This is a genomic window from Afipia felis ATCC 53690, from assembly GCF_000314735.2.
Taxonomy (GTDB): Bacteria; Pseudomonadota; Alphaproteobacteria; order Rhizobiales; family Xanthobacteraceae; genus Afipia; species Afipia felis.
Genome location: NZ_KB375270.1, coordinates 1,688,682 through 1,746,352 on the forward strand (window position 1 = coordinate 1,688,682; position 57,671 = coordinate 1,746,352).

Genomic DNA, 57,671 nt, shown 5'->3' on the forward strand with positions numbered 1-57,671 from the left:
TCATCCTCCCTGACCGGATGCAAAAGCAAAACGCCCAGTTTCAAGCTATTCCAAACTGGACCGTTTCCAGGTTCCGTCTCAACTCGCATCCCTCCCAGTCGGCCCGTTCCGCAAGAATTGGACGCTAACCGATCAACAATCATGGACGAGTGTTACGGCAAAACTGCATAACCTCACGAAAGTCCAATAATTCCAATAATTTAAATTATCCCCAGCGCTGGCGCATTGGCGGTTTCTTAACCGCTTGATCGCATTTTGGTCACATAGCGCACGTACGTCGCGCATGCCTGAACCCCGAAAAATACGAAGTGAGGACCATGCGGATACTTCCGATTGCCATTGCTGTTGCCCTGATGTCGATGAGCGCCCCCGTTGTCGCACAGGAAGCATCGGTCACGCCCGCCAAGGTTTCCACCTTCCGTATCGCGATGAGCGAAGTGGCGATCATGCGCTGCCACGCAGCGCTCAAGCTCAAGGCCGAGCAGGAGAAGTACTGGCCGGCGGTCGTCGCGGCCCTGCGCGCGCTGTCGCGCGGCCCGGTCACCGAGGAAGCGGTTCGCCGCGCGGCTCCGTCCGTCACGCCACTCCTGGAAACTCTCGATGAGCGGCAGCGTCAGGTGGCGATGAATTTCGCGCAGCGCGCGGGCCTCACGCAGTACGCTTCCCTCTTCTGATATTTTCGCATCGCCTCGGCGATGTCAGATCCGGGCTCCGGCGCTGTGCGATGCAATCGGCACAGTGCCGGAGCCTTTTTCGTTTCGGAAGATCGAATGCGCGCCATTCATCTCGCCTGCCGATGTTGTGATGAAAATATCGTCCGCCTCCACCACGAACAGCATGGCGTTTTTGGCACGTACCATGCATGACACGGTTCTGATCAAACAACTCACCGTCGGCATGCCCTGCACATGACACCTTTCCGAAACGAACGTCACGCACGCCTTGCCCGAGTGATTTCAGCCCGCTGGCAGCGACGGGCCATCTTCCTGCTGGGCGGCGTTGCAGTGGGTGGCGCGGCGGTGGGGCTGGCCCTGGCGGCCGATCAGGCACAGGCCGCATTCGCAATGCTGATCGCGAAAGCGCGCTACGCCTCGCTTCTGGTGACGCCGCTCGGCTTCATGCTGTCGGTTTATCTGACCAACAAATATTTCCAGAACGCGCAGGGAAGCGGCATTCCGCAGGCGATTGCCGCGCGTCACCTCACCGATCCGAACGCCCGCAACACACTGGTTTCGATCCGCATTGCCATCGGCAAGGTGCTGCTGACGCTACTCGGCCTCCTCTGCGGCGCATCGGTCGGACGCGAAGGCCCGACGGTGCAGGTCGGCGCATCGATCATGTTCGCGCTCGGCCGTTTTTCTCCGCGCCGACAGCCCGGCCTGATCCTTGCGGGCTCCGCGGCTGGCGTTGCGGCGGCCTTCAATACGCCGCTTGCGGGCATCGTATTCGGCATCGAGGAAATGAGCCGCGCGTTCGAGACGCGAACCAGCAGTCTCATCATCGCGGCCGTCATCGCCGCAGGCCTGACGTCGCTCGCACTGATGGGCAACTACTCCTATTTCGGCAGCACGCCTGCGACGCTTCGCGTGGGCATGGACTGGCTCGCCGTTCCGGTGTGCGGTGTCGTCGGTGGCCTTGCGGGCGGCCTGTTCAGCCGCATTCTCATTCTGATGGCGCGCGGGATTCGAAATCCCGCTGGCCGCGCGATCAAAAGCCATCCACTGCTGTTCGCGCTGGTGTGCGGCTTCGCCGTCGCGATCTGCGGAATTGTATCGGGCGATACGATCTACGGCACCGGCTATGCGCAAGTGAAGGCCGCGCTCGAGGGCGGACACCCCCTGCCGGAAAGTTTCGGCGTACTGAAGTTTCTGGCGACGACGTTTGCCGCGATCGGCGGCATCCCCGGCGGCATTTTCTCGCCATCGCTGGCGATCGGCGCGGGTCTCGGCGCCAATATCGCGGCGCTGTTTCACGACACCGCCTTGAGCGCCCTGATGCTGCTCGGGATGGTGTCCTACTTTGCCGGCGTGGTGCAGGCACCCATCACCGCCTTCGTGATCGTGACCGAGATGACCGACAACCACGCGATGGTGGTGCCGCTGATGACGGCGTCGCTGATCGCCTACGCGAGCTCGCGCTTGATTTGCACGGAAGGCGTGTATCACGCATTGGCAAAAGGCTTTGCCGCCGAGGCTGAGCGGCTCCAGACGACACCTGCCGCCGCGAAAGCGAATTAGGGTTTCGATTCTCTTTCCACGCGTTTCCTCGCGCTCATCGACAGTCGGATTCCGGCAGCCGGGATGCTCGACGAAGGCTCGGCGCGATATTTCGATCGTTTGGAATTGTTCTCAAATTCAATGCCTTGTGAGCGCCTTAATTCGAAATTCAGGCCTGAATATCCGAATTTTTGCTGCGCGGATTAAAAGTTCGTGGCAGAAAGCAGGCGCGCCCGTTCAGCCTCCATTCAAAGCGTCCGGTGCAACCTTCAGGCGCGGTGACCGTTGTCCGGGCCGTTCATAATTCGAAAGGTGAAGCCATGAAGAAGATGATCCTGGCAGCCGCAGCGGCCGTCACGCTTGCAGCAGCAAGCCTCGTTGCGCCTGCGCCGGCAAGTGCGCGCGACGGAGGTGCCGTCGCTGCGGGCGTCCTCGGTGGTCTCGCCGCAGGCGCCATCATTGGCGGCGCTGCCGCGTCCGCTCCTCCGCCGGCCTATTACGGCCCCGGCCCGGCTTACGTCGCCGGCCCGCCCTGCTACTGGCGCCGTGAGCGCTTCTGGGACGGTTACGGCTGGCGCGTCCGTCGCGTTCAGATCTGCGACTAAGCCATTCAGAAGCCGTTTAAGGCTTTGAATACCAACCCCCCTGCCGATCAATCGGCAGGGGGGTTTTGATTCCGATCCCTTAAGGATTGCCATTTCTATTAGCGGGACCACCCGACTGCTCCGAGGAGAGGTCCATGAAGGCCCTGTGCGCCCTGTTCATCATTGCAACAGCCTCGGCCCTGCTCGCCGGTGCGATGCCGGCCATCGCTGCCGATCTTCCGGACAACCGCGCACCGGTTTATGTCCCGCCGCCGCGAGTCTATGTCGTGCCGGGATGCCGTCTCGGCACCGAGCGCTGGTGGGATGGCTACGGCTGGCACGTCCGAAGCATTCAGGTCTGCAACTGATCGCGCAACGGCGTAAAGATCAGCGTCCCGCCTGCATCGCCCGCAACACGCTTTCGCTCGGCCAGCAATCGACCTTCAATCCCGCGCGCTTCTGATAGGCGCCAAGCGCTGCGCGCGTCAGCATGCCCGCCTTGCCGTCAATCTTGTCGGTGTAAAGACCGATGCTCGTGAGCCTGCGTTGCATCGCCTCGACATCGGCGGTGCGCAATTGCGATGACGCCGACCACGCCGTTGCAAACGGCTGGCCGTCATTCATCCGGTCGCTGAGGTGGCCAACGAACAGCACATAGAGGTCGGAGAAGTTGTATTCCTTGATGACGAAGTAGTTCTTCGTCACCAGGAAGGAAGGGCCGTAGATGCCCTCGACCTGCAACAGCGAAGCGGGCGTTGCTTTCTCGGCCGCGCTCAAACGCTGGCCGCGAACCGGCACGAATCCTTCGCGCAGCCATTCGCTGAGTGGCTTCGTCACCTCCGGCACGCCTTCGGTACAATCCGCTTGCGGCGGCGCCTTCACTTCATAGGCCCAGCGGATGCCGCGCTGCCAGCCTTTGTTGACGAGCTGCTGCGCGGCCGAGGCGAGAGCGTCCGGCACCGAAGTCCAGATGTTGACGTGTCCGTCTCTATCGAAATCTACGCCGTGCTTGGCGAGCTCGGACGGCAGGAACTGTGTCAGCCCCGTCGCGCCGCCCCAGGACGTCCGCAACCCCTTGCGCGTGACGTCGCCATGCTGGATCAGCTTCAGCGCCTCGATGAACTCTCCCCGATACTGCTCCTTACGGCGGCCGACATAGGCCTGCGTCGCAAGCACCGTCAGCCCGTCATAGGGCAACTGATAGCGGCCGTAATCGGTCTCCCGTCCCCAGATCGCGAGAATGATAGTGCCCGGCACGCCAAAGCGGCGCTCGATGGCGGCAAGCGTATCGCGATATTTCGCGGCCAGTTGCTGACCATCGACGGCAAGCCGCGCGATGCGCGCTTCTTTGACATAATCCGCTGGCACCTGGACGAATTCAGCCTGCGACGGCGCACCGGTTTTGGGCCGGCCCGGCAGCATCAGATCCGGCAGCTTGTAATCGGGCTTGAGGTCGCGCGTCTGCGTCTCGAACGTCGCGCGCGTGATGCCGGCCTTCTCCGCGTCCGGCCAGAGCGACGCGATGAAGCGGGTGAAGCCTTCATCGGCGGCGCGGGCGGGTGCCGTCCGACCGAGACAGAGTGCAAGGCCAAGACAAAGCGCCAGCGCAAAACCGCGGCAACTGATTGTCCTTGCGACCAAGTCCTGTCCCCTCAATGCGCAGCATGACCGGCTTCATGGCCGGTGGCCTCGAGTCCAGCCGAAATGCGATCCACCCACGCGATGCCGAGCGCGGACAGGACGAACACGACATGAATGATGGTCTGCCACATCACGCCCTCGGTGGTGTAGTTGGTGGTCCGCCCAACCCCGCCAAGGTTGCCTGCCTCAATAAAGGTGCGCAACAGATGGATCGACGAGATGCCGATGATCGCCATCGCGAGTTTGATCTTGAGCACGCTGGCGTTGACGTGGCTCAGCCATTCCGGCTCGTCCGGATGGCCCTGAAGATTGAGGCGCGAAACAAACGTCTCGTAGCCACCGACGATCACCATCACCAGAAGGTTCGAGATCATCACCACATCGATCAGGCTGAGCACCACCAGCATGATCTGCTGCTCGGTAAAATCGAATGAGTGATTGATGAGATGCCAAAGTTCCTTGAGAAAAAGAATGGCGTAGACGCATTGCGCGACGATCAGGCCGACATACAGTGGTAATTGCAGCCAGCGTGAGCTGAAGATCAGCATCGGGATCGGGCGCAGGACTACCCCCTTCGGCGGCAGTGGCGTCTCTGGGGTCATCGACATAAAAGGACAGCTCCGGGAGGTACGAATTCTTGGGCGGGAATCATGCCAGATTCGCCATCCCCGCGCTTTGCCGACCTCGTCGTCCCGACGTTTTTTCCGCCGCCGTCAGCGCACCGCGACCAGGAACAGACGCGGGAAATGCAGCAACACCTTGCCGTCCTGCTGCGGCAAATAGCTCGCCGCTACCCGCGCCGTATATTGCGCGAGGAACTCCTTGCGCTGGGGCACATCCAGCGGGTCGAGAAACGGCCGCAGGCCCGTTCCCTTGACCCACTCGACGATCTCGGTCGCATCATCGAGGGCATGATTGTACCCGGTGTGCCAGATCTCGAATCGAGAGCAATGCGGCTTCAGAGTGTCATAATAGACACGCGGCGGCGGCAGCACATCGCGCAGCCGCGTGACGTTCGAAAGAGCGTCACGCCAGGGCCCGTCCAGCGCCACCTCGCGCATCAGCACATGCGTCGGCTCGGCGAGATTGTCCGGCATCTGCACGGCCAGCACGCCGCCCTGTGGCAGTGCCGAGAGCAGTCTCTTGAGTTGCGAAAGATGGTCGGGCACCCACTGGAAGATCGCATTGGCGAACAGCACGTCGGCATCCGCCGGCGGCCTCCAGTGCGAGATGTTTGCCTCGGTGAATTCGACGCCCGGCAGACGCTCGCGCGCCTGGCGCAGCATGTCGGCGGAAGTATCGATGCCGGTGATCTTCGCAGCCGGCCAGCGTGCTGCGAGAAGCTCGGTGGAATTCCCCGGCCCACAGCCGATGTCGATCACATGGCGCGGCGCGGTTAGCGGGACTTGCGCGAGCAGATCGCGGGATGGACGGGTGCGCTCATCTTCGAATTTGAGATATTGACGCGCATCCCAATCAGCCATCGCGACGCTCCCTCTTGCTGGCAACTTTTTTACGTCACCTCGCGCGCGATGGCCAGATCGGGATTTACGATAGATCGTTCAGCAACCGTTTGCCGCATCGGCGACTTTCTGCCGGGCCGCCTCGCCCGCGACCATAGCTCCCGCGCCGAGCGCCGCACCTGCGACGCCTGAGGCCATGCCGCCGCCGAACGGAATGAAGGAGGCTGCCTGGGACAGAGCCATCGACCCCATCGCGATATTGTTGGCGGATTGCTGCGCGTTCGCCACCGCTTCATGACAGCGCCGCGCGCGTTCCATCGCCTGCCGCTGCGGCCCTGCGCCGTTACGTCTTGCGCGAGGTGCGTCCTTCTCGTTCCCCTGCGCCTTGCGCTTGTTATAGGCTTTGAGGTTCGCTGCCCGCTCGGACGCCGACAGGCCGACGTCGTCCGCCCAGGCCGAGAGGACCGAGCCTGGCGTCAACAGCAACAACGTCAATGCCAATGAGATAAATCGAAGGATCATGATCTTTCCTCTGCAATTGGAAAGATCACTCCTTATCGGCGCCCCGGGCCGCGATCACGCAGGATCGCTTGCAGTTTTGCGGTCATCTTCGGCAGGCGCCGTCCATGCGAAACCGTGTGCGCCCATCAGGCGAATGCGAGAGCGAAGAAACTCCCGGCCGACCGTCTCCAGCCGCTCGGTCGGCAACAGAAACATACGCCGCTTGTCGGCCTCGTCCGTTCGCCGCACCAGCATTCCGGCATATTCCATGTCCTCGACATGGCGCGACACCGTGGCCTCGGTCGCGAACTCCGCGAAGTACGTCGCAAGCTCTTTATGAGTGATGGGCCGTCCGGCCAACCAGCGATGCGCGACGATGCTGAAAATCATGTCCGCTTCGAACACGCTGCGCCAGGGCCGCTTCATCACGCCGGATGCGACCACCTTGCGGCGAAATTCGGCGCGCCACTCCACCCACGCGACATCGATGGCAAGAGCAGCGCGTTCCTGTTCAGTCAGCGCGCTGCTGCCCGCGATCGCGTCCGGTGAGGCCTGCGCGACCGCCTGCGGCGAAAACTTCTCGTTCCCGCTCACCATCGCCTCAACGCGTGAGCTTCTTGTACTTCACGCGATGCGGGATGGCGGCGTCCTGACCGAGACGGCGCAGCTTGTCCTTCTCGTAATCCTGGAAGTTGCCCTCAAACCATTCGACATGGCTGTCGCCCTCGAACGCCAGCATGTGAGTCGCGATGCGGTCGAGGAACCAGCGATCGTGGCTGATGATAACGGCGCAGCCGGCGAAATCCTCAAGTGCTTCTTCCAGCGCGCGCAGCGTATCGACGTCGAGATCGTTGGTCGGTTCGTCGAGCAGCAGCACGTTGGCACCGGACTTCAACATCTTGGCGAGATGCACGCGGTTGCGTTCGCCGCCCGACAGCGCGCCGACCTTCTTCTGCTGGTCCGCGCCCTTGAAGTTGAACGCCGAACAATAGCCGCGAGAGTTCACTTCCTTCTTGCCGAGAAGAATCTGGTCGTTGCCGCCGGAGATTTCCTCCCACACGGTCTTCTTGCCGTCGAGCGCATCGCGCGACTGATCGACATAACCGAGATGCACCGATTCACCCGTGGTGATGGTGCCGGCATCCGGCTTCTCCTGCCCGGTGATCATCTTGAACAGCGTGGACTTACCCGCGCCGTTGGCGCCGATCACGCCGACGATGCCGCCGGGCGGCAGCTTGAAGGTGAGGTTGTCGATCAACAGGCGATCGCCGAAGCCCTTGGTCAGGCCCTCGAAATCGATGACGTTGTTGCCGAGACGCTCGGCCACCGGAATGATGATCTGCGCGGTCTGGGTCTGTTTCTCGCTCGCCTGCTTGAGCAGGTCCTCATAACGCTGATAACGCGCCTTGGACTTGGCCTGACGTGCTTTGGGCGATGACGCAATCCACTCCTGCTCGCGTGCCAGTGTTTTCTGGTGCGCGGCGTCCTCGCGTCCTTCCTGCTCGAGACGCTTCTGCTTCTGCACCAGCCACGACGAGTAGTTGCCCTCGTAGGGAATGCCCTTGCCGCGATCGAGCTCGAGAATCCAGCTCGTGACGTTGTCGAGGAAGTAGCGATCGTGGGTCACGATCAGGATCGCGCCGGGATAGTTGCGCAGATGGCCTTCGAGCCACGACACGGATTCCGCGTCGAGATGGTTGGTCGGCTCGTCCAGCAGCAGCAGGTCCGGCTGATCAAGCAGCAGCTTGCATAGCGCCACGCGGCGGCGCTCGCCGCCCGAGAGCTTGGTGACGTCGGCGTCGTCCGGCGGACAGCGCAGCGCGTCCATCGCCTGATCGACCTTGCTGTCGAGATCCCATAGCCCCTGGGCTTCGATCTCGTCCTGCAGCTTGGTCATCTCATCGGCGGTCTCGTCCGAGTAGTTCACCGCGAGCTCATTGTAGCGGTCGAGAATCGCCTTCTGCTTGGCGACGCCTTCCATCACGTTCTCGCGGACCGACTTGTTCGGATCGAGCTGCGGCTCCTGCTCGAGATAGCCGACACGTGCACCCTCAGCGACCCAGGCCTCGCCGTTATAATCCTTGTCGATGCCGGCCATGATCTTGAGCAGGGTCGATTTGCCCGCGCCGTTGACGCCGAGCACGCCGATCTTGGCGTCCGGATAGAACGAAAGATGGACGTTATCGAGCACTTTGCGGGTGGGATAGGCCTTGGTCAGACCCTGCATGAAATAAACGAACTGGCGCGCCATCGTGATCCTTCAGAGCCTCTCGGGAAGCCAACGTATGTGGGAATTTTGCTTGCTGCTGATGTAATGGGACGGACCGAAAAGGGCAACCATCGGCCGCCTCCGGCTGCTTCGAAAGCACTCAAACGTCAGGTTTTTTCGCCTTTTCCCACGACAAATAAGGCCTTCGGGCCATTGCGTTGACGAACGCCGTCACGCGTACGCGGACAGCGCGGTTCCGAACTGATTTCAAATCGGGCGGGATCGGACAGGCCAGTTGTGGAGCTTCCGGCTGCCGGAAGCCTGGGGAGAAAATCAAACGTCAAGCGCGCAGAATGTCGCACATCCTTTTTCAGCGATTGACGCTGCCCCATGCGCCACCTACCACGATTTTGCGCGCCGGGCGCAAACGACAACATCCAACCATCGCGGGGCCAGTCTTCGAGAGCGGCTGCATATTGTCGTGTCTGAGAACTCACAGGTGAAGGATTAAATGCTCGACGAAAAGCTCCAACCGATTTTTACCGATGTCCTGCGCCGCAATCCCGGCGAAGAAGAATTCCATCAGGCCGTGCGCGAAGTGCTCGACAGCCTCGGCGCCGTCATCGCCAAACATCCGCATTACGCCGAGGACGCTCTGATTGAGCGTATTTGCGAACCCGAGCGCCAGATCATTTTCCGGGTGCCGTGGACGGATGACAAAGGCGACATTCATATCAATCGCGGCTTCCGCGTTCAGTTCAATTCAGCGCTCGGCCCGTTCAAGGGCGGCATTCGCTTCCATCCGACGGTCTATCTCGGCACGATCAAGTTTCTCGGCTTCGAGCAGACGTTCAAGAACGCCCTCACCGGCATGCCGATCGGCGGCGGCAAGGGCGGCTCGGATTTCGATCCGAAGGGACGCTCCGATCGCGAGATCATGCGCTTCTGCCAATCCTTCGTCACGGAGCTGTATCGTCATCTCGGCGAATATACCGACGTGCCTGCGGGCGATATCGGCGTGGGCCAGCGCGAGATCGGCTACATGTTCGGCCACTACAAGCGCATCACCAACCGATACGAATCCGGCGTATTCACCGGCAAGGGCATGACCTGGGGCGGCTCGCAGGTCCGCACCGAGGCGACTGGCTACGGCGCGACCTATTTCGTCGAGCGCATGCTGCGCACGCGCAAGCAGGGTTTCGACGGCAAGAAGGTGATCGTGTCCGGCTCCGGCAACGTCGCCATCTACACCATCGAGAAGGTGCAGGAGCTTGGCGGCCGTGTCATCGCGTGTTCGGATTCGTCGGGCTATGTCGTGGACGAGGCCGGCATCGATCTCGCTTTGCTCAAGGAGATCAAGGAGACGAAGCGCGGCCGTATCTCCGACTATGCAAAGGCCCGTGGCCGCAGCGCGACCTTCGTGCCGGAAGGACGTGTCTGGGATGTTCCCGCGGAAGTCGCGATGCCATCGGCGACGCAGAACGAGCTCAACGGACAGGATGCGCGCACGCTCGTGAAGAACGGTCTGGTCGCGGTGGGCGAAGGCGCCAACATGCCTTCCACGCCGGAAGCGGTTCGTGTCTTCCTCGACGCCGGAATCCTGTTCGCGCCGGGCAAGGCCGCAAACGCCGGCGGCGTTGCGACCAGCGCGCTCGAAATGCAGCAGAACGCCTCGCGCGATTCATGGACCTTCGAGGCAACCGAGAAGCGCCTCGAAACCATCATGCACAACATCCATGACCGTTGCGCCGAGATGGCCGACACCTATGGCGCGCCCGGCAATTATGTGCTCGGCGCCAATGTCGCGGGCTTCATCCGCGTGGCCGAAGCCATGCGCGCGCTCGGTATCGTCTGACAACCGCACGGATCGGCACAATCTCGACCGATCCGCCGCGATGATGTGATGCAAAAAGAAAGGGGCTGGCTCGATGTTCGAGCCAGCCCCTTTTTCGATTCAGAAGGTTGCGTTCAGCGCACCGTCACCGGGCTCGGCAGCGGCGGCACCACCGCCGGTCCCTGATTGGGGACGCCGAGATTGGCGCTGGCGTTCGGCTGACCGGCCGCGCCGTTGCCAACCGAGCCTTGCGGCGCGGCATTGGCGGATCGTCCATACCCAGCCGTATCGACGGCGGGTTGAGTCGCGGCCACAGCCGGGGGAGCACCGCCCGGCAGCACCACCACGCGGGTGCCGACCTTCACGCGATCAAACAGATCTTCGACGTCCTCGTTCAGCATTCCGATACAGCCCGAGGAGACGAACTTGCCGATCGTCGAGGGCTGGTTGGTGCCGTGGATGCGGTACACCGTACTGCCAAGATACATCGCGCGCGCGCCGAGCGGATTGCCGTCGCCACCTGCCATGAAACGCGGCAGATAGGGCTGACGCTCGATCATCTCCGCCGGGGGATGCCAATCCGGCCATTCAGCCTTGCGGGTGATCTTCTGTACGCCGGTCCAGGTGAAGCCGTCACGGCCCACGCGCACGCCATAGCGGATCGCCCGGCCGTGGCCGAGAATGTAATAGAGCTGCGTGTTCGGCGTATCGACGATGATCGTGCCGGCCGGCTCCTTGGTCTGATAATTGACTTCCTGACGGCGCAGGCGCGGCGGCAATTCCTGACGCGGCCCGGTTTCCGGCTGATCATCGGCCGGCAACGTGGCGACCGTCATGGGCCGCCCCTGTGAATCGACGGCCGGACGCGGTGCGCCGGAAGCATCGAGGGCACCGGGCGGACGCGGGCTGTCATAGCCGGACGCGTTCTGCGGCTGGGGCGCTCCCTGCCCGTTATTGGAATAATTCAGCGGCGGTGCATCCGGCGGACGACCATAGCGCGGATCATCCGGCGACAGGATCGGCCCCTGCGGATAGGCCGGCTGCTGCGCGGATGACTGCTGATAGCCCGGCTGCGGCGGACCCGGCTGCTGGAAGCCCGGAGGTGACAGCGAACCGTCACCGCGGTCGCCGACGCGGTCGAAATCCGGCATGCGGTCCTGCTGGGCGGGCTCCGAATAGGGCGCGGGCTGTTGCCCATAATAGCCGGGCTGCTGATAGGTCTGGGCCTGCACGGCCGGAACTCCGGCCAGGCTGGCAGCCAGCACCAGAAGACTTGTCGAAAGGCGGTTGGACATCATGCCCCTATGATAGCGCGAAGCGGAAACCGTATCGTTAATGGCAATCGCTTACGATAGCGGCACATTCAAGACATGAACCAAAAAAGCCTTCCTGTGCTGACTTTTTTGCGACAGTCGGGAACACAAAATCGCTATCCACTGTGAATTCAGGCCCCAACCTGGTTTTCGGCGGCACGCCCGCCCGTCCGGGGCTATCCTTGGATCATCCTGATTCGACGGTGATTTTCAGCTCATTGAGCTCGTGACTGGTGACCCGTCGTTCAAGCAGGGCCTTTGGTTCTCATTTCGCGCGTTTGCAGCAGGACACGATTGCACCATGCTTCCCGGGTTCCGGCTATTGGCGATCACGGTGGTCCTTGCGGCATCCCTGCTGGTGTTCGGACTCGGCGCGGCGGCGTTGCTGCGCGCGACTCACGAGGAGTTCGCCGCGGCTCCGCTGCGGAACCTGCAGACGCCCACCTCCAATTTCGTCGTCGAAACGCCGACGCTTGCGGTGCTGCAGGTCGAACCGCCGATTGCTGAACCGGCCATTGCCGAACCGCCAACCGTCACGCCGCCGGCGGTCGCGCCGTCAATTTCAGAACAGGCAGAACCTGCTCCGGTCCCCGCTCCCGCCCCGCCTCCTGTTGCGGAAGTGGAAGCAGCCAGGCCGGACGATGAGGCGCGCCTTCCGGTCATCATCATTCCCAACCCGCCGCCGATTCCCCTGACTGACGCGATCACGACGGCAAGCGTCGATGGGCCGCCGCAACCGGCAGCCAAGCCTGCTGCAGCGCCTGCATCGGCAATCCAAACCAGATCTGTTGCGAGAAAGCGGGCTGCGCTGCGCGCCAAAGCGCGGGCGCGCGCTCGTGCGCATCATCACTATCGCCGACGCGTCGTCCGCCCGGCGCCGCCACCGCCCGTGGAGCAAACCTTCTTCCCGCTATTCGGTCCCGCGACAACTACGACCACGCCAACTGTCGCAAACACCGTTCCGCCGCGTCAGTAGGAAAACGCCCTCGTGGTTTTCAATCGAGCAAAACTAGAGCCCGGCCTTCACGGCTTTCCGGTTGCGATTGGCGGCCCGTCGGGAAGTCCCCACTCCGCCCATGAGCCGTCATAGAGCGCGCTGTCCACGCCAAGACGCGCCAGCGCAAGCGACAGCACGCCAGCTGTTACACCCGAACCGCAGGAGGTGACAATCGGGCGGCCAAGATCGGCATGAGCCGCGCTGAAAATCTTCCGCAGGTCACTCGCGGAGCGCATCTCACCCGTCGCCGGATCGATCACGTCGGTAAACGGCACGTTGAGGCTGCCCGGAATGCGTCCGGAACGGCGGCCCGGCCATGGCTCGGGCGCGGTGCCTTCATATCGCTCGCGCGAGCGCGCATCGATCACCTGCTCGCTGCGGCTCTCGACATTCTTCCGCATATCTTCAAGACCGCGCACCCGTTTTTCATTAAACCGTGCGTGAAAGGTTTTCGGCGCAGGTGTCACCGCCGCACTCTCGACCGCGCCGCTTTCGGCGATCCATTTCTTCAACCCGCCATCCAGCACCTTGACGCGGTCGTGACCGAACACACCGAACATCCACCACGCACGCGGCGCGCCCATGTAGTCGCCGCGATCATAGATCACAACGAGATCGTCGTTACCGATGCCGAGCCCACCGACATCGCGCGCGAACTGATCGGCCTGCGGCAACATATGCGGCAGCGAACGCGAACGATCCGCGACCTGATCGACGTCTAAGAACACAGCGCCCGGAATATGACGCGCGGCATGTTCCTCGGCTGCCGTGGGCGGCCGCATTGCCGGCATGCGGTAAGCTGCATCGACGATTCTGACGTCAGAATCGATGAGGTGTTCGCGCAACCATGACGTTGAAACCAGCGGATCACTCATGATCAATCCTCAATCACTCTTTGGGCTTGTGGGGCTCGACACGCTCGATCGGGCCGCCCGCCTCGCGCCATGCGGTGAAACCACCCGCAAGATGCGCGACGGGCTTTAGTCCCATGTCCTGCGCGGTCTTGGCTGCCAGCGCCGAACGCCAGCCTGACGCACAGTGAAAAACAAATTTCTTGTCCTGCTGAAAGGCGGGTTTCGCATACGGGCTTTCCGGGTCGAGCCAGAATTCGAGCATCCCGCGCGGACAGTGAAACGCACCGGGGATGCGGCCTTCGCGTTCGATCTCGCGCGGATCGCGCAGATCGACGATGAGGATGTTCTCATCTTTCGCTGACGCAATCAGGTCGGGAGCCTTGATTGCCTCGACCTCACGGTTGGCTTCGTCGAGCAGCGTCTTGATGCCGCGGTGAATTGTCTGAGCCATGGGACCTCCTGATAATTTCGTAGTTATCGCACCAGCTCGCGAATGGCCCCTTCGAGGCCTTCGAGCGTCAGCGGATACATCCGGTTCTCGAGCAGTTTGCGGATCATCGCGGTGGATTCCGAATAATCCCAATAGCGCCGTTGCTCAGGGTTGAGCCAGACGACATGCGGATAGGTCTGGAGCACCCGCTGCAACCACACCGCGCCCGGCTCGGCGTTGACGTGCTCGACCGAACCGCCCGGCACCGCGATTTCGTAAGGGCTCATCGCCGCATCGCCGACGAAGATCACCTTATAATCCGACGGGTATTTGTGCAGCACGTCCCACGTCGGAATCCGCTCGTTGAAGCGCCGGCTGTTGTTCCTCCACACGCTCTCATAGAGACAGTTGTGGAAGTAGAAATACTCCATGTGCTTGAATTCGGTCCGCGCTGCCGAAAATAATTCTTCGACCTGCGCGATATAGGCATCCATCGATCCGCCGATGTCGAAAAAAATCAGCACCTTGACCGCGTTGTGCCGTTCCGGCCGCAGATGCACGTCGAGATAGCCGCGGTTGGCCGACTGCTTGATGGTGGTGTCGAGATCGAGTTCTTCCGCGGCGCCGGTGCGGGCGAACTTCCGCAGCCGCCGCAACGCCACCTTGATGTTGCGCACGCCGAGTTCGACATTGCCGTCGAGGTCCTTGAACTCGCGACGGTCCCAGACCTTCACGGCACGGAAATTCCGGTTTCCGTCCTGCCCGATGCGGATGCCCGCCGGATTGTAGCCGTATGCTCCAAACGGCGAGGTGCCGCCGGTACCGATCCATTTGTTGCCGCCCTGATGGCGCTTCTTCTGCTCCTCAAGCCGCTTGCGGAGCGTGTCCATCAGCTTATTCCAGTCGAGCCCCTCGAGCTTGGCCTTTTCCTCATCGCTCAGATATTTCTCGGTGAGCTTCTTCAGCCAGTCCGCCGGAATCTCAGCTCCCTCGATAGCTTCGGAGAGCGACTCCAGCCCCTTGAAGGTCTCGCCGAACACGCGGTCGAACTTGTCGAGGTTGCGCTCGTCCTTCACCAGCGCCGCGCGGGACAGGTAGTAGAAATGCTCGACGTTATAGTCGGCGAGGTCCGCGTCGAGCGCCTCCATCAAGGTGAGGTACTCGCGTAGCGTGACCGGCACATTGGCCTGCCGCAACGATGTAAAGAATTGCAGGAACATCGTGCGACGTTCGCGCAAGGGTGCCTGCCCGTCAAGCGCGCCAGGCTGCAGGTTTGCGCTTTACCGGAGCGGCTTTTTGCCTACATTGTGAAGGTCTTGCAGGGCTTTTTTGGAAAGTATCTTCATATCCGTCCGCGAAAGCCTGCCCTCCTCCGTAATCCAAGAATGGCTCCATGAAATTCACCGGCACCGAGAATTACGTCGCAACCGACGACCTCAAGGTCGCGGTCAACGCAGCAATCTACCTGCAACGCCCGCTGCTGGTGAAAGGCGAGCCCGGCACAGGCAAGACCGTGCTCGCGGAGGAGATCGCGCAGGGGCTCAACGCGCCGCTGCTGACATGGCACGTCAAGTCCACCACCAAGGCGCAACAGGGGCTTTATGAATACGACGCGGTGTCGCGCCTGCGCGACAGCCAGCTCGGCGACCCGCGCGTGTCGGAGATCGCCAACTACATCAAGCGCGGCAAATTGTGGGAGGCGTTCACCCATTCAACGCGGCCGGTGCTTCTGATCGACGAGATCGACAAGGCCGACATCGAATTCCCGAACGACCTTCTGCTCGAACTCGACCGCATGGAATTCCATGTCTATGAGACCGGCGAAACCATCAAGGCACACCAGCGCCCGATCATCGTCATCACCTCCAACAACGAGAAGGAACTGCCGGACGCCTTCCTGCGCCGCTGCTTCTTTCACTACATCAAGTTTCCCGAGGTCGAGACGATGAAGGCGATCGTCGAGGTGCATTTTCCCGACATCAAGCAGCGGCTTGTCGATGAGGCGTTGCGGCTGTTCTTTGATCTGCGCGACATGCCGGGCCTGAAGAAAAAGCCGTCAACTTCCGAGTTGCTGGACTGGCTGAAGCTGCTCCTCAACGAGGATATTACGCCCGAAGTGCTGCGCGAGAGCGATCCGCGCAAGATGATCCCGCCACTGCACGGCGCGCTGCTGAAGAACGAGCAGGATGTGCACCTGTTCGAGCGTGTTGCCTTCCTCAATCGGCGCGAAAAATAACCCGCCTCAATCCGGCACGACTTTTTGCGTCAGCCGTTTTCTGAAGGCGCGGTCACGCTTGAGATGCCATTCGCGGCTCATCGCCTCGTTGCGGGACGCGAACGTCTCCACATGCAGAAGCACCCATGAACGGCCGCGCGTCGAGCGCGCGCCGGTGCCTGCATTGTGCTGCGCGAGCCGCCGTTCGACATCGTTGGTCCAGCCGACATAGGTGCTGGCGCGGCCCTTGTGCAGGCAGCCGAGCACGTAAACGAAACTAGCGTCGGCTTGCACGTCGCTCATTTACTTCGCGGCCGGTTCTTTCGGCTTGGCGGGAGGGGCTGCGGATTTCGCGGCCTGCAATTCGTTGACCTTGGTCTGGAGACCGACGACGGATGCTTTCAGCGCGTCGATCTGCCGGTTCGTGGCGTCCAGCTTCTGCTGATTGTCCTGCGTGAGCTTGGCAATGCTCCGCATCAGGAAGTTGACATTGCTCTGGAGGCAGCTCGTCCGCCGCTCCATGCTTTTTTCGGCGGTGCAAATCTCGATGCCGGGTACGTCCTGCGCCACCGCCTGCCCGATCAGCGTCAGTGTCATCGCCAGCACGGCGCTCGATTTCCACATGAGACTCTCCCGGCCCGATCTTGCGGCGCTGGTGCTCCATTTTGCGACGGACACCTCAACGCGCCTTAACCTTTGGAACACGCGCGGAACGAAACGCGCCCGAATCAGCGATTCATAGCACAGCCGGTTTCGTTCGCGACAAGATGTGGTGTCACGCATGCCCTGCGCATCTATTTGAAGCTCGGCCGTTTGCGATTTTTTGGCCCCCAACGTGTGAAAGTCTTAACGCCACCCTATTGAGGCCGGCCGGGGACCTCCCATCTGTCCTGTGAGGCCGGATTCTGCCCGAACCCGGAACTGAAACTGTACGTTGAGCGCCAGGAAACAGAGCCAAGAAACGACGCAACGACAAGACAGAGGCGATGACATGACCAAGGTCGTCTACCAGATCGTCGAACACGACGGGGGCTGGGCCTACAAATTCAACGGCGTGTTTTCCGAAACCTACCCCACCCGCAAGGCGGCCTACGACGCCGCGAACGCGGCCGCGCTGGAGCAGCGGGTGCCCGGACGCACCGAGGTCATCCAATACGAAGACACTGACGGCAAGTGGCACGAGGAGACCGCAAGAGGCAGCGACCGTCCCTCGACAGAAGTAGCCGACGAATGAATCCGCTCAGGCCGGTTTTGCCTGCCCAGCTTCCAGCGAGGCCATTGCCTCGGCCAGAATGGACTTCACTCGCTCGGCATCCGCAGGCGCCACCGCGCTCGGATTGAAATAAAGATCGAGCCCGGCCATTCGCTCCACCACGATGTCGCGCTTGCCACCGCCCTCGTCCAGCACCCGATCCACCGCATAGGGCACGACCTGACGGGAAATGCCTTTCATCGTGATCGGGGCAAGCTCATGCGCGACGACATCGCCGCGCACCAGCGCATAGGTTTCGTAGCTGAGAACGATCTGGCCCGGCCTCGCGATCGATTGAAGCCGCGCCGCGAGGTTCGCTTCCGCGCCGATGATGGTGTAGTCCATCCGGTCGTTGCTGCCGAAATTGCCGACATTGCAAAAACCGGAATTGATGCCCATGCGAACCTGAAACGGCTCCTCGATGCCGGCATGGCGCCATTTCGCGTTGAGCTCCGTGAGGCGACGCTGCATCTCCCACGCCATCTTCAGACAGGCCTGCGCATCGGCAACATCGCCTTTGGTTTCCGGGTCGCCGAAGAAAATCAGCATCGCGTCGCCAATAAACTTGTCGATGGTACCGCCATAGGACAACGCAATGGCCGACATCTCGGTGAAATACTCGTTCAGCAATTGCGTGATGAGTTCGGGCTGCAGCCGCTCCGTCGTCGCGGTGAAATTCTGAATGTCGGAGAAGAAGATGGTGAGCTTCTTGCGCTCGGTGTGGATGGTCACATCCTTCCGGCCGCTGAAAATGCTGGTGTAGATCTGCGGCGAGATATACCGGGAAATCTTCATCGACAGCGTCGCGAGAAAATCGTTCGCCGACTCCAACTCGGAGTTCATGTGGCGGATCGTGCGGCCCTGCTTCAGTTGCAGCGTCAGGAAGGAAATGCCACTGATCGCCGCCAGCACGAAATAGGCCAGCAGCCATTTGAACGAAAAAATGTTCGCCGCGATCGGCTGCGTGATGTCGATTTCCTGAATCGCACGCACGTCGCCGACCTTCCAGTCGCGCTTCGGGCTTTCGGGATGGGTGTTGTGGCAACTGACGCAGGCCGCTCCCATCGTCACCGGCACGATATAGCGGACGCGATCGTGAAACGGGCTCCAGTCTGAATGCACCAGCGACTGCTTCGGATTTTCCCGCAGGCTGGCGAGCGACTGCTTCTCGAAGGCGTCGAGGTTATGCGGCGCGCGGTTAGCGAAGGGATAGTCCGAGACGAAGCGGTAGTGGATGTTCTTCTGCTGGTCGCTGATGACGGCGCCAAGTTCGAGCGACAGCGTGGCGGGAATCGGAATCGCGCCCGGTATCTCCTCGTAATTGTGCACCACCTGCGTCGAGCCCGGCGACGCCAGCACCCGCGCCACCACGTTGCGGGCGTAATAGCCGCGCACACCGGTGATGACGGAATTCAGATCGCTCGCCTGTCTGCGGAGCGAGGCTTCCGTCAGGTTGGTGAGATCCATCCAGACCGCAAGCGGCAGTGCCGCCAGCAGACCCACGATGACAAGTCCCGCGACGATGCCGCGGGACTTTGCGCCCTTTGCCTTTTCCATTGCCGCCCCTGACAGCAGACCGTCTATGGCCGCCTCGTGCCCCCGAAGTTCGCTTCAGAAAGCAAACTTCTGAACCACCATACGAGCGCCATTGTCGGCCATGTCCGGGCAGATCGGCAAGCCGGGGTTAGCTCAAAACATTGTATTTCTTGAACCAGGCCTGCATCTCGGCCCATGCCTGTTCGGCCTGCTCCTTGCGATAGCTCGGCCGGTAATCGGCGTGGAAGCCATGCGGCGCGCCGGGAAAGATATGGAATTCCGCCGGCTTTTTCGCTGCCGCAAGCGCCGCCTTCATCTGCTCGACCTGCGCGGGCGGGATACCCTGATCTTCCGCGCCGTAAAGGCCAAGCACCGGCGCTTTCATCTCGGCAGCCAACTGCATCGGGCTTTTCGGCCAGAGCGGATTGGGTGGATCGATCAGCGAGCCATAGAACGCAACGCCTGCCTTCAACTGCCCGCTATGGGCGGCATATTCCCACACGCTGCGCCCGCCCCGGCAGAAACCGATGATGCCGAGCCGGTTGCCGTCGCCGCCTTGCGACTTCGCCCATTCCGCCGTGGCATCGAGATCGGAGAGCAACTCACTATCCGGCTTGGCGTTGACGATCGGCATCAGCTTCGGGATTTCAGTGATCTTGGTGAGATCCACGCCGGCGCGATAGTAATAATCCGGCGCGACCGCGAACGCGCCCAGCTTGGCGAGCCGGCGCGTCACATCCTTGATGTATTCGTGCAGCCCGAACACCTCCATCGCCACCAGAATGATGGGTGGATTTTTCGCGCCCGCCGGTCGGGCGAAATAGCCAGGCATCTCGCCGTCTTTCACCTTGATGGCGGCAGGTCCGGTGTCCAGCCCGTTGGTGTCGGTGGTGATGACATCGGCCCGCACCGGGCCGGCCGCCAGCGAATAACCTGCTGCGGCCGCAGCGGTGGCCGTCATGAAGCCCCGCCGCGTAAAAGGCGCGACCTTAGTCAGCCCGATTTCGTCCGAAGCCAATGCGGAATTCAATGTCATCTCGCGCTCCCTTTGAGGTTCTGTAGCCGAACCGATCGCCGATCTTACGCCGCCTGTATTGCGGCGGTAAATCAACCACCCGGGACCGCCTCGGCCAAATCAACTGCTAGGGAGCAGCGCAGATGCGGCATTATGCGCACCATACAAAAAAGCCCGCCAAGAGGGCGGGCTTTTCCGGTTCAGTAAATCAGATGCGTCCCATCAATAGCAGGATCACAAGAATAATAATGACGAGGCCGATACCGCCGCCACCGTAATAACCTGTACCGTAAAACGGGCCGCCGCCGATGCCGCTGAAACCGCCGAGCAAAGCAATAATCAGGATAATCAGAATTATCGTGCCGAGTGACATGTGGATCTCCTCAATCCCGTGATGCCAGCCCAACGGACGATCAAAAATTTCGTTCCCGAAACGCAACCCGCATATTGCACGCGCGCGGCAAGCCTTTTCAGCGCGATACGATCCGCAATCGCAACGCCTCCCTGAGTCTGTCGACATCGATGGCGTCGTCCCACACCTCGAAAGGCAGCGGCAGCTTGCGCCGCCAGTTCGGGTGCTGGACGGTTGTGCCCGGCACATTCGCCTGATCGGCAATGCCGAGCAGATCCTCGATCGCAACGCCGAGAAGACGCGAAGGCGTTTGCGCGAGATAGGACAACACCAACTTGAAACCATCCCTGCCGTGAAGCTGGCCACCGAGCATCACGTCGAGCTGATGCACGGCGTGTTCACGGTCGCCGATATTCTCGCCGGGATCGATCTGCAGCGACTGTTTGAGCGCGATATCGTGCCCGCTACGCCAGCCTGCGAATGTCGCAAGGTCATGCGTGCTAAAGGTGACGAGCGCATGTGCGGGGTAGCTGTCGGGCGCATTGAACACGCCGCCCGCGCCACGCTCGAAAATCATCACCCGGTAGGACCAGATCGCCCAATCGGCCAGCCTTTCGCGAAAGCCATCGGGCACCGTGCCGAGATCTTCACCGATCATGATGCAGCGATGCGCGGCGCTTTCGATCGCGACATTCGCGAGCATCGCCTCGAACGGCATGCGGATATAGACACCACAATCCGGCGGAAAACCTGACGGCACGACATAGATGCGGTTGAGCCCGAGCACATGATCGAGCCGCACTGCGCCCGCATAGCGCATCGAGGCCGAGAGCATGTCCCGAAATGGCGCGAAAGCGCGGGCCTCCAATCCTGATGTGTTGAAGCCTGCGAGACCCCAGTCCTGCCCTGCCGTGTTGAGTTGATCCGGTGGCGCGCCGACCGATAGCCGGCGGGAAATCGCGGCCTGCTCATTCCACGCATCGAATCCGCCCGATTTCACGCCGACGGCAATATCGAGATAGAGCCCGACAGGAAGGCCGAGCTCCTCGCCAAGCGCGACGCAGGCCTGCAACTGTTCGTGCGCGCACCACTGCACGAATTCGGCAAACGCGATTTCATCCGCATCATCGCTGCGACGGAATTGCGACAGCGCTTCGTCATCAGGCCGACGCCACGGCTCCGGCCACTCCCACCAGGCGCTCCGGTATTTTTGCCGCAGCGCCTCGAAACAGGCAAAGCGCCACAGTGTCCGGCCGCGCTGCTTGCGAAATGCATCGAAAGCGCTTTTGCGCTTGAGCGTGGTACGGGTTTTGAATTGCGCGAAGGCGAGCCTCAACCCACACTGCTTCAGGGCGGCAACACCTGCATAATCCACCAACTCGGAATTTCGCAGCCGTTCGATCTCGGCGCGGTTCTCTGCCACAAAATGCTCCGGCAATTCCGGCAACGCTGCCACATCGATATAGATCGAGTTCAGAAACAGGCGGCTGTTCGGCGAATAAGGGCTGCAATCTTCAGCCTCATCATCGAACAGCGCGTGCAACGGATTGAGACCGACGCCCGCCGCGCCGAGATTTGCCGCCCACCGCAGCAAGGCCTGCAGATCAGAAAAATCACCGATGCCCCAATTGCCACGCGAGCGGATTCCGTAAAGCTGAACCGCCAACAGCCAACGGCGATCAAACTCGCCTTCATAGGCGCGCTCCGGCGCAACGATCAGCGAGTTTTCGGCCGCTTCATCATGTCCACGCAGGCGATAGACACCAAATGGAAGCCGCCTCGCGTATGAACGCGCATCAGCAGACGACAGGATCAGGCGATCATCGGCATCGAAGACTTTCCAGTCGTGCAGATGTGACAGCCGCGCGACGAGACTGTCGATCCCCACACCATCCACGCAGCGCATGACAATCGGCGTGGCGCGCGGAGGCGCTGGGCCCAATGCCTCCGCAACATGATGGAACGTCTGTTCGTCGATCGTATGAGTTTGTCCGTTACCGTCGATAAAACTTGCTTCAATCCCGTATCGGGACAGTTTTTCGGGCAAATCCATTCTGTCTCACCGGGATGAATGCGACGCTGGCGCATAGTTCGTCCGTACGGCTAACCGCCCACACTTAAATCCGTTCCAGTGGAACCATTCGTGGGCTGCGCCATTGATAGCAGACACTCCCACCTGATCCGACGAGGCGCTCCGGATGTCCGTGCTTCCGCCCATGAAAAAAGTTGAACAACAATTGGGCTTAACTCCGGCAACCTCTCCCGGTCTCGGCGTTTTTCACATTGAGGACGTCTTTCCCTGCATCGAAGGCGGCCGCTTTCCCGTCAAGCGCATCGCAGGCGAACCCGTCGAGGTGTGGGCCGACATTTTCCGCGGCGGACATGACATCGCAGCCGCGGCCATCTGCTGGCGGCTGGAGACGGACAGCGAATGGCAGCGCGCGCCGATGCAACTGCACGGCAACGATCGCTGGACCGGTACGTTCACGCCGCAGGCTGTCGGACGTTATCTCTATGCCATCGAGGCATGGACCGACGCTTTCGCCACATGGCGGCATGGCGTGATGGCGAAGATGGACGCCCGTCAGGATGTGTCGCTCGACGCGCTCGAAGGCGCATCGATGATGACGCGGGCGCAGCCCTTCACCACGGAGAATACAGCCGTTATCAGTGCGGCCTGCGAAACCTTTCTGCAGCAGGGCGACATCGCAGCTCTTCTGACCGAGGAGGTCGAGCACGCGATGGCGCAAAGCCAGGTCGCCACTGATCTCACGCAATCGAAACCTTATCCGCTGATGGCCGACCGCGCTCGCGCGGTGGAAGGCGCGTGGTACGAGATGGTTCCGCGCAGCCAGAGCACCGTGCCGGGCCAGCATGGCACCTTCCGCGATTGTATCGCCCGCCTGACCGAGATCGCGACGATGGGATTCGACGTGCTTTACTTCACGCCGATCCATCCCATCGGCCACACCAACCGCAAGGGCCGCAACAATGCGCTGAAGGCCGAGCCGGGCGATCCGGGTTCACCTTACGCGATCGGCGACGAGAGTGGCGGGCACGACGCCATCCATCCCGAACTCGGCACGCTCGATGATTTTCGCGACCTCGTTCGCGAAGCGAAAAGTCATGGCCTCGAGATTGCGCTCGACTTTGCCATACAGTGCTCGCCCGATCATCCCTGGCTGAAACAGCACCCGAACTGGTTCAAGCGCAGGCCCGACGGCTCGATGCGTTACGCGGAAAATCCCCCCAAGAAATATGAGGACATCCACAACCCGGATTTCGAATCCGACGACGCGCAGGCACTGTGGCATGCGTTGCGCGACGTTATTCGGTTCTGGATCGATCAGGGTGTCGAGATTTTCCGCGTCGACAATCCGCACACCAAGCCGTTTCCGTTCTGGGAGTGGCTGATCCAGGACATCCAGCTTCAGAAGCCGAACGTGATCTTCCTCGCGGAAGCCTTCACCCGGCCGAAGCTGATGAAAGGTCTCGCCAAGCTCGGCTTCTCGCAATCCTACACCTATTTCACATGGCGTACGTCGAAATGGGAGATGCAGGAATATCTGAACGAGCTCACCGGCTACCCCGAGCGCGAATATTACCGGCCGAATTTCTTCGTCAACACGCCGGATATCCTGCCGTTTCATCTGCAGGGCGGAGAGCCGTGGATGTTCAAATCCCGCGTCGCGCTCGCGGCAATGCTGTCGGCGAGCTACGGCATCTACAACGGCTTCGAGTTGCTCGAACATGAGCCCATTCCGGGAAAGGAAGAATATCTCAACTCGGAAAAATACGAGATCAAGGTGCGGGACTGGAACGCGCCCGGCAACATCAAGGACTACATCACTGGCATCAACATGGCCCGCCGCGCGAATCCGGCCCTGCGCCAGACCGCACGCCTGAAATTCCTCGATATCAACGACGACAACGTCATCGGCTTCACCAAGTCGACCGCCGACGAGAGCAATGTGATCGCCGGTGCTATCGCTATGGCGCATGAGCCGCGCGACGTCTGGCTGCCGTTGCACGGCATCAATGTGCGTCACGGCACACAACTGCGGCCTGTCGTGGCGCTCGAGAATATCATCACCGGCGAACGGCACGGCGTGGAATGGGGCGGCGTTCATTTGCGCCTCGATCCCGCGCGCGACCCCGCTGCTCTTTTCCGTTGTCTGGCGTGAGACCTCCGCCATGAATATCATGCCTGCCCTTGCCGAGATGCCACAGACCGAGACCGACGAGCTCTGGTACAAGGACGCCGTCATCTATCAGCTGCACGTCAAGGCGTTTGCCGACAGCAACAATGACGGCATCGGCGATTTTCCAGGACTAACCGAGAAGCTCGATTACCTGCAGGACCTCGGCGTCACCTGCCTGTGGCTGCTGCCGTTCTATCCCTCACCCGGTCGCGACGACGGCTACGACATCGCCGACTACGGCTCGATCAATCCCGATTTCGGGACGATGAAGGAATTCCGCCGTTTCATCACCGAGGCCAAGCGGCGCGGCCTGCGCGTCATCACCGAACTCGTCATCAATCACACCTCGGACCAGCACGATTGGTTCAAGCGGGCGCGCCGCTCTCCGCCAGGATCGAGTGCGCGCAACTGGTATGTGTGGAGCGATACAGACCAGAAGTATCTCGATACACGGATCATCTTCACCGATACCGAAAAATCGAACTGGGCCTGGGATTCGGAAGCCGGCGCCTATTATTGGCATCGTTTCTTCTCGCATCAGCCGGATCTGAATTTCGACAACCCGCGCGTCGTCAGCGCCGTCGTGCAGGTGATGAAACGCTGGCTGGATGCGGGCGTGGACGGCTTCCGGCTCGACGCCATTCCCTATCTCTGCGAGCGCGAAGGCACCAACAACGAGAATCTTCCAGAGACGCATGCCGTCATCAAGCGGCTGCGCGCCGAACTCGACGCCTATGCCAAGGGCAAGGTTCTGCTTGCCGAAGCCAATCAATGGCCGGAAGACGTGCAGGAATATTTCGGCAACGGCGACGAATGCCACATGGCCTATCACTTCCCGCTGATGCCGCGCTTCTATATGGCGATCGCGCAGGAAGACCGCTTCCCCGTCACCGACATCCTGCGGCAGACGCCCGAAATCAACGACAACTGCCAGTGGGCTCTCTTCCTGCGCAACCATGACGAACTGACGCTAGAGATGGTGACCGATGTGGAACGCGATTATCTGTGGTCCACTTACGCTAACGATCCGCGCGCGCGCATTAACGTCGGAATCCGCCGCCGCCTCGCGCCGCTGATGGACAACGACCGGCGCAAGATCGAATTGATGAATTCGCTGCTGATGTCGTTTCCCGGTACGCCGATCATTTATTACGGCGACGAAATCGGCATGGGCGATAATATCTATCTCGGCGATCGCAACGGCGTGCGCACGCCGATGCAGTGGACGCCCGACCGCAATGGCGGCTTTTCCCGCTCCGACCCGGCGCGGCTCTATGCACCGCCGATCATGGACCCCGTTTACGGCTATGAGTCCGTCAACGTCGAAGCGCAATCGCGCAGCCTGTCATCGCTGTTGAGCTGGACCAAGCGGCTGATCTCGGTGCGCAAGACCAGCAAGGCGTTCGGGCGCGGCAGCATCACGTTCATCCGCCCAACCAACCGGGCCACCGTCGCTTATATCCGCCATTATGAAGACGAGACGATCCTGTGCATCGCCAACCTGTCGCGCTCCGCGCAGGCGACGGAATTGAACCTCGCGCCGTGGAAAGATCGCGTACCGCTGGAAATGCTGGGCCGCACCACATTCCCGCCGATCGGCGAACTGCCCTATCTCATCACGCTCGCGCCTTACGGCTTCTACTGGTTCAAGCTGGAAGAAAAGCCACCTGAACCGTCCAAGCACGAGCCCTTCCCCGAGTTCGAGACGCTGGTGGTGCCAGCGGGCTCAACCTGGGTGACGCTTGAGCGGACCCGGCGCATCTTCGAGCGCGATGTCCTTCCCGCACATCTGGCCCGTACTCGCTGGTTTCCCCAGCGCTCTGCCTATGCGATCAGCACCAAGGTTACCTCTGCAATCCCTGTCACGGACGAAGGCGCATCCCGCTCGTGGCTCGCCATTTTCGAATCCATCCAGCACGGCAAGATGCAGCGCTATACGCTGCCGATCCGCGTCGACTGGGTGCGGTTCGACCGCGAACGCTACAACCCCATCGCGCTTGCCGCCGTCCGTCAGGCCGCGCGCGAAGGCACGCTGTTCGATGTCGCAACCGATAAGGAGTTCATCGAGCTGCTGCTCGACAATGTGCGCCACAATCGCACCACCACGAATGGTGTCGACAAGCTCGTGTTCCAGCCGACTGCTAAACTCCTTCAGGAGCCGGAAGTTAAAATCGAGCACGTCCACGCGGTCGAAACCGAACAGTCCAACAGCACGAGCCTTGTCGACGAGTCCTTCGTCGTGAAGCTCTACCGGCGGATCGAAGCCGGCATCAATCCCGAAATCGAGATGGGCCGCTTTCTCACCGATGTCGTGGGTTTCGCCAACACGCCCGACCTGCTCGGCAGCGTCGAGCTTGTCGAGGGAGACAGACACTCGGCCGTCGCCATCATTCACCGTCTGATCCCCAACCAGGGCGACGCATGGTCGGTTGCGGCAAGCTATCTCGATCGCTTCGTGGAAGAACGCCGCCTGCTCAGCGCCGAGGAAAAGAAGTCCGAGAGCTCCGAACAGATCAACTCACTGCGCTACATGACGCAGATCGGCAAGCGCGTCGCGGAGATGCAGATGGCGCTGGCAAGCCGTGCCGACATCCCGGATTTCGCACCGGAGCTTGCGACTGCGAACGATCTGAAGATGTGGCACGAGAATTTCAATGCCGGCGTCGCGCGCGTTTTCGACGCGCTTCAGCAGCACCGGGTATCCGCCAGGGAAAGCGACCGCAAGCTGATCGATGCCCTGCTGCGTTATCACGGTGACCTTCCTGTTCTCGCCGACTCGTTCCTGACCGAACCGCAGCAGATTCTGAAAGCGCGACATCACGGGGATCTTCACCTCGGCCAATTGCTGATCGCCAAGGATGATATCCTGATTATCGATTTTGAGGGTGAGCCGCGCCGCTCGCTCGCGGAACGCCGCTGCAAGGCTCCCGCCGCGCGCGACGTGGCCGGCCTCCTGCGCTCGATCGACTATGCCGCCGGCGCGGCCATGATGCGCGCACGTGCCGCCGTCCCCGATGACGGCAGCAGCACACTTTTCTCCGACCTCGAAACCTGGCGCGACATCGCCGCGGAGACGTTCCTATTCGCCTATCGCGAGAACCTCACCGACACCCGACTGTGGCCGCAAAATTCTCTTGCGGCGGAGCGGCTGTTGAAATTCTTCCTGCTCGAAAAAGTTTTCTACGAGATCGAGTACGAGCTCGCACATCGCCCCGACTGGCTGAGCGTTCCGCTGGACGGCGCGCTGCGCATCCTCGCAAGCGAAACGGAAGTGGACACATGACGCTATCCGCCGAAGCCTACGCCATCCTTGAAGGCCGCCATTCCGATCCCTTCCGTTATCTCGGGCTGCATCCGAAAGACGGCCGCAACGTCGTGCGCGCGTTCCTGCCTCACGCCTCGCAAGTCGAGGCCATCGACGAACAAGGACATCGCGCCGAGCTGTCACGGCTTCACGATGCCGGCCTGTTCGAAGGCGAACTGCCAAAGGATGTCGGCGCCTATCGCCTGCGCGCCAATTACGGCGACAACGTCGTGGAGTTGCACGACCCCTACCGCTTTCCGCCGGTGCTGAGCGATTTTGACCTTTATCTGCTCGGCGAAGGCCGCCATCAGGATTTGTATGACAAGCTCGGCGCGCATCCGATGACGATGGAAGGCGTGCGCGGCATAGCCTTCGTGGTGTTCGCACCGAATGCGAAGCGTGTCAGCGTGGTCGGCGACTTCAACTATTGGGACAACCGTCCTCATGCCATGCGCGTGCGCGGCAACGGTTACTGGGAAATCTTCATTCCCGGCGTCACCGTCGGCAGCCGCTACAAATTCGACATCGCAGGCCCTCACGGCGAGCAGTTGCCGCTGAAGGCCGACCCACTCGCGTTTCAGGCCGAGATACGGCCGAATACGGCCTCCATTGTTTTCGACGAGAGCAAGCTCTCGCCGAAAATAGCCCATCCTGCGAAAGCCAATGCTCTCACCTCGCCGATGTCGATCTACGAGGTGCATCTCGGATCGTGGCGGCGCAGGGACGGCAACGAATGGCTGACCTATCGCGAACTGGCCGAAACGCTGCCGAAATACGCGCGCGATATGGGATTCACCCATATCGAACTGCTGCCCGTCAGCGAACATCCGTTCGACGGATCATGGGGCTATCAGCCGACCGGCCTGTTTGCACCGACGAGCCGCTTCGGCACGCCTGATGATTTCGCGGCGTTCGTCGAGGCCTGCCATGCGGAAGGTCTCGCGCTGCTGCTCGACTGGGTGCCCGGGCACTTCCCCGACGACCGCCACGGCCTCGGCTATTTCGACGGCACCGCGCTTTACGAACACGCCAACCCGCTGCAAGGCCGCCATCTCGATTGGGGCACACTGATCTACAATTACGGGCGCACGGAAGTGACCAACTTCCTGGTGTCGAACGCGCTGTTCTGGCTGGAGCGCTACGGTGTCGATGGCCTGCGCGTCGATGCCGTCGCCTCCATGCTCTATCTCGACTACAGCCGCCCGCCCGGCGGCTGGATTCCGAACAAGTATGGCGGCCGCGAAAATATCGAAGCGATCGAATTCCTGCGCCGCTTCAACACCGAAGTGTTCGCGAAGTTTCCGCACGCCACAACCGCCGCGGAGGAATCCACCGCATGGCCGCAGGTGTCGCGCCCCGTCGAATTCGGCGGACTAGGCTTCGGCTACAAATGGAACATGGGCTGGATGCACGACACGCTGAACTACATCAGCAAGGATCCTATCCATCGCAAATATCACCACGACCAGATCCTGTTCGGCCTGCATTACGCTTTCTCGGAAAACTTCATCCTGCCGCTGTCGCACGACGAGGTCGTACACGGCAAGCGCTCGATTCTCGGCCGCATGCCCGGCGACGACTGGCAACGCTTCGCCAATCTGCGCGCCTATTACGCCTTCATGTTTGCCCATCCCGGCAAGAAGCTGATGTTCATGGGCTGCGAATTCGGGCAGGAGCGCGAATGGAATCACGATCACTCGCTGGACTGGCATCTGCTCGAGCAGGAACGTCATCGCGGCATTCAGACACTGGTGCGCGATCTCAATCATCTCTATCGCGAACTTCCCGCGTTGCATGAGCTCGATTGCGATCCGGCAGGATTCGAATGGGTCATCACCAACGACGCCGACCACAATGTGTTCGCCTGGGTACGCAAGGGTAATGCACCGCGCCAGCGCTGCCTCGTCGTCGTGAATTTCTCGCCAAGCGTCCATGAGGACTACCGTGTGCGCGTGCCGTTTCCCGGAAAATGGCGCGAGGTATTCAATTCCGATTCCGCGCATTACGGCGGCAGCAATGCCGGCAATGTCGGCGGCCGCGAGACGCTGGAAGGGCTTGTCCCGCACCTCAGCCTCACCGTCCCGCCGCTCGCCGCGATCTATCTCGTCCCGGACGGTGACTGATGCGTCTGTCAGCCGGTACACACACCCGTCTTGGCGCGACCTGGGACGGCCGCGGCACCAATTTCGCGCTGTTCTCCGCCCATGCGGAAAAGGTGGAGCTCTGCCTGTTCGATCATCACGGCCGTCGCGAAATCGAACGCATAACGCTGCCGGAGCGCACGGAGGACGTCTGGCACGGCTACCTCAACGACATTTCGCCGGGACAACTCTATGGCTATCGCGTCCACGGCCCTTATCAACCCGAACACGGCCATCGCTTCAACTGCCACAAGCTGTTGATCGACCCATACGCCAAGCGCCTTGCGGGCCGGCTCGTCTGGAGCGACGCTCACTTCGGTTATCGAACCGGAAGTCCGCGCGAGGATCTGTCGTTCGACCGGCGTGACAATGCGCGCGGCGTCCCCAAGGCGGTCGTCATCGACGAAATCTTCAACTGGGGACGCAGGGAAAACCGGCCGAACGTATCGTGGGCCGACACCATCATTTACGAAGCGCATGTCAAAGGACTGACGCAGACGCGCGATGACGTGCCGCCCCATTTGAAAGGCACGTTCGGCGCGTTATCCTGCCCCGCTGTGGTCGACCACCTCAAGCGACTCGGCGTCACCACCATCGAGCTTTTGCCCATCCACGGCTTTGTCGACGACCGCTATCTGGTCGAGAAGAAGCTCGTCAACTATTGGGGCTACAATTCCATCGCCTTCTTCGCGCCCGAGCAGCGCTACGCCAATGGCGGCTCGCTGGATTCCTTCCGCACCGCTGTGGCGCGGCTGCACGATGCTGGAATCGAGGTGATGCTTGATGTCGTCTACAATCACACCGCGGAAGGCAATCACCTCGGGCCGACGCTATCGTTTCGCGGCATCGACAACCTGTCTTACTACTGGCTGAAGCCCGACAACCTCCGCTATTATGACGACTTCACCGGCACAGGCAATTCACTGAACCTCACCCATCCGCGCGTGTTGCAGATGGTGATGGATTCGCTTCGTTACTGGGTCGAGGTCTGCCATGTCGACGGATTCCGCTTCGATCTCGCCAGCACGCTCGCGCGCGGACCCAACGGCTTCGACCGTGGCAGCGCGTTTCTCACCGCTGTGCGGCAGGATCCAGTGCTCGCGACCGTAAAGCTCGTGGCGGAACCGTGGGATGTCGGCCTTGGCGGCTATCAGGTCGGCGCGTTTCCCTCGCAGTGGTCGGAGTGGAACGACCGTTATCGTTCCACGCTGCGCCGCTATTGGTCAGGCGAAGGCAATCTGCTCGGCGAGCTCGGCGGCCGCATGACCGGCTCATCCGATCTCTTCAACCATGACGGGCGCACGCCGCAGGCCAGCATCAATCACATCACGGTGCATGACGGCTTCACCCTGATGGACCTGTTCAGCTACAACGAGAAACACAACGAAGCCAACGGCGAAGAGAATCGCGACGGCTCGAATGACAATCACAGCAACAATTGCGGCCATGAAGGCCCGACCGACGATGCCACAATCGTCGCATTGCGCCTGCAGTTGCGGAAGAACCAGCTCGCCTGCCTGTTTCTCGCGCAAGGCGTTCCGCTCCTGCTGGCGGGCGACGAAGTCGGCAACAGCCAGCAAGGCAACAACAACGCCTATTGTCAGGACAACGAGATCGGCTGGGTCAACTGGAACGGCGTCAAGCAGGACGGCGACGATCTCACCGACTTCATCGGCAAACTCACCGCGTTGCGCGGCCGCTTCTCCCAGTTACGCTCGCGTCAATGGGTGGATGGCTTGCAGGCGGACGGCACCTACGGCGTATTGTGGCTAACGCCGCACGCCAATGAGATGGAAGAAGCCGACTGGAATTTTCCGGAAGGTCGATTTCTCTCTTACGTGCTCGGACCAAAGGAACAAGGCGAACCGCCGCTGTTTATCGTACTGAACGCCGCGCCCGAGCCGATCGAGTTCACCTTGCCGAAATTGCCAGAATACACCAAATGGTCCTGCCTGCTCGACACCACCGCGCCGGAAGCGCCTGACAGCACCGCTTCCGGGAACACGATGCAGGCGCCGCCACGCTCGGTGCTGGCCTTTGCGGGGGCTGCATGAATGGCTCGTCCTTCGGTCCACGGCTGATACAGGATGGCGTAGCGTTCCGGCTCTGGGCACCCGCTGCGCAGCGTGTCGATCTTCAGCTCGACGGCTCAACACATGAGATGCATCGCGACGAAGGCGGATGGTTCACTCGCGACGTTGCGCATGCACACGCGGGTATGCGCTATCGCTTCCTGATCGATGGCGAAACGGAGGTGCCAGATCCCGCCTCGCCGTTCCAGCCGGACGATATCGCCGGGCCGAGCGAGGTGATCGATCACCGAAGTTATGGCTGGCGTGCCACCGACTGGCGCGGCCGTCCGTGGGAGGACGCGGTTTTCGTCGAAACCCATGTCGGCACGTTCACGCCGGAAGGCACCTATCGCGCAATGATCGACAAGCTCGATCATCTGGTTGCGACCGGCATCACGGCTCTGGAGTTGATGCCGGTTGCGGATTTTCCGGGCCGCTGGAATTGGGGGTATGACGGCGCGCTGTGGTATGCGCCGGATTCCAGTTACGGCCGCCCCGACGATCTCAAGGCGCTGATCGACGAGGCACATCTCCGCGGCCTGATGGTGTTTCTCGACGTTGTCTATAATCACTTCGGGCCCGAAGGGAATTATCTCGGCCTCTACGCGCCATCGTTCTTCTCCTCCGCGCAAACGCCGTGGGGCAATGCCATCGACTATCGCGTACCGGAAGTTCGCCAGTTCGCGGTCGAGAACGCCCTGCACTGGCTGCGCACCTACCGCTTCGATGGATTACGGCTTGATGCCGTGCATGCGATCGAGACCGCGGAGGATCTGCTGCTCCGCGATATCAGCATCGCTACGGGGGCGTTCGCCCGAAGCAGCGGACGGCATATCCATCTCGTGCTGGAGAACGACGACAACCGCGCGAGTCTGCTCGATCCATTCGCCGATCCGCCAGCGGGGAAATATCGCGCGCAGTGGAATGACGATTACCATCACGCCTGGCATGTGCTGCTGACCGGCGAGACATTCGGCTACTACCAGGACTATCAGCCGCCGCTGCCGCATCTCGTCCGCGCGCTCGAATCCGGTTTCGCCTATCAGGGCGAGTCGTCGGCGCACCGCGATAACGCGCTACGCGGCGAGCCGAGCGGGTATCTCTCGCCTGCCGCTTTCGTCAATTTCCTGCAGAACCACGACCAGATCGGCAATCGCGCGCTCGGCGACCGGCTTGCCTGCCCTCCCGCAGCGCTTGAAGCCGCGCTGGCAATCACGTTGCTCGCGCCGATGCCGCCGATGCTGTTCATGGGCGAAGAATGGGGCGCGACATCCCCCTTCCCGTTCTTCTGTGATTTTAAGGGCGATCTCGCGCAAGCCGTGCGCGAGGGCCGACGCCGCGAATACAGGAAGGCCTACGAGGCCTTCGGCGACGACGTTCCCGATCCGGTCGAGCAGACGACCTTCGTTCATGCCAAGCTCAACTGGCAGGAACTGCAAAACCCCGACGGACAACGGCGGCACGAACTCGTCCGCAAGCTGCTGGGGCTGCGCCGCGAGCACATCATCCCCCACCTTCGCGTGGCGTCCTTCGGAGAAGCCCATGTCGAGCCGGACGGCATTCTGTTTGCGTCGTGGGCTCTCAATGATCATCTCCTGACGCTCACGGCCAACCTGTCCTCCGAGCCAAGCGCGAAAGAAACGCCGCATGGCAGACATATGATCTGGGGCAAGTCCGGCTTGCTGGGGCCGTGGAGCGTCTGTTGGACCACGGAGTCCGCGTGATGCCGCCCGCAATTCCGCGTGCCACCTATCGCCTTCAACTCAACGAGAACTTCACCTTCGACGACGCCACGGCCGTCGCCCCTTACCTGAAGGCGCTCGGCATCAGTCATGTCTATGCTTCGCCCTTTCTGAAGGCGCGCGCGCACAGCCAGCACGGCTACGACATCGTCGATCACAACGTGCTCAATCCCGAACTCGGCGGCGAGGCCGCATTCGAGCGTTTCAGCGCCGCGCTGAAACTGAACGGCCTCGGCCTGATTCTCGATTTCGTGCCCAACCACATGGGCGTGCATTTCGCTGACAATCCGTGGTGGCTCGACGTGCTGGAATGGGGCGAGGTGTCGCCCTACGCGGACTTCTTCGATATCGACTGGGACCTGTTGCCCTATCGCACGAAGGGTGGCGTGCTGCTGCCAATCCTCGGTACCTCTTACGGTCAGGCGCTAAACAACGGCGAGATCGAACTACGCTACGACCCGCAGGAAGGAAGCTTCTCCGCCTGGTACTACGAGCACCGCCTGCCCATCGCGCCGGAGCGTTACAGCGAAATCCTGCGCGCCGTGGTCGGTGAAGCAGGAGCCGGGAATGATGCGGCCGGACGCGCGATTCTCGATCTTGCCTCGCGCTACACCGACCTGCGCCACCCCAATCGCATGGAGGCACCCGCCTTCAAGGTCGCATTGCGGGACATCGACGGCGCAGACACCGTCATTACCCGTGGTCTCGCTGCCTATCGTGCCGGCGCGGGCCGCGAGGCCCAGACCAAGGCGCTCCATTATCTTCTCGAACGACAGCACTACAGGCTCGGCCATTGGCGCCTCGCGAGCAGCGAGATCAATTATCGTCGCTTCTTCGACGTCAACACGCTCGCCGGCTTGCGGGTGGAGAACATGCCGACCTTCAAGGCCAGTCACGCGCTCGTGCGCCGGTTGATAACTGAAGGAAAGCTGCAGGGTATCCGCCTCGATCACATCGACGGCCTTCGCGACCCGGCGCAGTATTGCCAGCGCCTGCTACGGCTGATCCGCGAGGCGCAGGGCGAACGACGCAAACCGTTCTATCTGGTGATGGAAAAAATCCTGGGCGAAGGCGAAAGCCTGCCGAAATTCGCGGGCATGCAGGGCACCACCGGCTATGAATGGCTCAACCTGATCTCCCGCGCTTTGCTGGACGGCAAGGGCCTCGAGACACTCGACGAAACATGGCGGCAGGCGAGCAATATCGCGCCCGATTTCGCACCCGTGCTGAGAGCCGCCAAGCAGCGCGTGATGGAGACACTGCTCGCCAGCGAGTTCACGGTGCTGGCGCGGCTATTGGCGCGCATCGCCGGCGGTCACTACGCGACCCGCGATTTTTCCGCCGACAGCCTGCGGCAGGCGCTGGAACTATACGTGCTGCACTTTCCGGTCTATCGCACCTACATCACAGCGGGCGGGCCTTCGCCAGACGATCGCGCGCTGATCGCAGACACCATCGACAAGGCGCGGCACGACTGGTTCGGCGCCGATGAAGGCATTTTCAATTTCCTGCAGGATGCGCTGACGCTCGATCTCGCCGGGCCGGACCGCGCGGCACACGGCCGTCAGCGGGTCCGCCGTTTCGCACTGAAAGTGCAGCAGTTCACCGGGCCAATGATGGCGAAGTCGCTGGAGGACACCGCCTTCTATCGTTATCACCGGCTGCTCGCGCTTAATGAGGTCGGCGGCGACGCCGCCGCGGCCTCGCTTCCCGTGCAAGCATTTCACGACGCCATGCAGGCACGCGCAAAAGATTTTCCGCACGGCATGACAGCGACGTCCACGCACGACACCAAGCGCGGCGAGGATGCACGTGCGCGTCTCCTTGTCCTGTCCGAGCTTGCCGGAGAATGGGCGAGCTTGGTCGGACGCTGGAAATCGCTCAACGCCCGACACATCGTGACCGAGGGCAGCATCCGCGCGCCGTCGCCCGCATTCGAATACATGCTCTATCAAGCGCTGATCGGCACATGGCCGCAAACCATGGATGCAGACTTCCTCGCCCGCATGAAGGCCTATGCAATCAAGGCCGCGCGCGAGGGAAAGGTCGAGACGGGCTGGCTCAATCCGAACACAGCTTACGAGAAGGGACTGGAAATCTTTCTCGAACGAATTCTCGACATCGGCCAGTCGTCCGAATTTCTGTCCTCGATCGATGCCTTTGCCCGGCGCGTGTCGCTGATCGGCGTTCTCAACTCGCTATCGCAACTCACGCTGAAGGCGATGATGCCCGGCGTGCCGGATTTCTACCAGGGAACGGAATTCTGGGACACATCGCTGGTCGATCCCGACAACCGCCGTCCGGTCGATTTCAGGGCGCGCGAGATGGCGCTCGCGGAGGTTTCAAAAGAGCCGCGATGGGCTGACCTGATCGCACATGTCACCGACGGACGCATCAAGCTTGCATGGACCCATCATCTGCTGGCCTTGCGCAATCGTCATTCCGGTGTGTTCGATAATGGCAGCTATCTGCCGCTGGACGTCACCGGCCCGCATCGCGACCACGTCATCGCGTTCGCGCGCATCCATCGCAAGACGGCGGTGATCATCGCCACGATGCGCTGGTTTGCACCATTTACGGACGATGGACGCTCCTGGCTGAATGGGACTATTGAAGGCGCGATCACCATCGACGGACTTCACATCGATGGCGTATCCCGCACCGAATTGCCTCTCAGCGAATTGTTCGCGGAGCTTCCCGTCGTGACACGCGCAGCGACCGTCAAACGGGCATATAAAAAGGCCGCCCGGGATCATGGCCGGGCGGCCTAGCGGACGTTGTGCCGACTCAGTGGTCCGGTTCCCTTCCCCCGCGGACCGCGATTATTTGCAGACCTTCATCGAATTCAATCACTCCAAAGACCAATAGCGCGGCCTCTTCACAGCTTTTCGCCGGCACAGCCTCACTCTGCACCGCAGCATCCGCTTGCAGTTTCGAATATCGGGAATATCTCAATGTCGAATCAGGAGATCTGCAAAGTGTCCAAGCCGCTTGTCGTTTCAATTCCCCACAATCTCGGTCGCGAGGAAGCGATCCGCCGCATGAAAAATGGTCTGTCGAGCGCGCGCACGCAATACAGCCATCTGCTGACCGTGAATGAAGAGACGTGGAACGACAATCAGCTGGCCTTCCGCGTCACCGCGCTGGCGCAGGCCGTCAGCGGCACCATCGATGTCGCCGAGGATCATGTGAAGCTGGAAGTGATGCTGCCCTGGTTGCTGGCGAAGCTCGCAGATCGCGCGCAGGCGCTGATCGGCGACAAGGGCCGCCTGATGCTGGAAAAGAAATAACAACTTGAAGCCGGACAGCAAAAAGCCGGCCGCACAGATGCGGCCGGCTTTCCGTTTTCGTCATCTCACTGATAGGTCGACGCCAGATAGTCCACGATCTTCGGAATATCGTTCGCTTCAATCGGCGCACCATAGACCTTGATCATCTTGTTGACCTCGGCGGTCCAGAAATCCTTGCCGAATTTCGGACCGCGCGGCTGGGTCGAGATGTAATCGGCCGAGTGACAGCCGGAGCAGTTGGCCTGGACCACATCGAGATTCGGTCCCGGCTTGAACTGCGACTTTTCCGGCGGCAGCTTGTAGGTCACAGGCTTCGCCTGCAGACCGCCGACGGCCATTACAAGCCCCGCAGCCGCACCGATTGCGGCGAGACGGGTGGCAATCCTGAACATGCTCATGATGCCCTCCCTCAAGCCACTGTCACAGACGTGGTTTCGATGACGTTGCGCATGTAGCCCGCCGGATTCCACGATGCCGTCTCGGGCTGCACCTTGCCGCCATTGCTGGTGGCGCGCACTTTCAGATCATACGATCCGGACCCGAGCTTCACCGGCAAGGTCCATTCCCGGAAAGAATACTTGCCGAGATCCTTGCCGAGCTTCGCGGCCTTCCAGGTCTTGCCGCCATCGGTCGACACGTCGACCTGCTTGATGCCGGTGCCACCATCGAAGGCGAAGCCCTTCAGCGTCATTTTTCCGGACTTGAGCTTCTGACCATTCGTCACATTCGTGATGAAGGAGCGGACGGTGAAGCGATTGATCGGCACGGTCGCTTTCGGCGCGGTGCCGGGCTCGACGCAGGCGCACTCGTTATCCGGAATGCGATACGCCGTCTTCATCCAGAAATTATCGTACACCGTATCGATGACGGTGATCTGGTTGACATGCTTGACCCAATAGGTGCCGAAATAACCGGGCACCACGACGCGCAACGGGAAGCCGTTGAGCATCGGCAGGTCCGTGCCGTTCATCTGGTACGCGAGCATCACGTCGCCATTGGTGGCAACATCGAGATCGAGCGCCTTGGCGAAGTCCGGCGTCGTGTCCATCACCGGCCCATCGAGCGCATCGAACACGACCTGCTTCGCACCGGCCTGAACGCCGGCCTTCTCCAGCACGGCTTTCAGCGGCACGCCTTTCCACTTCGCGTTGCCGAGCGCGCCGTTGGCGAGCTGACCGCCTGCGACACGCGGATCGAAGAAGCCACGGCTGTTGCCCGAACACTGGTTGACCGCCACGATCTCCTTGGCGGGCATCTTCTTGATATCAGCGAGAGACAGTTTGAGCGGCTTGTTGACCTTGCCCTTGATTTCGACCGTGTAGGTCGCCGGGTCGATCTCGAGTGGAATGCCCGCGAGGTGATAGCGGACGAAGAACGCATCGTTCGGGGTGATAACGCCCTCGTTGAACACCGAGAACGGCATCTCGAGTTGCGGCGGGCGTTCGGTGAGGCCGATCATCGGCCGTTTTTGAGGGTATTTGACCAATGGCCGTTGGCCATTGCCGATCGGAAGATTGACGATTTCTTCCGCGAAACTGGTCAGCGTCGACGAACCCAGCAAGCTCGAGCTTGCCAGCAATGCGACGCCGCCCTGGAGCACAGAGCGTCGGTCGATCATTGTATTCCTCCCAAGGGACATGTTCCCTCGGGAGGAATTGAGACACGTGTTGTGGGACGATTCCACAACTATTTTGCGTAAGCCGTTCCACAAATCGGATTCTTCGTTACGACATTTGTCGTACAAGAACTCCGTCAGACTTTGCAGAAATCAGATCGCCTGCGTCACCAGCTTGGTGTTCAGGTAGGCTTCGACAGCCTCGATCCCGCCTTCGGAGCCATAACCGGAATCCTTGATCCCGCCGAACGGCAACTCCGGCAAAGCGATGCCATGATGGTTGATGCTGACCATGCCGCTTTCGATGTCGCGGCCAAGGCCCGCCATCGTCTTCGCCGAGGTCGTATAGGCATAAGCCGCGAGCCCATATGGCAGGCGATTGGCTTCGGCGACCACCTCATCGTAATCGGAGAAGCGGTTGACCATGGCGACGGGACCAAACGGCTCCTCGGTCATCATCCGTGCCGAGAGCGGCACGTCGGTCAGCACCGTCGGCTTGAAGAAGTAGCCGCGATTGCCGATCCGTTCGCCACCGGTCGCAACGTTGGCACCGTGCGAGGTGGCATCCGCGACCATCGCTTCCATGGCCTCGATCCGCCGGTTATTGGCGAGCGGCCCCATCTGCACGCCCTTCTCCATCCCGTTGCCGACCTTGAGGCCTTCAGCCGCCTGCACAAAGCCATCGAGGAATTGATCGTAGACCTTCTCCTGCACGAGGAAGCGTGTCGGCGCGACGCAGACCTGACCAGCATTGCGGAATTTGTTGGCCGACAAAATCTTCACCGCCTGCGCGACGTCCGCATCGTTGAACACCAGCGCGGGCGCGTGCCCGCCCAATTCCATGGTCACGCGCTTCATGTGGTTGCCGGCCATAGCGGCCAGCTGCTTGCCGACGACGGTCGAGCCCGTGAACGAGATTTTCTTGATCACCGGATGCGGGATCAAATAAGAGGAGATTTCCGCCGGGATGCCGAACACGATGCCGACCACGCCGGCCGGAATTCCGGCGTCGGCGAACACGCCGATCAGCGCAGCGCAGCTTGCCGGCGTTTCTTCCGGTCCCTTGAGGATCACCGAACAGCCCGCCGCCAGCGCCGCCGACACTTTGCGGACGGCCTGATTGAGCGGGAAATTCCAGGGCGTGAACGCGGCCGCCGGGCCGACCGGCTCCTTCACCACCATCTGGGTCACGTTGGATGCCCGCGCGGGGACAATGCGACCGTAGGTGCGGCGCGCCTCTTCGGCGAACCATTCGATGGTGTCGGCAGCGCCTGCCGTCTCGATGCGGGATTCGGCCAGCGGCTTGCCCTGCTCAAGGGTCATCAGGGTGGCGATGGTCTCGGCGCGTTCGCGCAGCAGTTCGGCGGCGCGACGGATCAGCTTCGACCGCTCGAGCGCACCGACCTTGCGCCAGACTTCAAACCCGCGTTGCGCGGCAGCCAGCGCCTCATCGAGATCCGCCTGTCCGGCATGGGCCAGCGTGCCGATCGTCTCCTCCGTAGCCGGGTTCAACACGGGCAGGCGCGGCTTGCTGCCGTCGCGCCAGCGACCGTCGATGAAAAGCTGGGTGTCGGAATAGGAGGTCATCGGTAAAATCCTTGTGCGGGAAGGAGATGGAGCGTGCCGTAGCACGAAAAGGATGCAGGCGCATAAATTAAGGCAGTTCCCGCAACAAGCCACTCCTGAATCGGCAGACGGGCCATGCGCGACCTCTTTCCCAAAGGTCTTCAAACGCCTGACATCCTCTTACCGGTATCCTGACCTCCAGGGAGCCAGAACTCTGGCTGGACCCTTGTTCAAAGGAAAAGCATCATGTTGATGGTACCAATTAACCTCCCATTCTTTTAAAGCGGCTAGACTGCTGCAAGATCGGGTTCGCCTGAAACAGGCCACTCGAAGAAAGGCCTATACTTCCCGTTGCGCAGCGTCCCCGACGGGATGCGGGTGAGGCGCGTTTCCTAAGGATTCAATCTTGGTCGTCCTGGGTTATATCTACCGCTTCGCCTCGAACTTTGCGTTTCTGGCGCTGGCTTATCTCACCCTGAATTTTCTGAGTAAGTACAGCGAACGCTCGATCATCGCCTTTCTGATTCTGGTCTATTCCGCCATGCGGATCGTCTCGACGATCCGGCAGTTCATGTTTTTCCAGAAGATCGAGCGTCTCGAAAACGATGCCAAGGCGGGCAGTCCGGAAGGATCGACGCGCAGGCAGTCCGCGCGCGAAGTCGGCCGTCTGCGCCACGAAGGTGAACTCAAATCCTACATGGATCTGTTGTTCCTGACATTGATCGTCCTGCTCTGCGCATCGAAAATCCTGACGAACTGACAGGCTAACGATGCCGGCGACTTAGCTTGTGAGTGAGGCAGGCGCCCTGACACGTTCGCGATACAGGAAACGGATTTCCGCCTCTGCCGCCGTGCGCGATACGTCCGTACTGCCCGGCAGGAAGGACTGCTTCATCTTGTAAAGCGGATCGTCGTCGGGAGGCGGAAGATAGGCCTTGAGGGCAAAATAACCGGCCGCAACGATCAGCAAGCCGCCAACCACGCCACCCAACAATCCAAGCCAGAATGTACGATCGTCCATTGTCGTCCCCGCGACCGGGACGATAGTCAGCCGCCCACACGATGTAAACGCACGGGCGGACCGATATATTTTAGAAAATCATATCCTGTGTTATCCGCGACGGCTTCAACCCTGTTGCATCCGCGCGCGATCCGTGACTCGCCGGGTATTTCGAGACTTCAAAGCAAGCCGACGGATATTAACCTGGCACTTTGAAAAACGGCGCAGGAACAAGCAGCTTGTTTTCCACCTTTACGACCAGCGGGCGCATTTTTTTGGCATACGACTGCCACTCCGATGACGCCTGCAGTTGCTTGCGCCGTTCAAAACGGTCGTCCAGGCTCTCATAGCCCCACATGTGTACAATCTGGTTCAGCGGACCAAAGTCCGTGTAATAGTAGCCGACCATCTTCCCCAGTATTCGGACCTGGCAGGCCATTCCCTCCTCTTCGTAGAGTTTCAGGAAGGTCGATACCTGGCCTGCATGCAGGGTATAGATTCGCTCATCCACAAACATTGGGCGTCCCTAGTCCATTCTCTATTCGACCGTTTTCGGCACCACACTTGCGACAATGGATGCATCGAGTGCTTCGTAATCGTGCAGGCGAATGGTGGCGTAAAGCTCAGCGCGGGTCTGCATGTCGGGCACCATTGCCTTGGTCATGCCGTCACGCTTCAAGATCGCATACAGACGCTCTTGCGCCTTGTTGGCGACGCGCAACGAGGACACCGGCCAGATCACCATCTTGTAGCCCATCGCCTCGAACTCGGCGGCGGTGAAGAACGGCGTCCGTCCGAATTCGGTCATGTTGGCGAGCAACGGCACGCCCGGCATCCGCTTCGCGAATTCCGTGAACATCTCGCGCGAGTTCAGTGCCTCCGGGAAGATCGCATCCGCACCGGCTTCCATATAGAGCTTGGCGCGGGCCACCGCGCCGTCCATCCCCTCGCTCGCCGCCGCATCGGTGCGCGCGATCAAGTAGAGATGGCGGCGCGCCTTGGCGGCCGAGGCGACTTTCGCCGCCATGTCGCGCGCATCCGCGAGCTTCTTATCGTTGAGATGGCCACACTTCTTGGGCAGCAACTGGTCCTCGATATGGACCGCTCCTGCTCCGGCATCCTCGAACGTCCGCACCATATGCATGACGTTGAGCGCTTCGCCGTAACCGGTGTCGCCATCGACCAGCACCGGCAGACCGGAGGCCCGCGCCACCTGCTTCACGAAGAACGCCACTTCATCGACGGTGATCATGCCGAGGTCCGGCAGCCCCATCGATGCCGTCATTGCGGCCCCGGAGAGATAAAGAGCCTCGAAGCCCGCGTCCTTCGCCTGCAACGCGGCCTGGCCGTTATGAGAGCCCGGAATCCCCAGGATCTGCGGGCGATTCACCAATGTACGGAATCGCTCACCTGCGGGACGATCGGACAGTTCGGCACCAACGAGATAGGTCATGCTGTCTCCTTATGCCGCCTTGGTCTTGGCGGCTTTCTTGCCGCGCTGGCCGATCGGCACGAACTTCAGATTCTCCGGGCCGACGTAATTCGCCGACGGACGAATGATCTTGTTGTCGATGCGCTGCTCGATGACGTGCGCCGACCAGCCGGAGGTGCGTGCGATCACGAACAGCGGCGTGAACATCGCCGTCGGCACGCCCATCGCGTAATAAGATGCTGCGCTGAACCAGTCGAGATTGGCGAACATCTTCTTGGTCTCGTCCATCACCGCCTCGATGCGATCGGCGATCTCGAACATCCGCATGTCGCCGCGTTCGGCGCTGAGCGTGCGGGCGACCTCCTTGATGACTTTGTTGCGCGGATCGGCAACCGTATAGACCGGGTGGCCGAAACCAATCACCACTTCCTTGGCCTCGACGCGGCGGCGGATATCGGCTTCCGCCTCGTCGGCGTCCGCATAGCGCTGCTGGATTTCGAATGCGACTTCATTGGCGCCGCCGTGCTTGGGACCGCGCAGCGCGCCGATGCCGCCGGTGATCGCGGAATACATGTCCGACCCCGTGCCCGCGATGACGCGCGTGGTGAAGGTCGAGGCGTTGAACTCATGTTCGGCATAGAGAATGAGCGAGGTGTGCATCGCGCGCTCATGCGACGCCGATGGCTTCTTGCCGTGCAGGAGATGCAGGAAGTGCGCGCCGATGGAATCGTCGTCGGTCTCGACGTCGATCCGCTTGCCGTTGTGCGAGAAGTGGTACCAGTACAGCAGCATCGAACCCAGCGAGGCCATCAGGCGGTCGGCGATATCCTTCGCGCCAGCCTGATTGTGGTCATGCGCCTCCGGCAGCACGCAACCGAGCATGGAGACACCCGTGCGCATCACGTCCATCGGATGCGCCGCAGCCGGAATTTGCTCCAGCGTGGCCTTCACCGTCGCAGGCAGACCACGCATCGCCTTCAGCTTGGCCTTGTAGGAGGCAAGCTCGGCCACCGTCGGCAGCGCGCCGTGAACCAGAAGATAGGCGATTTCCTCGAACTCGCAGGTCTCAGCCACATCCAGAATGTCGTAGCCGCGATAATGCAGGTCGTTGCCGGTGCGGCCGACGGTGCACAACGCGGTGTTGCCGGCCTGTACGCCGGACAGTGCTACGGATTTCTTCGGCTTCGGTGCGGAGTTCGTTTCCATCGCAGTTCCTTCCCTGTCTTGCGTCGTCCGCTTCAGGCCATCATGCGGCCCGAAGCGCCGTTATTTTGAGACTGCCCTTGCGGGCGAATGCTGGCGCGTTACTTCGCGCGCCAGTCGAAAATGCCGTGATGCGACGGCGTGCCGAGCCGCGCGGCATCGACCGTGAACGACAGTTGCGCAAGATCCGTCAGCGACGGCAACTGTTCGACGGCGGCGATGAAGCGATCCTGTTCCTTGGCGGAAATGATGCCTTCGGACAGCGTGCGGAACTTCTTCACATAGTCAGGCCGCGTGAACGGGCGCGCGCCAAGCGGGTTGGCATCCGCAATAGCCAGCTCGTCCTCGATCACCTTGCCGTCGTTCAGCGTGACGACGACCTTGCCGCCGAACGCCTTCTCCTTCGGATCCTGGCTGTGATAGCGCCGGGTCCACTCCTTGTCCTCGACGGTCGTGATCTTGTGCCACAGCGCCACGGTGTCCTTGCGCTGCGCGCGCTCGGGCGCGTAGGAGCGCTCGTGATGCCAGCCGCCGTCCTCGAGCGCGACGGCGAAGATGTACATGATGGAGTGATCGAGCGTCTCGCGGCTCGCATGCGGGTCCATCTTCTGCGGATCGTTCGCGCCGGTACCGATCACATAATGCGTGTGATGGCTGGTGTGGATGACGATGCTCTTGACCTTCGACAGGTCGCCGATCTTTGGGCCCATGCGGCGGGCGAGATCGATCAGCGCCTGGCTCTGATATTCGGCCGAGTGCTCCTTGGTGTAGGTGTCGAGAATGGCGCGCTTGGCCTCGCCCTTTTCCGGCAACGGCACGATATATTCCGCCTTCGGGCCCGACAGCAGCCACGCGATGAAGCCGTCCTCGCCTTCCCACGCAGGCGACGGCGCGCCCTCGCCGCGCATCACGCGGTCCACGGCCTCGATCGCCATCTTGCCCGCGAACGCCGGCGCATAGGCCTTCCAGCTCGAAATCTCGCCCTTGCGCGATTGCCGCGTGGTGGTGGTGACATGCAGCGCCTGCTGCACAGCCTGATAGATCGTCTCGGTCGGCAGCTTCAACAGCGTGCCGATACCGGCCGCAGCCGACGGGCCGAGATGGGCGATGTGGTCGATCTTGTGCTCGTGCAGGCAGATGCCCTTCACGAGGTCGACCTGAATTTCATAGCCGGTGGCAAGGCCACGGATGAGATCGGCGCCCGACAGGCCGACATGCTGCGCGACCGCGAGGATCGGCGGAATGTTGTCGCCGGGATGCGAATAGTCGGCCGCAAGGAAGGTGTCGTGGAAATCGAGTTCGCGCACCGCGACGCCGTTCGCCCATGCCGCCCATTCCGGCGACACGCGCTTGTCGGTCGCAAGACCGAAGATCGTGGCGCCCGGCGCGAACGGATGCGCCTGCGCCTGCTCGCGCGCACTCACCACCGGACGCCGCGCCAGCGAGGCAGCCGCAACGGAGGCATTGTCGATGATGCGGTTGCCAATCATCTCGACGACGGCGGGCTCGACCGCGACCGGATCGGCAGCGACTTCAGCGATCTTCCAAGCCAACTGGTCGGCGCGCTGGAGATGTTCGGCGGACTTGTAAGTACGGACGGAGTGCTGCTTCACGTGTCGCTATCCTTGGCTGTGTTATTATGATTCGTCGGGCTCGATCCTGACTGGACGTCCCTGCTCATTGACCGCGACCATCTCGAACTGCCCGCGCATCGCCGTGCGATGCTCCTTGCTGGCGAGATTTTCGCGATTGATTTCGACGGCAACCGTCATCGAGCTGGTGCCCGCGCGCACGACGTGGGCCACGATCTCGATCAGTTCGCCAACCTTGACCGGCTGGAGAAAGTCGACTTTCTCGGCCGTTGCCATCACCACGTTGCGACCGGCGCGCCGGGCACCCGCGATATAGGCGGCCTTCGCCATCAGGCTCAGCGCATTGCCTGCGAACAACGTGCCGTAATGGTTGGAATGCTCGGGAAATACCACTTCAAGCAGACGGGTCTCGCCCGAGGCGGACGCGTCGGCTGGCGGCTGCGGATGCTGGTTGGAACCCCGGCTGCTCATGGTGCGGGGACACTAGCCACACCTGCCGCGATTTGGAAACGACGAAGAAAGTCTAGGCCGGGCCTGCCCGTGCCCAATCCGCCTGTATTTTCAACAAAACGCGCGAGGTCCCCGACTTTTTCAGCACACCTATGCCGGACCGTGACACGAGAATTTCTCTGATCTCGATGGTTTGCCGCCTCGCGTTTCAGATCACGGGACATCCAGACATTATAAAGGGCCGGAGGATCGTTCCACCGGCCCTGAATTTTTGCAGACCGGCGGTCGATCCATACCGTCTGTCAGGCCATCGTTTTCAGATGCTCGGGGTCGGCAGCTTGTTCGCGAGGTGTCGGGCCATATCGAGCAAAGCCCCGGTGAGAGGGCTCATGGGGTCTCTGTGGACCGTCACAAGACCGATCGAATGAGTGTTCTCGGGCTCGACAATCGGGATCGCCCTCACCCGGTCTGTCAGACCCAGCGTCTCCGCCAGAAGCGCAGGCATGATGGTCGCCCAGCGCCCTGAGCGGACATGGGCGTAGAGGACGATCATCGAGTTGGATTCGAGGGTGGTGGACACCGTCACGCCCGCCTTGAACAGCATCTGGTCGATGATCCGGCGGTTCTGCATGTCCGGCGTCAGCAGACACAGCGGAATCTTGCCGACCTCCGCCCAGGTCACCGTCTCGCGGTCACCCAACTCGCTGTCCGGCGAAGTCAGCAGCCGATACTGCTCCAGATAGAGAGGCTCGCGGTCGAGCTTTCCGAGCGGCTCGTTGTCGAGATAGGTCAGCCCGGCGTCGATCTCCAGATTTTCCAGCATCCGTAGGATGTCGATCGACGTGCGCGACAGGATGGTGAATTTGACGCCGGGGTGGCGCGCTCGGAACGGCGTGGTCAGCGCCGCCGTCATCGCCAGCGCCGTCGGAATCGCCGCCAGCCGCACATGGCCGCTCAGGCCATGTTTGACGGTCTCGATATCCTCGCGCATCGCGCGCGCGTCGCCGACAATCCGGCGCGCCCACGCCAGCACCCGCTCGCCCTCCGGCGTGAACCCCTGGAAACGCGAGCCGCGGTTGACGAGCAGTGTGCCGAAGGAATCCTCGAGCTGCTTGATCGCCGCCGACAGGGTCGGCTGGCTGACATTGCTGATTTCCGCGGCCCGGCCAAAGTGCCGTTCGCCCGCAAGCGCAATCAAAAATTCGAGCTTGTCGATCATCCCGCTGCCCGCCCCGCTCCCTATCAGTCTTAAAAGCACTGATATGTTTGAGAAATCAGCGATGACCGGCCGATACCGCGCCGCTCGATCACTTTTTCAAATTATGCGATTTGGAGCGGCATAGCCTCAATATGAATTGTAGAACCTAAACTCGCAGGAACCGCACGGGATTTGCGGATACCCCTGACGACACGACTTTGACGGAATGCCCCAGCCATGAACGCCACGATCAAGGAACTCGGCCCGTCCCGCTTTCTCGATGGCTTTCGCGACATCGACGCCGACCTCGGCGAGGGATTAACGATTCACGCCTCTATCGCCGGAAGCGGTCCTCCCTTGTTGCTGCTCCATGGTCATCCGCACACGCACATCACCTGGCGGAAGATCGCGCCATGGCTCGCACACCGCTTCAGCGTCGTCGCCGCCGATCTTCGCGGCTATGGCGACAGCAGCAAACCCGAGAGCAGCGCAAGCCATCTCGCATATTCGAAACGCGTGATGGCTCAGGACCAGATCGACCTGATGCGGGCGCTGGGACATTCGCAGTTCTCCGTCGCGGGCCACGACCGCGGCGGACGTGTTGCCCACCGGATGGCACTCGACCATCCCGACGCGGTGACTCGCATCGCCGTGATGGACATCGCTCCGACCGCCACGATGTACGCGCTGACCAACATGGAATTCGCCAGACGATATTTCTGGTGGTTCTTCCTGATCCAGCCCGAGCCGTTGCCGGAGCGGTTGATCGCAGCCGATCCGGAATATTTTCTGCGAACCCATCTCGAGGGACAAACCAAGCTGCCGGGAGCGACGGAGCCGGAGGCCTTTGACGAATATCTGCGGTGCTACAGCGATCCGGCGTCGCGCCATGCCATCTGCGAGGATTATCGCGCCGCCGCGACCATCGACCTGCAACACGACGCGGCCGATGCGGACAAACGCATTACTGCGCCGCTGCTCGCGCTCTGGGGCGGACGCGGAACCGTCGGCGCACTTTATGATGTGCTTGCGACGTGGCGCGACAAGGCGCTCCATGTCGAGGGTCAGGCGCTCGATTGCGGTCACACCTTGCAGGAAGAACTGCCCGGCGAAACCTTCGCCGAACTCGAACGCTTCTTCTCGGCTTAAACCGCGATCGCAATATAGACCGACACCGTGACGATCGACAGGATCGTCGAGACTAGAATCGTCGTGGAGGTGATGCCGGCTTCCCGCCGGTAAAGCTCCGCGAGCATGAAGGGACCGGTCCCGGTCGGCAATGCCGCCAGCAGCACCGCCGCATGCGTGAGAAATGGCGACAGCTTGAATACCTGCGTCGCAAGCACCCAAGCAATCACCGGGTGAACCAGCAGCTTGAGAAAGACGAACAGCATCGCCGCGCGCGCATCGGCACCCGCTCCCTCGCGCTTTTCCGCAAGAAACAGGCCGAGCGTCACCAGCGCGCAAGGCGCGGCCGTTCCACCCAGCAGCTTGACGAAATGATCGACCGGGACCGGAATGTTCACGCCTGTGACTGGAATGAGCGCCCCGAGCACCGGCGCCACCAGCAGCGGATTCCGAACCAGCGAACCGCCGACCTTCAACGCCACCAGATGCGGTTTGCCTTCCGGCTGCAGCCCGATCTCGATCAAAACAATCGCGACGGCAAACACCACGCAGACGGTGATGATGCAGGCGATGGTGGTCGGCGCCATCGCCTCTTGCCCAAGCACGAGCAGCGCCAGCGGAAATCCCATGAAGCCCGTATTGGCATAGCCTGCGTTGAGACCATCGATGGCCGCATCGGCCAAATGGCGCTTGCGATAACGCAGCAGCACCGCCAGCGCGAAGACGATCAGACTGCTCAACCCGAATACGCCGATGAAACCGGGCTTCCAGATATCGCTCCAGCCCGCATGCGCGATGACATCGAACAGCAGTGCGGGCAGCGCGAGGTAAACCACGAAGCGGTTCAGCTCCGAGGTCGATTGCGGACCCAGCACGCCGAGGCGGCGCACCAGCCACCCCGTGAAGATCAGCGCAAAGACAGGAAAGACGACGACAAGTGCGGATAGCATGCTCGACCAGTCAACAGCACCGCACCCAAATCAGCGGCGGGGGATAAGACCATATTTCCCGCGCCTTTCAACACGCTTGCCCGCCCTCCCCATAAGACTTTCGTGAACCAGAAGCCTTTGTTCGCGTAAGTCTTCACGCAGCTATGCAGATGAACCGTTGGCACCTTCCGTACCTGCATAGGAAACCTTCGTCCGCGTTGTTGAAAGCCGCACGATATGCTTGAGCTAATCCCTGATGGACAAATCCACTCCCAGCTCAACCGATGATACCGCCCCGGCCATGACACCTGAGATGACATGGACCGAGCGCGGCACAAGTACCTATCGCCGGACCTCGATAGCGCTGTTCCTAGCGGGCTTCGTGACCTTCACGCTCGTCTATGACGTGCAACCGCTGCTGCCGGAATTCGCAACCGACTTCCATGTCAGCGCCGCCACCAGCTCGCTGGCACTGTCGGTCACGACCGCTGCGCTCGCCATCGCCATTCTATGCGCGGGCGCGGGTTCCGAGATGTTCGGCCGACGCGGCCTGATGTTCGCCTCAATGTGCCTCGCGTCGCTGCTGAACATCGCTCAGGCTTTCGTGCCGGACTGGCACAGCCTGCTGGTGCTTCGTGCGCTGGAAGGAATCGTTCTTGGAGGCGTCCCTGCGGTGGCGATGGCCTACCTCGCCGAGGAGATCCATCCCAAGGGCCTCGGGCTGACGATGGGACTTTATGTCGGCGGCACCGCGTTCGGCGGCATGGCGGGGCGCGTGCTCAGCGGCATCATCGCAGAATATGCATCGTGGCGCTGGGCGGTCGGCATCATCGGCGTCATCGATCTTCTGATGACCTTCGCCTTCATCATGCTACTGCCACCGTCGCGCAATTTCGAGCGTCAGTTGAAATTCGACGCTGGTTATCATCTGCAGGCCTGGGCCGGCCATCTGCGGCACTCCGGCCTGCCGTATGTATTTATGATCGGTGGCCTCTCCATGGGGGCCTTTGTCACGATTTACAACTACGCCTCGTTCCGGCTGGTCGGCGCTCCCTATGAGTTGAACCAGACACAACTCGGCGCGATTTTCGCAGTGTATCTGTTCGGCATCGTCGCATCATCGACCGCGGGTGCAATGGTCGATCGCGTGGGGCGCGGCCCTGTCCTCATCACCGGCCTCGCCATCATGCTCTCCGGGATCGCAGCCACTCTCCTGCATCCCCTGTTCTGGGTGATTGCCGGCATCGCGCTCGTCACCATCGGATTTTTCGTGTCCCACTCCGTCGCGAGCGGCTGGGTCGGCCGGATGGCGGCCAACACCAAGGGGCACGCTGCATCGCTGTATCTTCTTGCGTACTATACGGGCTCAAGCATTGCTGGATGGGTCGGTGGATGGTTCTGGGCTGTCGAGGGCTGGCTTGCCGTCGCGGCTTTTACAGGACTACTGATCGCGGGTGCACTCGCCGCGGCCATCCATCTGGCACGGGCTCATCCCGGTTAGCATCACTGACGCAACCTGATGACGCTTTCAGGTTTCGCACCAGGCGCCGTCCAGTTTTCGCCGGAGGGCGCGAGGCTGATGTCTTCCGAATATAGCAGCACGCGGTTGCGGCCCGAGCGTTTCGCATCGTAGAGAGCCGTGTCGGCCTGCCGCAACAAAGCGATGATGTCCGCATCGTTGTCACCGCCGGCGATGCCCGCACTCACCGTGACTGCGAAATTTCCGGACGATGAGATGAACTGCTGAGCTGCGAAGTTCTGGCGGATACGCTCGGCAATCTGAGCCGCATCATCGGTCGTCGTATCGGGCAATATGATCACAAATTCCTCGCCGCCGAGACGCGCGGCCAGATCTCCATCCCGAACATTTGCGGCAAGCAGGCTCGCGAAGGTCTGCAACACGGTGTCGCCGACCTGATGGCCATGACGGTCGTTGACCTGTTTGAAATGGTCGATATCGAAGACCACAACAGCCACAGATCCGCGCAGGCGCAAGGAGCGCTCAAACAACGCGCGGCGGTTGAACAATCCGGTCAGCGCATCCGTTTCGGCCTCGCGTTGATGATACCGGGCGATGCGGACCTGATTGAGCGCCAGCGACAACGCCCCCAGCCCGCCGATACTGGTGATCGACATCACGAGATTGATGTTCTCCGCCCAGCCGGATGGCGCGCGATGCATCACCCATTCGCCATGGTTCAGCAGAACCACCGCGCACAGCACGAAGGACAGGCCCGTCAGAGCATAAAGCACGGACAGCAGGAGGATCAGCAGCGGCGCTTCTGCCCGCCAGCGCCAGTACTCCCATGCCGTGACCAGCATCATCGCGGCTGCACACACGTTCAGCACGATATACGAGATGCCGTCATACCCATGAAGCATCGGAGCCGACATAAGCGCGATCGATACGCCCGCGGCGACGGCTACCATGCGCACGGGCAGTTTGCCCGTCTGGAATTGATAGGCGGATCCCATGAACAACGCCAATCCGACCAGCAACGCCGAGAATGCAATCACGCCGATGTTCGGCGAAAATTCCAGGACGAAATTCCGGTAGAAAAACAGGCTGACGGCCAGGCAGGAAACGCCGATCCCCCATGTCATCAATTCGCGATCGGCCCGCGACACCAGCCAACTCACGAAAAACGTAAAGGCCAGCCCGGCGCTGCAAAAGCTCAGTGCAACAAGAAGGGAATTGTAATCGAGCACAACCGTTCCACGTCCAGAGAAGCTCCTGCTACAGACATGACGGTTTGCGATTAAGAGAACACTTAATGCAGTGCAACATCCGCAAGCAGGCCTAACGGAAGCTGAATCCGACCATTAAAACGATAACCAGTATGTTTCAGCGTGGGCTGTTCGCTGACATTGCGGCTTATACCCCCTTCGCGCCGCGCGCCGGCCTTCGTCGTTCATGAAACCACGGGCGGTATTTGGTCATTTTGACGCGCTGCGCTTCCGGTGCATGCCGCTTGCAGGTCGAGGCCTCGTCGCTGTTCGGTGCCGCACCCCACCGCAATTCGACACAATCGTTCAGATTGTAGGCCATCTCCAGTTCGGGAGCGCGATCGACGACTTGCTTCACCGTCAACGTCCACGGCGAGCCATCGCTGCGCGTGTAGGTAAATTTGCGCGATGCGAGTTCGGACGCCAGCGCGCCTTGCAATTCGGCCTTCACCTCGGCAACGCTCTTTCCTGCCGGCATCGCATACCGCTCAGGTCGCCGCGCGACCTGATCCGGAAAACCGCGCACCACGTCGATGGCGATCAGCATCCGCAGATCGCGCGACGGCGTAGCGAAATCCTCCCATGCACCGGATGTCTCGAAAATCGATGCACCGTCCGGCATCGCCCCGACACCGCGACCGCTGTCGAGATACTTGCGGCCGTTCTCCACGGATGTCACACGCGCCTGCGCCTGTTCGTCGAGTGCCGTGATCGCTTCCTTCATCGCCCGCATGGGATCGAGCGGCGCGGGCGACATCACATCGTCCATGCGGTCGTAGAACGCATCGACCGACAGCTTCGACGGCTCGGACGAATAATTGCCGTATTGAGGATTGCTCGCGATCTCGCTGTTCTTCAGCCGCCGCAGCATGCCGTTACGCTCGCGCACGATCGGCCGGAATCGCTTGAAGCCGGGGCCCGCGGTGCGATCCTGCGCGAACAGGAAATTACCTCGCCAGAACCGCTTGATCGCAACGGTGCCGTCCGGCTGGGCATCGGCGGCAAGAAGGACGCCCGCTGCGTCCCTGGTCTGAGCGATGCGCTTGGTCAGCATCAGGATATGTCCGAACGGATCGGCGTAGATCGTGCCCGGACGCAACGCATCCTGCGTCAGCGGCACCGGATAATAATCGGTGTTGTCGTCGGTCGCCGCCGTGCGGCTCGAACCCGAATGCACGGCATCGCCGATCACCGTGATGTATTTCCCGAACGATGATGCAAGGCCCAGCCGTTTCGGCGGTTCTGCAGCAGGCACATCTGCTGCCGACTCACCGGCCGTAGCCTGCTGGCCGGACTGCGGCTGCTTGGCCGCTTCGAGGGTCTGGATATTGAACCATTGCGGACAGGTCGGCGCCTTGGTCGCGGTGCCGCGCGAGCAGCGCGAATAGCCGAACGGCAATCCCAGCTTGAAGGCGAAATAGGCGCGCAGAAAATACGGCATGTCTGCGCAATCGGGATGGAAGATCATCCCCATCTCGTCCTCGCCGAGGTCGAGATAATTGAACAGCATGTTGCGCGAACGGTCGCGCAGCACCTCATGCAGAGCCTTCCATGACGGCGGCGAATCCAGCGGCGCATCGAACAGCTTTTCGATCCAGGCCGAATACAGGTTTTCCGTTCCGCGATTCCACGTGTCGTGGATCGGCCAGATGCTGCCTGCCGTGGCGCTCGGCCGCGGCGGCCGCTCGGCACGCACCGTGATCTCGCGTGTCACCGTCTCGCACCCGGGCACGGCATGATCTCGGACAAGCCGCGCGTGCCACGTTCCAGCAACCGGCGCCGCAACCTCCGCGATCCAGAAATAAGGCGGGCCGCCCTGTTGCTGCCCGGATTTAGCCGCGACGCTTCCGTCCGGCGCGATCAGCGTAAGCTCGCCCCTGGACTGCTTTTCGGCTGCGAACATCACGCGCAGCGGCATGCCCTTCCACGGGGTGGCGGGCGCCGCCAGCACCGCGAGGCTCGTGCCCTCGGCACATGCGCCCGGCGCCTGAGCCCTCGCCGACCTCAGCGAGACAGGAGAGACGAAAGAAACACACGCGATCAGCAGAAACGCGATCGTTGTGGCAGCCATCCGGCGATGCGGAAACATCGAGCCTCCCTGCATGCTGTCAGCACGGTAGCCGGATATTGCGAAAAGCCGGATGGCAAATCCACCCTTAATGTTTAGCGGAACACTATATTCACCGCCGCGGAAGGAACTGGATCTCCCGCGGCTTGAGCCCGATTGGCTTTCCGGTCAACGCAGCCGACCGGGCAACGAACCTGCTCTAGTTGGGCCGCCACTTCAGCAAACGGTTCTCGATCACCGTCACCACCGCATCCAGAACCAGCGCCGAGATGGTCAGGATCGCGATTCCCGCAAACACGGTGTTGACGTCGAACACACCCTCAGCCTGCAGGATCAGGTAGCCGACGCCAGCCGACGAGCCGAGATACTCGCCAACCACCGCACCGACGAACGCCATGCCGACCGAAGTGTGCAGACTGGAAAACACCCAGCTCGTCGCCGAGGGCAAATAGACCGTCCTCAGAAGTTGCTTGCGCGTCGCACCCAGCATCCGCGCATTGGCCAGCACCACCGGGCTCACTTCCTTGATGCCCTGATAGACGTTGAAGAACACGACGAAGAATACCAGCGTCACACCGAGCGCGACCTTCGACCAGATGCCGAGGCCGAACCACAGCGCGAAGATCGGGGCAAGGATGACGCGCGGCATCGCGTTCAACGCCTTGATGTAGGGATCGGACAGCGCCGACGCCGTCGGACTCAGCGCAAACCACAAGCCGCAGATCAGAGCGAGGACCGCGCCGATGACGAAGCCGAGCATGGTTTCGACGAGCGTGATGCCGAGATGATAGAAGATGTCGCCCGAGACGACCCAATCGATCATGGTGCGGAACACCGCAATCGGCTCGCCAAAGAAGAATTTCGGCATGATGCCAGTTTCAGTCAGCGCATACCACAGGCACAACAGGCCTACGAATAACAGAGCCTGAAGGACCCTGAGCATTCCGGGCGAGCGCGATGCCAACGGCACCGACGGCGCGGACTCGTTATCAGCGTTTGCTTTGAGCATAGCCCTTGAGAACCTCTTCTTTCATCACGTCCCAGATCTCGCGATGAAGATCGACGAACTGCTTGGTGTGACGGATCTCGGATACGTCGCGCGGACGCGGCAGATCAATGGCGAATTCCGCAATCGGATGCGTGCCGGGCCCCGCCGACAGAACCACGACGCGGTCCGACATTGAGATCGCTTCTTCCAGATCGTGGGTGATGAAAAGCACCGACTTCCGGTTGGCCGCCCATAGCGTGAGCAACTCGTTTTCCATCAGCACGCGCGTTTGCGCATCGAGCGCGGAGAACGGTTCGTCGAGCAGCACGATCTTGGGATCGAGAACCAGCATCTGGGCGAGCGAGACGCGCTTGCGCATGCCACCGGACAGCTGATGCGGGTAGCGATCCTCGAAACCTGCAAGACCCACCGTCTTCAGCCAGTTCATGGCGCGCTCGTGCGCCTCTTTTTTCGGAACGCCACGATATTCCAGACCGACCATGACGTTCTGCAGCGCCGAACGCCATGCCATCAGGGATTCGGCCTGAAACATGTAGCCGGCGTCTTTATTGATACCCTGCAGCGGAGATCCGAAAATCTCGATCGCACCGCCCGTCGGCCGCAGCAGACCGGCCGCAACGTTGAGCAGAGTCGATTTGCCGCAACCCGTCGGACCTACAACGGAGACGAACTCACCATCGAGGATATTGAGGGAAACATCCTTCACGGCTGTGTAGGGTTCGGCAGAACGCTTGCCTGCGTTGCCTGCGAAACAGCACGTCACGTTCCTGAACGTGACTGCCGAGGCGGCAGTCACCGCCTTGGCGCTGGTCATCGTTTTCATGTGTACGACACCCATTGTCATCCCGCCCGGATTCTAACGGAATCAATCAGTTTGTCTTGGCAGAAGCTGCCTTGACGAACTTGTTCGTAAATGTCTGATCCAGCTCGCCTTTGGCTGCCTCGATGTTCTTCACATACGGACCAAGGGCCGAGAAAGCCATCTGCGCGCTGTTGTCGGGGAATACGCCGTCGACCGAATAGGTCTCCCTCAGGTTCGCCAGGATCTTCTTGGTGACTTCCGGATCGGGCTGGGAGAATTGCTTGGGCATCACCGCGATGATCTGTTCCGGCGTCGCCTTGCTCATCCACTTCAGCGTCCGCACCATCGCATTGGTCAACGCCTGCGTGGTATTCGGATTTTTCTTGACGTAATCCTGATAGCTCACCAGCGCTGCGCAGGGATACGGGCCGCCGTAAACCTCGGTCGATCCTTTTTCGTGCCGCGCGTCGGCGATGATGACGATATCGCCGGACTGCTCCAGAATGCCCAGCACCGGATCGTTGTTGGCGATCGCGTCAAGCTGGCCGGAACGAACCGCGGCGACCGCCGTCGCTCCCAACCCGACGCTCACGGTCGGCACATCGTTCGCTTTCACGCCTTCCTTGGCAAGCCACAGCTTGAGAAACATGTCGCTGCCCGAGCCAGGGGACGAGATACCAACACGCAGGCCCTTCAGGTCTTGCGCGCTCTTGTAGGACGCGGCTTTCGCCTTGGTCACACCGACGGCGTAATCAGGCAAACGACCCTGCAGTACGAAAGCCTGCAACGCCACCTTCTTGGCGCGAAGCTGCACGACGTGATCGTAAGCACCGCTGATGACATCAACACTGCCACCGACCAGCGCCTCGAGCGCCTTGCCGCCCGAGCCGAGATCGACGACCTCGACATCAAGACCTTCCTGCTTGTAATAGCCGAGGCCTTCGGCCACCATCGTCGGCAGGAAGAAGAAGCCATTCTTGCTGCCCACGCCGATGCGCACATGCGTGGTTTCAAGATTCTTCACCGGCTCGGCAGTTGCCGTCTGCGATAGCGCTAAGCCGCCAGCGATGATCGTGGCGCAGGTCAGACCCAATTTCAGATAGTTCTTCATTGTCCGCTTCCTCACTATTTACGCCCGGTTTCTTCTTGTTGTGACGCGTACTTATTGAACTGATGTCCGCACTACGCTGCGGATGGCGTTTCTCCCACGTCGATGCCGGCCTCAGCGAGGGTCTGCTGAAGCAGCCTGGTGTCCAGCTTTGATGGCGAAACGTCGTTCTTCGCGGCGAGCGCCGCAGCAGCGCCCGCCACCTGGCCGGTGACGAGGCAGCAGTATTGCGCGCGCGACCACATATCGGCGTCGTGCGTGGCTGATAGCGCACGTCCCCCGATAGTCATGCCCTCGACATTGTTCGGTACCAACGCACCGAATGGAATCTCGAACCATGTGAGATGCGTGGTGCCGGTACGATAGACGGCATCGGTCGCGGAGCCTTCTCCACCATCGGCCTTGTGCCAATCGCGCCCCTCCGTCATGTGCCGCCAGATCCGCGCGACGCTATCGGGATAGGTCGACAGCGCCATCATGTCCTCCTGCTTGAGGAGATGAGGCCCGCGCACCCGGCACGTTTCGCGAACGCCGACGGTCGGCGACGAATCCAGTACGTAGGAGTTCTCGAAGCCCGGAATGCTCTTCCTGATAACCGCGAAGAGCTTGCGGTTCTGCGAACGCGCTTCCATGTCGGCGCGCGTCAGGTCCCACGCGCTCGTCCCGTCGACGTTGTAGACA

Annotated in this window: 52 protein-coding genes (1 of these 52 only partly in view); 18 read left to right on the top strand and 34 right to left on the bottom strand. The window is 61.3% G+C overall.

Going from position 1 to position 57,671, the window contains the following annotated elements:
* Positions 1-317: 317 nt before the first annotated feature.
* Positions 318-674: a hypothetical protein gene (locus HMPREF9697_RS07960; RefSeq protein ID WP_002716673.1), complete on the top strand. Its 357-nt coding sequence runs from the start codon at positions 318-320 to the stop codon at positions 672-674.
* Between the two features lie 24 nt (positions 675-698).
* On the opposite strand, the gene HMPREF9697_RS20845 is transcribed toward HMPREF9697_RS07960, so the two are convergent.
* Positions 699-860 (bottom strand): hypothetical protein, encoded by a 162-nt coding sequence (locus HMPREF9697_RS20845; RefSeq protein WP_157223247.1) that lies wholly within the window; start codon positions 858-860, stop codon positions 699-701.
* Between the two features lie 48 nt (positions 861-908).
* On the opposite strand from HMPREF9697_RS20845, the gene HMPREF9697_RS07965 reads away from it, so the two are divergent.
* The 3 genes from HMPREF9697_RS07965 to HMPREF9697_RS07975 all read left to right on the top strand — a co-directional run bounded on the left by HMPREF9697_RS07965 (position 909) and on the right by HMPREF9697_RS07975 (position 3,168).
* A complete protein-coding gene (locus HMPREF9697_RS07965) occupies positions 909-2,237 on the top strand; it encodes a chloride channel protein (RefSeq protein ID WP_002716674.1) in 1,329 nt (442 codons plus the stop codon).
* A 299-nt stretch (positions 2,238-2,536) separates the two neighbouring features.
* Entirely contained in the window at positions 2,537-2,821 is a 285-nt protein-coding gene (locus HMPREF9697_RS07970) for a hypothetical protein (protein ID WP_002716675.1), read from the top strand.
* Positions 2,822-2,955: 134 nt separating this feature from the next.
* On the top strand, positions 2,956-3,168 hold the full coding sequence (locus HMPREF9697_RS07975; RefSeq protein WP_002716676.1) for a hypothetical protein: 213 nt from the start codon (positions 2,956-2,958) through the stop codon (positions 3,166-3,168).
* 19 nt (positions 3,169-3,187) lie between these two features.
* On the opposite strand, the gene HMPREF9697_RS07980 is transcribed toward HMPREF9697_RS07975, so the two are convergent.
* From HMPREF9697_RS07980 to ettA, 6 genes are all read right to left on the bottom strand, one after another.
* Complete coding sequence (locus tag HMPREF9697_RS07980; protein ID WP_051053972.1) at positions 3,188-4,405, bottom strand: lytic murein transglycosylase; 1,218 nt, start codon at positions 4,403-4,405, stop codon at positions 3,188-3,190.
* Positions 4,406-4,452: 47 nt separating this feature from the next.
* Positions 4,453-5,049 carry a TIGR00645 family protein gene (locus tag HMPREF9697_RS07985; RefSeq protein WP_002716678.1) on the bottom strand — a complete coding sequence of 199 codons (597 nt, stop codon included), beginning with the start codon at positions 5,047-5,049 and terminating at the stop codon, positions 4,453-4,455.
* 105 nt (positions 5,050-5,154) lie between these two features.
* The gene (gene tam / locus HMPREF9697_RS07990; protein WP_002716679.1) at positions 5,155-5,925 is read right to left on the bottom strand and encodes a trans-aconitate 2-methyltransferase; all 771 of its coding nucleotides are present in this window, start codon (positions 5,923-5,925) and stop codon (positions 5,155-5,157) included.
* Between the two features lie 78 nt (positions 5,926-6,003).
* The gene (locus HMPREF9697_RS07995) at positions 6,004-6,426 is read right to left on the bottom strand and encodes a hypothetical protein (RefSeq protein ID WP_002716680.1); all 423 of its coding nucleotides are present in this window, start codon (positions 6,424-6,426) and stop codon (positions 6,004-6,006) included.
* Positions 6,427-6,480: 54 nt separating this feature from the next.
* Positions 6,481-6,999 (bottom strand): MarR family winged helix-turn-helix transcriptional regulator, encoded by a 519-nt coding sequence (locus HMPREF9697_RS08000; RefSeq protein WP_002716681.1) that lies wholly within the window; start codon positions 6,997-6,999, stop codon positions 6,481-6,483.
* Positions 7,000-7,006: 7 nt separating this feature from the next.
* Positions 7,007-8,656 carry an energy-dependent translational throttle protein EttA gene (ettA, locus tag HMPREF9697_RS08005; protein WP_002716682.1) on the bottom strand — a complete coding sequence of 550 codons (1,650 nt, stop codon included), beginning with the start codon at positions 8,654-8,656 and terminating at the stop codon, positions 7,007-7,009.
* Positions 8,657-9,125: 469 nt separating this feature from the next.
* Between ettA and gdhA the strand changes: the two genes are divergently transcribed.
* Positions 9,126-10,469, top strand: a complete 1,344-nt coding sequence (gene gdhA / locus HMPREF9697_RS08010; RefSeq protein WP_002716683.1) for an NADP-specific glutamate dehydrogenase — start codon at positions 9,126-9,128, stop codon at positions 10,467-10,469.
* 113 nt (positions 10,470-10,582) lie between these two features.
* Here the strand turns inward: gdhA and HMPREF9697_RS08015 are convergent, their stop codons facing one another.
* A complete protein-coding gene (locus HMPREF9697_RS08015) occupies positions 10,583-11,743 on the bottom strand; it encodes a L,D-transpeptidase (protein ID WP_002716684.1) in 1,161 nt (386 codons plus the stop codon).
* 319 nt (positions 11,744-12,062) lie between these two features.
* Here HMPREF9697_RS08015 and HMPREF9697_RS08020 point away from each other — a divergent pair, with 319 nt between their 5' ends.
* Positions 12,063-12,737 (top strand): hypothetical protein, encoded by a 675-nt coding sequence (locus HMPREF9697_RS08020; RefSeq protein WP_002716685.1) that lies wholly within the window; start codon positions 12,063-12,065, stop codon positions 12,735-12,737.
* 47 nt (positions 12,738-12,784) lie between these two features.
* On the opposite strand, the gene sseA is transcribed toward HMPREF9697_RS08020, so the two are convergent.
* From sseA to HMPREF9697_RS08035, 3 genes are read right to left on the bottom strand one after another with little or no spacing between them, the layout of a single operon-like run.
* Positions 12,785-13,633, bottom strand: coding sequence for a 3-mercaptopyruvate sulfurtransferase (gene sseA / locus HMPREF9697_RS08025; RefSeq protein ID WP_002716686.1), 849 nt, complete (start codon positions 13,631-13,633; stop codon positions 12,785-12,787).
* Positions 13,634-13,646: 13 nt separating this feature from the next.
* On the bottom strand, positions 13,647-14,063 hold the full coding sequence (locus HMPREF9697_RS08030; protein WP_002716687.1) for a rhodanese-like domain-containing protein: 417 nt from the start codon (positions 14,061-14,063) through the stop codon (positions 13,647-13,649).
* A 23-nt stretch (positions 14,064-14,086) separates the two neighbouring features.
* Positions 14,087-15,262 carry a vWA domain-containing protein gene (locus tag HMPREF9697_RS08035; protein ID WP_002716688.1) on the bottom strand — a complete coding sequence of 392 codons (1,176 nt, stop codon included), beginning with the start codon at positions 15,260-15,262 and terminating at the stop codon, positions 14,087-14,089.
* Positions 15,263-15,435: 173 nt separating this feature from the next.
* Here HMPREF9697_RS08035 and HMPREF9697_RS08040 point away from each other — a divergent pair, with 173 nt between their 5' ends.
* Positions 15,436-16,278 (top strand): AAA family ATPase, encoded by an 843-nt coding sequence (locus HMPREF9697_RS08040; RefSeq protein ID WP_002716689.1) that lies wholly within the window; start codon positions 15,436-15,438, stop codon positions 16,276-16,278.
* Positions 16,279-16,284: 6 nt separating this feature from the next.
* On the opposite strand, the gene HMPREF9697_RS08045 is transcribed toward HMPREF9697_RS08040, so the two are convergent.
* Positions 16,285-16,560, bottom strand: a complete 276-nt coding sequence (locus HMPREF9697_RS08045; RefSeq protein WP_002716690.1) for a GIY-YIG nuclease family protein — start codon at positions 16,558-16,560, stop codon at positions 16,285-16,287.
* Positions 16,561-16,881 carry a hypothetical protein gene (locus HMPREF9697_RS08050; RefSeq protein ID WP_002716691.1) on the bottom strand — a complete coding sequence of 107 codons (321 nt, stop codon included), beginning with the start codon at positions 16,879-16,881 and terminating at the stop codon, positions 16,561-16,563. It abuts the gene before it with no gap.
* 367 nt (positions 16,882-17,248) lie between these two features.
* Here HMPREF9697_RS08050 and HMPREF9697_RS08055 point away from each other — a divergent pair, with 367 nt between their 5' ends.
* A complete protein-coding gene (locus tag HMPREF9697_RS08055) occupies positions 17,249-17,491 on the top strand; it encodes a DUF2188 domain-containing protein (RefSeq protein WP_002716692.1) in 243 nt (80 codons plus the stop codon).
* A 6-nt stretch (positions 17,492-17,497) separates the two neighbouring features.
* On the opposite strand, the gene HMPREF9697_RS08060 is transcribed toward HMPREF9697_RS08055, so the two are convergent.
* From HMPREF9697_RS08060 to malQ, 4 genes are all read right to left on the bottom strand, one after another.
* Positions 17,498-19,066 (bottom strand): adenylate/guanylate cyclase domain-containing protein, encoded by a 1,569-nt coding sequence (locus tag HMPREF9697_RS08060; RefSeq protein ID WP_002716693.1) that lies wholly within the window; start codon positions 19,064-19,066, stop codon positions 17,498-17,500.
* 127 nt (positions 19,067-19,193) lie between these two features.
* On the bottom strand, positions 19,194-20,006 hold the full coding sequence (locus HMPREF9697_RS08065; RefSeq protein ID WP_430642237.1) for a dienelactone hydrolase family protein: 813 nt from the start codon (positions 20,004-20,006) through the stop codon (positions 19,194-19,196).
* A gap of 262 nt (positions 20,007-20,268) precedes the next feature.
* Positions 20,269-20,433 (bottom strand): DUF3309 family protein, encoded by a 165-nt coding sequence (locus HMPREF9697_RS08070; protein ID WP_002716695.1) that lies wholly within the window; start codon positions 20,431-20,433, stop codon positions 20,269-20,271.
* A 97-nt stretch (positions 20,434-20,530) separates the two neighbouring features.
* A complete protein-coding gene (gene malQ / locus HMPREF9697_RS08075) occupies positions 20,531-22,465 on the bottom strand; it encodes a 4-alpha-glucanotransferase (RefSeq protein ID WP_002716696.1) in 1,935 nt (644 codons plus the stop codon).
* A gap of 145 nt (positions 22,466-22,610) precedes the next feature.
* Between malQ and HMPREF9697_RS08080 the strand changes: the two genes are divergently transcribed.
* The 7 genes from HMPREF9697_RS08080 (at position 22,611) to HMPREF9697_RS08110 (ending at position 37,163) form a co-directional block, all read left to right on the top strand.
* The gene (locus tag HMPREF9697_RS08080) at positions 22,611-24,596 is read left to right on the top strand and encodes an alpha-1,4-glucan--maltose-1-phosphate maltosyltransferase (protein WP_002716697.1); all 1,986 of its coding nucleotides are present in this window, start codon (positions 22,611-22,613) and stop codon (positions 24,594-24,596) included.
* Between the two features lie 10 nt (positions 24,597-24,606).
* Complete coding sequence (treS, locus tag HMPREF9697_RS08085) at positions 24,607-27,897, top strand: maltose alpha-D-glucosyltransferase (protein WP_002716698.1); 3,291 nt, start codon at positions 24,607-24,609, stop codon at positions 27,895-27,897.
* The gene (gene glgB / locus HMPREF9697_RS08090; RefSeq protein ID WP_002716699.1) at positions 27,894-30,041 is read left to right on the top strand and encodes a 1,4-alpha-glucan branching protein GlgB; all 2,148 of its coding nucleotides are present in this window, start codon (positions 27,894-27,896) and stop codon (positions 30,039-30,041) included. The genes treS and glgB overlap by 4 nt, the downstream gene beginning before the upstream one ends.
* Positions 30,041-32,113, top strand: coding sequence for a glycogen debranching protein GlgX (gene glgX, locus HMPREF9697_RS08095; RefSeq protein WP_002716700.1), 2,073 nt, complete (start codon positions 30,041-30,043; stop codon positions 32,111-32,113). Before glgB ends, glgX begins: the two co-directional genes overlap by 1 nt.
* The gene (gene treZ / locus HMPREF9697_RS08100) at positions 32,110-33,855 is read left to right on the top strand and encodes a malto-oligosyltrehalose trehalohydrolase (protein WP_002716701.1); all 1,746 of its coding nucleotides are present in this window, start codon (positions 32,110-32,112) and stop codon (positions 33,853-33,855) included. The genes glgX and treZ overlap by 4 nt, the downstream gene beginning before the upstream one ends.
* Entirely contained in the window at positions 33,855-36,644 is a 2,790-nt protein-coding gene (treY, locus tag HMPREF9697_RS08105; RefSeq protein ID WP_002716702.1) for a malto-oligosyltrehalose synthase, read from the top strand. The genes treZ and treY overlap by 1 nt, the downstream gene beginning before the upstream one ends.
* A gap of 207 nt (positions 36,645-36,851) precedes the next feature.
* Entirely contained in the window at positions 36,852-37,163 is a 312-nt protein-coding gene (locus HMPREF9697_RS08110; protein ID WP_040308175.1) for a polyhydroxyalkanoic acid system family protein, read from the top strand.
* 65 nt (positions 37,164-37,228) lie between these two features.
* Here the strand turns inward: HMPREF9697_RS08110 and sorB are convergent, their stop codons facing one another.
* The 3 genes from sorB to HMPREF9697_RS08125 all read right to left on the bottom strand — a co-directional run bounded on the left by sorB (position 37,229) and on the right by HMPREF9697_RS08125 (position 40,365).
* Positions 37,229-37,561: a SorB family sulfite dehydrogenase c-type cytochrome subunit gene (gene sorB / locus HMPREF9697_RS08115; protein WP_002716704.1), complete on the bottom strand. Its 333-nt coding sequence runs from the start codon at positions 37,559-37,561 to the stop codon at positions 37,229-37,231.
* 11 nt (positions 37,562-37,572) lie between these two features.
* Positions 37,573-38,781, bottom strand: coding sequence for a SorA family sulfite dehydrogenase catalytic subunit (gene sorA / locus HMPREF9697_RS08120; protein WP_002716705.1), 1,209 nt, complete (start codon positions 38,779-38,781; stop codon positions 37,573-37,575).
* Between the two features lie 150 nt (positions 38,782-38,931).
* Positions 38,932-40,365, bottom strand: coding sequence for an NAD-dependent succinate-semialdehyde dehydrogenase (locus HMPREF9697_RS08125; RefSeq protein WP_002716706.1), 1,434 nt, complete (start codon positions 40,363-40,365; stop codon positions 38,932-38,934).
* Between the two features lie 385 nt (positions 40,366-40,750).
* Between HMPREF9697_RS08125 and HMPREF9697_RS08130 the strand changes: the two genes are divergently transcribed.
* Entirely contained in the window at positions 40,751-41,104 is a 354-nt protein-coding gene (locus tag HMPREF9697_RS08130; RefSeq protein ID WP_002716707.1) for a hypothetical protein, read from the top strand.
* 21 nt (positions 41,105-41,125) lie between these two features.
* Here the strand turns inward: HMPREF9697_RS08130 and HMPREF9697_RS08135 are convergent, their stop codons facing one another.
* The 7 genes from HMPREF9697_RS08135 to HMPREF9697_RS08165 form a co-directional block, all read right to left on the bottom strand.
* A complete protein-coding gene (locus HMPREF9697_RS08135; protein WP_002716708.1) occupies positions 41,126-41,365 on the bottom strand; it encodes a hypothetical protein in 240 nt (79 codons plus the stop codon).
* Positions 41,366-41,543: 178 nt separating this feature from the next.
* The gene (locus HMPREF9697_RS08140) at positions 41,544-41,861 is read right to left on the bottom strand and encodes an NIPSNAP family protein (RefSeq protein WP_002716709.1); all 318 of its coding nucleotides are present in this window, start codon (positions 41,859-41,861) and stop codon (positions 41,544-41,546) included.
* Between the two features lie 21 nt (positions 41,862-41,882).
* Positions 41,883-42,797, bottom strand: coding sequence for a methylisocitrate lyase (prpB, locus tag HMPREF9697_RS08145; protein ID WP_002716710.1), 915 nt, complete (start codon positions 42,795-42,797; stop codon positions 41,883-41,885).
* A gap of 9 nt (positions 42,798-42,806) precedes the next feature.
* Entirely contained in the window at positions 42,807-43,982 is a 1,176-nt protein-coding gene (gene prpC / locus HMPREF9697_RS08150) for a bifunctional 2-methylcitrate synthase/citrate synthase (protein WP_002716711.1), read from the bottom strand.
* Positions 43,983-44,080: 98 nt separating this feature from the next.
* Positions 44,081-45,592, bottom strand: a complete 1,512-nt coding sequence (locus tag HMPREF9697_RS08155) for an MmgE/PrpD family protein (protein ID WP_002716712.1) — start codon at positions 45,590-45,592, stop codon at positions 44,081-44,083.
* 24 nt (positions 45,593-45,616) lie between these two features.
* Positions 45,617-46,042 (bottom strand): acyl-CoA thioesterase, encoded by a 426-nt coding sequence (locus tag HMPREF9697_RS08160; protein ID WP_002716713.1) that lies wholly within the window; start codon positions 46,040-46,042, stop codon positions 45,617-45,619.
* A gap of 295 nt (positions 46,043-46,337) precedes the next feature.
* Positions 46,338-47,240, bottom strand: coding sequence for a LysR family transcriptional regulator (locus HMPREF9697_RS08165; protein ID WP_002716714.1), 903 nt, complete (start codon positions 47,238-47,240; stop codon positions 46,338-46,340).
* A gap of 216 nt (positions 47,241-47,456) precedes the next feature.
* Here HMPREF9697_RS08165 and HMPREF9697_RS08170 point away from each other — a divergent pair, with 216 nt between their 5' ends.
* On the top strand, positions 47,457-48,368 hold the full coding sequence (locus HMPREF9697_RS08170; protein ID WP_002716715.1) for an alpha/beta fold hydrolase: 912 nt from the start codon (positions 47,457-47,459) through the stop codon (positions 48,366-48,368).
* On the opposite strand, the gene HMPREF9697_RS08175 is transcribed toward HMPREF9697_RS08170, so the two are convergent.
* Positions 48,365-49,297, bottom strand: coding sequence for an AEC family transporter (locus HMPREF9697_RS08175; RefSeq protein ID WP_002716716.1), 933 nt, complete (start codon positions 49,295-49,297; stop codon positions 48,365-48,367). The two genes, HMPREF9697_RS08170 and HMPREF9697_RS08175, sit on opposite strands and share 4 nt — an antisense overlap.
* Before the next feature lie 292 nt (positions 49,298-49,589).
* Here HMPREF9697_RS08175 and HMPREF9697_RS08180 point away from each other — a divergent pair, with 292 nt between their 5' ends.
* Positions 49,590-50,777, top strand: coding sequence for an MFS transporter (locus tag HMPREF9697_RS08180; RefSeq protein ID WP_244597903.1), 1,188 nt, complete (start codon positions 49,590-49,592; stop codon positions 50,775-50,777).
* A 2-nt stretch (positions 50,778-50,779) separates the two neighbouring features.
* Here HMPREF9697_RS08180 and HMPREF9697_RS08185 read toward each other — a convergent pair whose 3' ends face one another.
* The 6 genes from HMPREF9697_RS08185 to HMPREF9697_RS08210 all read right to left on the bottom strand — a co-directional run.
* Entirely contained in the window at positions 50,780-51,904 is a 1,125-nt protein-coding gene (locus HMPREF9697_RS08185) for a GGDEF domain-containing protein (protein ID WP_244597905.1), read from the bottom strand.
* Positions 51,905-52,151: 247 nt separating this feature from the next.
* Complete coding sequence (locus HMPREF9697_RS08190; RefSeq protein ID WP_002716720.1) at positions 52,152-54,092, bottom strand: hypothetical protein; 1,941 nt, start codon at positions 54,090-54,092, stop codon at positions 52,152-52,154.
* A 178-nt stretch (positions 54,093-54,270) separates the two neighbouring features.
* Positions 54,271-55,080, bottom strand: coding sequence for an ABC transporter permease (locus tag HMPREF9697_RS08195; RefSeq protein ID WP_002716721.1), 810 nt, complete (start codon positions 55,078-55,080; stop codon positions 54,271-54,273).
* On the bottom strand, positions 55,061-55,918 hold the full coding sequence (locus tag HMPREF9697_RS08200) for an ABC transporter ATP-binding protein (protein WP_002716722.1): 858 nt from the start codon (positions 55,916-55,918) through the stop codon (positions 55,061-55,063). Before HMPREF9697_RS08200 ends, HMPREF9697_RS08195 begins: the two co-directional genes overlap by 20 nt.
* A gap of 31 nt (positions 55,919-55,949) precedes the next feature.
* Complete coding sequence (locus HMPREF9697_RS08205) at positions 55,950-56,993, bottom strand: ABC transporter substrate-binding protein (protein WP_002716723.1); 1,044 nt, start codon at positions 56,991-56,993, stop codon at positions 55,950-55,952.
* 71 nt (positions 56,994-57,064) lie between these two features.
* Positions 57,065-57,671 carry the end of an FAD-dependent oxidoreductase gene (locus HMPREF9697_RS08210; RefSeq protein ID WP_040307860.1) on the bottom strand. 824 nt of this gene lie beyond the right edge of the window, so 607 of the gene's 1,431 nt are visible here — the last part of the coding sequence; its start codon lies off the right edge, out of view — the gene reads right to left on this strand; the stop codon is at positions 57,065-57,067.

Bases quoted from the DNA above. Each gene is read 5' to 3' on its own strand.
- HMPREF9697_RS07960 (WP_002716673.1), top strand. From the start codon at position 318: ATGCGGATACTTCCGATTGCCATTGCTGTTGCCCTGATGTCGATGAGC.
- HMPREF9697_RS20845 (WP_157223247.1), bottom strand. From the start codon at position 860: ATGGTACGTGCCAAAAACGCCATGCTGTTCGTGGTGGAGGCGGACGAT.
- HMPREF9697_RS07965 (WP_002716674.1), top strand. From the start codon at position 909: ATGACACCTTTCCGAAACGAACGTCACGCACGCCTTGCCCGAGTGATT.
- HMPREF9697_RS07970 (WP_002716675.1), top strand. From the start codon at position 2,537: ATGAAGAAGATGATCCTGGCAGCCGCAGCGGCCGTCACGCTTGCAGCA.
- HMPREF9697_RS07975 (WP_002716676.1), top strand. From the start codon at position 2,956: ATGAAGGCCCTGTGCGCCCTGTTCATCATTGCAACAGCCTCGGCCCTG.
- HMPREF9697_RS07985 (WP_002716678.1), bottom strand. From the start codon at position 5,049: ATGTCGATGACCCCAGAGACGCCACTGCCGCCGAAGGGGGTAGTCCTG.
- tam (WP_002716679.1), bottom strand. From the start codon at position 5,925: ATGGCTGATTGGGATGCGCGTCAATATCTCAAATTCGAAGATGAGCGC.
- HMPREF9697_RS07995 (WP_002716680.1), bottom strand. From the start codon at position 6,426: ATGATCCTTCGATTTATCTCATTGGCATTGACGTTGTTGCTGTTGACG.
- ettA (WP_002716682.1), bottom strand. From the start codon at position 8,656: ATGGCGCGCCAGTTCGTTTATTTCATGCAGGGTCTGACCAAGGCCTAT.
- gdhA (WP_002716683.1), top strand. From the start codon at position 9,126: ATGCTCGACGAAAAGCTCCAACCGATTTTTACCGATGTCCTGCGCCGC.
- HMPREF9697_RS08015 (WP_002716684.1), bottom strand. From the start codon at position 11,743: ATGTCCAACCGCCTTTCGACAAGTCTTCTGGTGCTGGCTGCCAGCCTG.
- HMPREF9697_RS08020 (WP_002716685.1), top strand. From the start codon at position 12,063: ATGCTTCCCGGGTTCCGGCTATTGGCGATCACGGTGGTCCTTGCGGCA.
- sseA (WP_002716686.1), bottom strand. From the start codon at position 13,633: ATGAGTGATCCGCTGGTTTCAACGTCATGGTTGCGCGAACACCTCATC.
- HMPREF9697_RS08030 (WP_002716687.1), bottom strand. From the start codon at position 14,063: ATGGCTCAGACAATTCACCGCGGCATCAAGACGCTGCTCGACGAAGCC.
- HMPREF9697_RS08035 (WP_002716688.1), bottom strand. From the start codon at position 15,262: ATGTTCCTGCAATTCTTTACATCGTTGCGGCAGGCCAATGTGCCGGTC.
- HMPREF9697_RS08040 (WP_002716689.1), top strand. From the start codon at position 15,436: ATGAAATTCACCGGCACCGAGAATTACGTCGCAACCGACGACCTCAAG.
- HMPREF9697_RS08045 (WP_002716690.1), bottom strand. From the start codon at position 16,560: ATGAGCGACGTGCAAGCCGACGCTAGTTTCGTTTACGTGCTCGGCTGC.
- HMPREF9697_RS08050 (WP_002716691.1), bottom strand. From the start codon at position 16,881: ATGTGGAAATCGAGCGCCGTGCTGGCGATGACACTGACGCTGATCGGG.
- HMPREF9697_RS08055 (WP_002716692.1), top strand. From the start codon at position 17,249: ATGACCAAGGTCGTCTACCAGATCGTCGAACACGACGGGGGCTGGGCC.
- HMPREF9697_RS08060 (WP_002716693.1), bottom strand. From the start codon at position 19,066: ATGGAAAAGGCAAAGGGCGCAAAGTCCCGCGGCATCGTCGCGGGACTT.
- HMPREF9697_RS08065 (WP_430642237.1), bottom strand. From the start codon at position 20,006: ATGACGGCCACCGCTGCGGCCGCAGCAGGTTATTCGCTGGCGGCCGGC.
- HMPREF9697_RS08070 (WP_002716695.1), bottom strand. From the start codon at position 20,433: ATGTCACTCGGCACGATAATTCTGATTATCCTGATTATTGCTTTGCTC.
- malQ (WP_002716696.1), bottom strand. From the start codon at position 22,465: ATGGATTTGCCCGAAAAACTGTCCCGATACGGGATTGAAGCAAGTTTT.
- HMPREF9697_RS08080 (WP_002716697.1), top strand. From the start codon at position 22,611: ATGTCCGTGCTTCCGCCCATGAAAAAAGTTGAACAACAATTGGGCTTA.
- treS (WP_002716698.1), top strand. From the start codon at position 24,607: ATGAATATCATGCCTGCCCTTGCCGAGATGCCACAGACCGAGACCGAC.
- glgB (WP_002716699.1), top strand. From the start codon at position 27,894: ATGACGCTATCCGCCGAAGCCTACGCCATCCTTGAAGGCCGCCATTCC.
- glgX (WP_002716700.1), top strand. From the start codon at position 30,041: ATGCGTCTGTCAGCCGGTACACACACCCGTCTTGGCGCGACCTGGGAC.
- treZ (WP_002716701.1), top strand. From the start codon at position 32,110: ATGAATGGCTCGTCCTTCGGTCCACGGCTGATACAGGATGGCGTAGCG.
- treY (WP_002716702.1), top strand. From the start codon at position 33,855: ATGCCGCCCGCAATTCCGCGTGCCACCTATCGCCTTCAACTCAACGAG.
- sorB (WP_002716704.1), bottom strand. From the start codon at position 37,561: ATGAGCATGTTCAGGATTGCCACCCGTCTCGCCGCAATCGGTGCGGCT.
- sorA (WP_002716705.1), bottom strand. From the start codon at position 38,781: ATGATCGACCGACGCTCTGTGCTCCAGGGCGGCGTCGCATTGCTGGCA.
- HMPREF9697_RS08125 (WP_002716706.1), bottom strand. From the start codon at position 40,365: ATGACCTCCTATTCCGACACCCAGCTTTTCATCGACGGTCGCTGGCGC.
- HMPREF9697_RS08135 (WP_002716708.1), bottom strand. From the start codon at position 41,365: ATGGACGATCGTACATTCTGGCTTGGATTGTTGGGTGGCGTGGTTGGC.
- HMPREF9697_RS08140 (WP_002716709.1), bottom strand. From the start codon at position 41,861: ATGTTTGTGGATGAGCGAATCTATACCCTGCATGCAGGCCAGGTATCG.
- prpB (WP_002716710.1), bottom strand. From the start codon at position 42,797: ATGACCTATCTCGTTGGTGCCGAACTGTCCGATCGTCCCGCAGGTGAG.
- prpC (WP_002716711.1), bottom strand. From the start codon at position 43,982: ATGGAAACGAACTCCGCACCGAAGCCGAAGAAATCCGTAGCACTGTCC.
- HMPREF9697_RS08160 (WP_002716713.1), bottom strand. From the start codon at position 46,042: ATGAGCAGCCGGGGTTCCAACCAGCATCCGCAGCCGCCAGCCGACGCG.
- HMPREF9697_RS08165 (WP_002716714.1), bottom strand. From the start codon at position 47,240: ATGATCGACAAGCTCGAATTTTTGATTGCGCTTGCGGGCGAACGGCAC.
- HMPREF9697_RS08170 (WP_002716715.1), top strand. From the start codon at position 47,457: ATGAACGCCACGATCAAGGAACTCGGCCCGTCCCGCTTTCTCGATGGC.
- HMPREF9697_RS08175 (WP_002716716.1), bottom strand. From the start codon at position 49,297: ATGCTATCCGCACTTGTCGTCGTCTTTCCTGTCTTTGCGCTGATCTTC.
- HMPREF9697_RS08180 (WP_244597903.1), top strand. From the start codon at position 49,590: ATGACATGGACCGAGCGCGGCACAAGTACCTATCGCCGGACCTCGATA.
- HMPREF9697_RS08190 (WP_002716720.1), bottom strand. From the start codon at position 54,092: ATGTTTCCGCATCGCCGGATGGCTGCCACAACGATCGCGTTTCTGCTG.
- HMPREF9697_RS08195 (WP_002716721.1), bottom strand. From the start codon at position 55,080: ATGCTCAAAGCAAACGCTGATAACGAGTCCGCGCCGTCGGTGCCGTTG.
- HMPREF9697_RS08200 (WP_002716722.1), bottom strand. From the start codon at position 55,918: ATGGGTGTCGTACACATGAAAACGATGACCAGCGCCAAGGCGGTGACT.
- HMPREF9697_RS08205 (WP_002716723.1), bottom strand. From the start codon at position 56,993: ATGAAGAACTATCTGAAATTGGGTCTGACCTGCGCCACGATCATCGCT.